This is a genomic window from Carnobacterium sp. (assembly GCF_049673005.1).
Classification (GTDB): Bacteria; Bacillota; Bacilli; order Lactobacillales; family Carnobacteriaceae; genus Carnobacterium_A.
Genome location: NZ_JBATXB010000017.1, coordinates 1 through 57,671, shown reverse-complemented (window position 1 = coordinate 57,671; position 57,671 = coordinate 1). Strand labels below are relative to the sequence as shown.

Sequence of the window (57,671 nt, the reverse complement as noted above, 5' to 3'; positions counted from 1 at the left end):
CAATCTATTCTTTCTAAAATAATACAAGATGCAAATGTAACTATTAACGATGAAGATTTATCAACTGCTATGGATAGCTATTTAAAACAACCTGAATCTTCTGAAAAGAGTTCAGAAAAGGAATCTTCTGCAGCTGATACGGAAAGTGCTAAATAATAGCCAGTTTTATGCTTTAGCTATTAGGTCTATTGTCATGAAATAATTAAAAACGTTGTTTTTCTTTTATTAGAAAAACAACGTCTTTTTTTTTATTCTTTACTCTTCTTCTATTTTTTCATTATCCTTACCTAGAGGCTTATAAAAAATACGGTTATCTAATCCAAATATACGTTCCGTAAACTCTCCAGGTTCTGTTCTGCTTAAACTACTATTTAGCATGGTAATTGTTGCATCTAGATTATCTATCATAAATAGAATTTCTGACTCTTTCAATTTAGGTTGTACAGGTGAGCCATAGTCTAATCTTCCATGATGCGATAAAACCATATGTTTTAATAATAAAACATCCTCATTTTTATCATCTATCTTTAATGATTGACACGCTTTAGTTATAAGTTCGTCAACAATAACAATATGACCTAACAAATTTCCTTCTAATGTATATTCTGTTGAGATAGGTCCGGAAAGTTCGATAACTTTCCCCAAATCATGCAATATGATTCCTGAATACAACAATGGTTTATTAATTTCTTCATACTGATCAGCAACTGTTTTAGCTATTCTTAACATTGATATTGTGTGGTAGGCTAACCCCCCTACAAAAGCATGGTGAAATCTTTTAGCTGCTGGATATTGAAAGAAATCTTTTTGATAATGATTTAATAAATGGCGAACAATTCTATTCATGTTGGCGTTTGTAATTTCAAAAAGAATTTCATTTAATTCTTCCATCATCGTTTCTTTTTTTAGAGGTGCTCGCTCAATAAATAGTTCAGGACTTTCTGGTTCTCCATTTTTTGTTGTTCTTAATTTAAATATTTTTATTTGAGGATTCCCTTGATATAGCTCTCTTTTGCCAGAAATACTTACTACTTTCCCGGCGGTTAATGAAGCAATTTCATCCTCTGAAGCGTCCCAAAATTTCCCATCCATTTGTCCGCTTGTATCTTGAAACGTAAAGGCAATAAATTTCTTACCATTTTTCGCTACACGAACGTCTGCGGATTTAATTAATAAGTATAGTTCAAAAGCTTCATCTACACTATATTCAAATAATTTTTTCTCCATTATACTCCCCCGCTCTTTCTTAACTACATTTATTATAACATTTCTATCTGTTCTTTTCGAAATTTAGTTAAGGATTGTTGATCAAATGTGAAATAGAATATTTGAGTTGTTTCACTCATCTGTTTGACTAGTTCTATCATTTGCATTCTACGTGATTGATCGAAATTTACAAAACCATCATCAATCATAATCGGTAACTTTACAATGTCATTAGCATTTTTAACAAAAGCAAATCTTAATGCAACGTACAACTGCTCAGCAGTACCTTGTGAAAGTTCTGAGGCTTCAAAAAGTAAGCCATCACTTCTTTGAACCTCTATTTTTTCTTCCTTTATCAAGACTTGTGTATATCTTTCTTTAGTTAATAGCTTAAAAAAGTCAGATGTGTCTTTAATTGTTTCAGGAAATCGATTTTTTCGAGCATGAGTCATTGCGCGCTCAATTAATTCAGCTGCAACTTTGTGTGTACTCCATCTGTCTACTAATTCTTGTAGTTCACTTTTTAAGTTAGCGTATTCCTGTAATAAAACAGAATAGGCTCCCCCTTTTTCTAGTTCTTTTAACGCCATTTCATTTTTTATTCTTTTATTCATTAGTTTTTCTTCATTTACTTTATGAAGTTCCATAGACAGTTTTATATTTTTTATTTGTTCCAACAAATCCTCTTGATCACGAAATTCTTCTAACAAACTAATATCTTCAGAAACTTGTTGCTCTAATAACTTTAAACGTGCTTTTTTTCGTTTCCACTCATCAAAAAAAATAAATTTTTCGCGGAATTCCTCTTCGCTTTTTACTTCAACAGAATCAAATAATATTATTCTTTGCTTTTCAAATTTTCTTTGTTCTTGAACCATTTTTTTCATTTTTTCTTGTCGTATTTCTTCTTCTTTTTGTATACTTCTAAAATTTTGCTCTTCACTTAAAGACTCTTGATAAAACTTAACAATACCTGACACTACTGAGGATAAATCTTCCCAATTAACTAAGACTACGGATTCAAGAAATAGTACCTGTTCTCTCCATTGCAGTAATTGATTAGATAGTTTCTTAAGCAGTTCTTCTTTTTCTTCAACTGCTTGTACTCTTTCGCGTAAAGATTCAAAAATATCCTCATGTTTTGTTAAATCTTCAATCTTCATATTTTCAGGGTATCCGTTATTTACTAAAATTTGGTTTAATTCGTTTAACACAGTATTTTTTTTATTTGTACACTCCACTATATTTTCTTGTAGTTTTTTTGATTTTATTATTATTTGATCATATTCAGCTAGCTGAATACGCCATTGCTTCCGCAATTCTACTTGTTTAATATAGTCAGCATAGGTAATTGTTGTTTTATCGCTAATCTCATTCAATTGTTTTTTTGGTTTCCTTTTAAAAAAGATTATACTAGCTGTTAAAAATACCATTATTCCTAATAAACCAAGTATATTTCCGAGCAGCCCTCTACTTATAAAGCCACTAATGGAAAGTAATAGTCCAGTTATTCCAATTAAACTTATTTTTATCTGTTTATTTTTTTCTCTAGATAGTTTTTCTTTATTTAATAAAAATTCATTTCTCGAATATTGTGATTTTTCTTCATTCTTATATTCTTTCTCCATTTTTTGATAGAGTTGATTTTTCCATATATTAGGTTCAATTTTATCTATTTGTTCAGATATAGACTCTCTCTGATAGCGGTTAAAGCTTTGTTTTTCTACTACTTCCTTAAGCTTTTCTTCTATTTCTATACTAGCTTGATTTAATTTTTGATAATCATTTTTTTGACTAGTTGTGGGGCGTACTGGTACATGTTGTTCAATGGATAATCCTAATTGAAGTTTATTCCGTACCACATGTTCTTGTTCTTTTATTACTTCTCGTTCAAGAAAATCTTTCTCTTGAAGAATTGATTTAGTTGTATCTATTGAAGAAATAATTCTTTGAATATCCTTTTTCCGTTCTATAAATAATAACTGTGCTTTAGTGAGATGACTTTTTTCCATAGCTTGTTTAGATCGTTCTTTTTCTTGTATCATTGTGATTCTTAATTGCTCAATTAAGTTATTTAGGTGATTGAGCTGAAATAGTCCATCTTCTGGCATTTCCTTGATATTTTTTTTCTTTATTTCTTCTTGAATACCTATTATTTCTGAAAAATGGTTCCAATTAGCAGCAAGACGACTTAATTGTTCTAAGTTGGTTTCGTTTTTAGTTCTTTTTGATTTAATTTTTTTTATTTCATATTCATATTGTTCTTTTTCGGTATAAATCTGTGTGTATTCATCATTTTTTCCTTTAGCGATACGAACTTGCTGTCTTTTATTTTCTACTTCTCTAATTTTTTGATTTATTTCTGGTACTCGACCTGTTTGCTTATAAAGCTTTCCAGCTTCCATTTGAAACTTATCAGCTAATTTTAAAAGATGCTCATTTCCTAAACTACCTACACTTAAAAAATAACGATTTAATTTAACTCTATTCATTCTTTGGATTTTTTGTAGTCCAAAAAGATCGAATGAGAATAAAGCTTGATAAGTCGTCTTATCAATACCATAAACAATTTTTTCTAAAAGTTTATCTGATCCTGTTTCTCCATTTGATAATGTAACGATCACTTTTCCGTTAGCTTTTCCCTTTACTCTCTCAATACTAACTTCTCCATAAAGATCATCTTCAATTCGTAACTTACCACCATATTTACTGCTAGTCTTAGGTTCATAGCGTAAATCCGAACTTTGTTTTGTAGGAAAACCAAAAAGTATACTATGAATAAAGGCCATTAAAGTTGTTTTTCCTGCTTCGTTGTCCCCGTAGAACAGTTGCATTTGTCCAATATTATCTATTCTTTTATCCACCCACTTACCAAAACCATAAACTTCTATTGATTTAATTTTCAATTTCATCACTTCCTTCAATCGTCAACAAAGATTTAACTTGGTTTTTTGCGCGTTCTATTATCTTCTGTCTATAAGATGAATCTCTTGAGCTAAGAAGATAGGATATTTCTGTATAGTCAAAAAAAGAATTTGTAAGTTCATTAAAGTTAATCTCTTCCTCTACTTCTACAAGTGCTTTTTGCCATTCTTCAGGAAATAGCTGCAAGTATTGTTCATTTTCTATATTCACAGTTGCAAACTCAATTTGATAAACCCATACAAAATAATCTTCTTTTGCAACTTGTTGCAATGCTTCTAACAACTCACCTTGGATAATTTTTTTCCTAACACCTTCCAATAACATCTCAGTGTCTTTTAAAGTAACTGAAATAAATAGACTATATTCTGTGTTTTTTTTACTTAGAATTTGTTCCTGGATAGTTGTATAGATTGTATCAAGGTTCACTACTCCTTTAATAGATAAATTAATTTTTTCCCACCGAATAGCTGCAGTCGAGTGAAAGTCAATTTGCTCTTTTGTATCTGTAATTGTTACAAGCTCGCATCCTTTTGGACCTGTTTCTTTACTATTTCTCCCTTGAGTATTACCTGGATAGACAATCGGTGGATGCATATTTAGATGTTGTCGCTTATGGATATGGCCTAAGGCCCAGTAATTGTATTGTTTGCTTTTCAATTCCATTAAGGTAAATGGTGCATACTTTCCGTGCTCAGATTCTAAACCCTCTGAAAAACCGTGTAGCAACCCTATATGGTAATCAGCTTGTCTTAATTTTTTTGGAAAATCACTAATTTTTCTTTCTGTTATCCAACGTTTCGTATAACTAAATCCCGTTAACGCAATTTTTTCATCTTGTTTTGTGGTTAACCAATATGTTTCTGGGTTTTCCCCAAAAATAATAACATTTTCTGGCATATCTAGATGTAGTCCTTGGTTTCCTATGTAATCATGGTTACCATGAGTTAAGTAAACTGGTATATTTTTATTCTTTAATCTTTCCATTTCATTTCTAAAAAATGCTTGTGCCTTCACACTACGGTCATCACTATCATAGATGTCCCCGACTAAGCACACAAAATCAACTTCTTTTTCAATTGCTATATCTACTAATTTTGATAGTGCATCAAATGTAGAACGGTAAATTGCTTGCCAAATAAACTCTGGCATTGACTTTAATCCAATAAATGGACTATCTAAATGTAAGTCAGCACTATGAATAAATTGAACCATCACTAGTCATCCTTCCTTTGGGTAAAATAAAAACTCGAAACGGGCACGTATGTTCCGATTGTTGAACAAAAAAAGAGTTCACCACTCTTAACTAACTTAGTGAACTCTTTTTTATACCATTAACCCTGATAAATATCTTGTACAGGTTTCATAATAATACGATTTAAATCATCAATTAATGTACTTAGTTTTTGTTCAGCTTCCATTAATTCCTTAATCAAGTTATTCTCGCCCGATTTTAAAGCCATTTCTTGAGCTTCTTGAATTTCTTCTTCTGCAATTTCTTCACCGGACATTTGTTTTTGTTGTAATTTCATTTGTATTTCTTGAAATTTTTGAAAAACTTCATTTGCTTCAGAGTCTTCTTTTACATTTGAAAAAGCAGATTTCAAATCTAAATAGACTTCTGTTTCTCTTAATTCTTGTTCAAGTTTGTTTGCTGTATCATAAATGTTGTTCATAATCCAAATCACTCTCCTGATGTTTTTTTCTTGACCGTTATACTATACCATTACTCAGTTTCTTTTTCCAACATTCTCATTCAGTACTAGTATTTTTGCTATCGATTTTTAAATCGCTCAATTAGAGATCCTGTTCTATCTTTCAATTGGTCGATACCTTCTTTGAATTGTTCGCCCATTTGATAAATAGTTTCTTTCCATTGAGAAGAACTATTCTCTTCTTTTGAACCTACAATCGTTTCTGCACTTGTCGTACCAAAAGCCGTTTGAGGTGTTTTAGGTAGTATGTTTTGCATTTGAAGTTTAAATAACGGACCTACACCCGTCGAACTACCTGTTTCCATATAGTGGTTTCCATCTGTCTCATCAAAACCAATCCAAGTAGCAACAACTATATCTGGAGTATAACCAACTGTCCACTGGTCTGTTGTTCCTCCTGAATCGTTGAAGGATACCTCCGTACTACCAGTTTTCCCAGCAATTTCATACCCATCAGGAGCATTATTACTAGCTGTACCGTTAGTAAATACACCCATGAGCATACTTGTCATTTTATCTGCTATTTCTGGTGAAGTAACTTTTTTAGTTTTTTGTTCAGTATTATCGACAATTACTGCGCCAGTAGCGTCAACAATTTTAGTAATAAAGAACCCTTCACTTCGTAATCCTGCATTCGAAAACACCGTATATGCACTTGCCATTTGGAGTGGCGACACTCCACCTGTAGTACCTCCAAGAGCTAATCCAAGATATTTATCTTCCTCTTGAACTGGGATACCAAATTTTTCTACTTTTTTTATTCCTTTTTCTAGACCTATTTGATCTAAAAGCCAAACTGCAGGAGCATTTAAACTTTGGGCCAAAGCTTGATACATCGGAACTTCTCCTAAATAGTTGAAATCATAATTTTCCGGTGTATAGTCATCTGATCCATAAGATTTTTTCTCATCTTTTAATGTTGAATCAATATCATAGCCTGACTCCAAAGCTGGAGTATAAACTGCTAGTGGTTTCATAATGGAACCGGGTTGACGCTTAATCTGTGTTGCACGGTTAAAGCCTCTAAACGTATGCTCACCTCTTCCACCTACAACTGCGTATACGCCTCCTGTTTTAGGATTCATTGCAACAGATCCACTTTGTAGCAATGTCCCGTCTGAAGCGTCAGAAAAGAGCCAATCATTCTCATACGTTCGATCCATTCTTGATTGGTAGTTTTGATCCAATGAAGTATATATTTTATACCCTTTATTTAGTAATTCTTCTTCATCTAAACCATATTTATTTATTGCTTCTTCAATAACTGCATCAAAATAATACGGATACTGATACCCATTAGTTTGCTGATAATCATCTCTTAACTGAAGAGATTCACTCTTTGCTGCTTCGCCTATTTCCTTTGATATACCATTATTTTTGATTAATAAATCTAAAACAACATTTCTTCTTGAGAGTGAATTTTCTAGATTGTCCAAAGGATTATACGTAGTCGGTGCCTTTAACATTCCTGCAATTGTAGCTGCTTCCGTTAGAGAAACATCACTAGCATTTTTCCCAAAGTATTTATGAGAAGCATCTTCTACTCCCCAAACTCCATTCCCAAAATAAGCCTTATTTAGATACATTTCTAATATTTCATTTTTTGTATACTGCTTTTCAATTTCAATCGCTAGAAATAGCTCTTTTAATTTCCTTATTAGGGTTTGATCTAATGTTAAATAAGCATTTTTCGCTAACTGCTGGCTAATTGTACTCCCACCACCACTTATCTCTCCACCATTAGCAACAAAACCTACTGCTGAACGAGCAATACCGATAATATCAAATCCATTATGATCATAAAATCGTTTATCCTCGGTTGAAATTACTGTTGCTTGAATAGAAGGTGAAATCTCGTCGAGTGAGATGAATGAGCCTTTTTGAGAATAGAGTGTGCCTGCTTCATCTCCATCGATATCATAAACGGTCGTTGTTTGTTCGAGTCCGGCTTTTAGTGTTGAAACATTAGACGTTTTAGCTAGATACAGTAGATAACCACTACTAAATAATGAAATCAACAAGAGCATAAGAATAACTATTTTCGTTGCATGTAATTTCTTCCAAATTCGTTTAAATTTAATGTGAAATGCTATAACGTACGGTTTTGACTTTATCCATATTTTTTTAAAATAATAATTTATTTTTTTAACTAGATCTTTTACATTCATTTTTTAAACATCCTTCGTTTTTACTATTTGATGTTCTTTCTTTTTATAGTTGGAGTATATCAAACGTTTTTATAATTTGAATCGTTCTTAAGTAGGAGATATTCTAGTTCTAAACCCAATCTTACGTTTTTTTTTAAAAAAAAGATGATAAACTTGTTTTTTACTTTAACATTTTACCATATTAAGGTACAGTAAACTTATAAGACTTTTATAAAATAGAGGCTATCTATTTTTTTATAGTTAATTCGTTATAAAAAGAACTTATTAAGTTAAAGTGAGGCGAGAAATTTGATAGAAAAAAATAAAAATAATAATTAACAAATCTAAATTAAATGTTTAGAGGGCGCATTACTATTGATTTTTATTTATTTTACTATTTTTTCTTAAAAAACTTGTTTCAATCAGAATTATCTATTGAATAAAAATTAAATTTAGAGTTATAAATTAACAAGGAGGTGAAGCTTGCGTCATCTTGGCGTAAGCATCCATTTGTCACTAACCACTGGTATGATAGTGTTTTTTATCATCTTATTTATCGCAGCTTTATTTGTTATGTCAGAGTTCATACTGGTTCGTATACGACCATCAAGGTTAGATTTTCTTATAGAAGATGGAAATAAAAAGGCAGAATTGCTAAAAAATATGACTCAAAAATTAGACACTTATCTGTCCGCTACTCAATTAGGTGTCACAGTAACCTCACTAGCTATAGGTTGGTTAGGTAGCCCTACATTTGGCCGTCTATTTGATATATTGTTTGCAAATTTTCAATTGCCAGAATCTATTTCAAAAATAGCTTCTATCCTTCTTTCTTTTATTGTATTAACGTTTCTTCAGGTTATTATTGGAGAACTTGTACCAAAAAACATTGCCATTAATAACACTGAAAAAATCGGTTTAATTATAGCCAAACCCTTACAATTCTGGTTTCGGCTAATGTATCCTATTGTTTTTATTCTAAATATTTTAGCGAATAAAATTTCTCAAGCTGTTGGTGTTCCTAGTAAAAGTGAATTTGGTGAAGGTGTTTCTGAAGAAGAACTCAGAATTATTATGGGTGAAAGTTTGAAGAGTGGCGAGATAAATAGAGACGAATATCAATTTGTTGAAAACGTCTTTGCTTTTGATGATCGCATGAGTCGTGAAATTATGGTGCCTAGAACTGAAATGATTACTGTCTCAACAGACATGTCTTTAAAAGAAATTAGCCAATTAGTAAGCGTAAAACGCTATACACGCTATCCTGTAATTCAAGATGGTGATAAAGATATTGTCATTGGGATATTAAACACAAAAGAGATATTTGCAGCTTATGTTAACGCTGTTGAAGACAACATATCTGATACTTTTGATTTCTCTCACTACATTAGACCAGTTATTCGCGTAATTGAAACAATACCTATTAAAGAATTGTTGGTCAAAATGCAAAAAGAAAGAAACCAACTTGCAATTTTAGTTGATGAATATGGTGGTACTAGTGGTATGCTGTCAATGGAAGATATTGTTGAAGAAATAGTGGGCGATATCAGCGACGATTATGAAAGCATTGAAGAGCCTGAAGTAAAAAAAGTTGGCGATAACCACTATCGTGTCAGCGCAAGAATGCTTGTTGATGAAATTAATGAACTTTTTGGTCTATCTATTGAAGAAGAAAATGTCGACACTTTAGGTGGGTGGATGCTAAATCAAAAATACGATATTTCTGAAGGAGAAGCTCTTGTCGAAGGCGGATATACCTTTACTGTCATTAAATCAGGTAATAGCACTATTGAATTAATAGACATTATAAAGAACAGCCCTTCTACTAATATTCAATCCAATTCAAATGCTCGATAGATATAAATAGAAAAATCCGTAGAACTCTTTGGGTCCTACGGATTTTTCTATTCTAAAGTTTGGCTTTTCCAATAGAATTCCTCTTATTTGTCTAACCATTCATCAGCAAGCGCTGATAGTTCATCTATAATCACATTAATTTCTTCTTCGTTTTTTGCATTAGCTCCACTTGCCATAGGATGACCACCACCATGGTGACGTTTAGCAACCTCATTAATGATTGGACCTTTTGATCTTAAGCGACACCGGAAATGTCCTTCAGGCTGCTCAACAAAAATACCCCAAGTTAATACTCCTTCGACTGTTCCTGGAATAGACACAATTGAAGATGTTTCAGTGTCGGTTAAATCAAATTTCTTCAATAAATCTTTAGCTATTAATACTTTTGCTACTCCATTCTCAGAAACAATAAGATTTTGCAAAATATATCCAGTTAATTTCGCAACCTTTTGAGAAATAACATTCATTTGGTTATTTACTTCATTAGGAATAAAATCATATTCCATCAATTTAGCTGCTATTCTCATTGTGTGAGAAGTAGTTGAGGGATATAAAAAGCGACCTGTATCGCCGACAATACCTGCATATAATAAGCGAGCAGCTTCTTTAGTCAAAACTAATTCCTCTTGATTTGCTATATAAAAATCTACTATTATTTCGCTGCAACTACTCGCATCACTATTCACTAGCTGTATATCACCATAAACATCATCGTTAGGATGGTGGTCTATTTTAATCAGCTTCGATCCATTGCTATAGCGTTCGTCGCTAATTCTTGGTGTATTAGCGGTATCTGTTACTATAACTAAAGCTTCTTTGTAATCATTATCACTGACTTCATCCATCGTTGTTAAAAAATCTAGATCTCCTACAGGACCTCCAGTTTTGAAAATTCTTTTTTTCGGAAAACTTTCCTTCAACAGTTCAACTAGTCCACCTTGAGATCCTAAAGCATCAGGATCCGGTCGCATATGACGATGTACAATAACCGTGTTGTATTCTTTTATCATTTCTAGTACTTCTTTATATGGTAATAATGACATTACGTTCGACTCCTTTTTAATTTCTTTGCATCATTTGGCAAATCACAATAGCTTTAGCAACTAATACATTTTCAACATACACTTCGATATCAAACTTTGATGAGCGTCTACCAATTTCAAATACTTTAGGTTTTATTTCTAGCGTACTTTCTAATTGAATCATTTTAAAGTAATGTAAATCCATCTGTTCAATTAACGCATCTCTCTTTTGATAAAGCAATAATGAACGTTTTGCACAACTGGTGATAATTTCGCTCAACACACCAAATGAAATTGTCCCTACAGAATCTGTCATCTGTGGAGTCACATTGAACTTATAAGAAGGAATGTCATTTTCAATATTTTCATGATTTTCACTAACTAGTTCAATCTGCTCTTGAATTTGATCAGAAATTGTATCTCCAACTTGTGGTTGCCTTTGAGCAGATTGCATAGCTTTCATAACATCTTGTCTTGAAATAATACCCATTAAAGTTAAGTTATCTTCAACTACAGGCATAACTTCAAGTTCGTCCCATATCATTAGGTGTCCTACACTAGCCACACTCATATGAGTTTTCACTACGGTAGGATCCTTTGTCATAACACGCTCAATACTTTGTTGATCAGCTTTTCCAATCATATCTTTGGCAGCAACAATCCCAACTAGTCGTAAATTCTTTCCCACAACAGGAAATCTTGTATGCTTACTTTTCTCATTAAGTCGTCGATAATCTAAGACAGTATCATCAACAGTTAAGTACATTGTTTCTTCAATTTTTGTGTAAATATCTCGTACAAGAATAATATCTTTTTTTATTAATTGATCTGTCATCGCACGGTTTATCATCGTAGCAACAGTAAACGAATCATAACTTGTCCCCATTAAAGGTAATGCTAATTCATTAGCTAAGTCAATAATTTCATTGCTCGTTTCAAAACCACCTGTAATTAATACAGCAGACCCGCTTTTTAATGCTAACCTTTGTACACTCTCTCGATTACCTACAATCATTAAGGAACCTGGTGCTATATAGCGAACAATGGCATCTTCTGTCATTGCGCCAATAATAAATTTAGTGAGTATATTATTTAACCCATTTTCTCCACCAAATATATCTCCTTCAATAATTTTCACTATTTCGCCATAACTAAGTGTTTCAATACTTTCTTTCATTTTCCGTTCAATCCGTATGGTCCCTACTCGTTGAATAGTTGAAACTAGACCACTATTTTGTGCTTCTTTGATAGCTCTATAAGCTGTACCTTCACTAACATTTAAATTCTTAGCGATTAATCGTACAGAAATTTTTTCTCCGACAGGCAGGGTTTCGATATAAGCTAATATTCGTTCGTGTTTAGTAGTCATAAGGTACCTCCAAAATAGTTTCTAATCAAATTCCTAAATTTCTAATAGATTTCCTTGTTCTTAAGACAAATTATCACAAAAGTTTAAAGAGTTTCATTTAAACAAAAGAAAAGTACGGTAATGCGTTAAATTGGAAAGATTTTTTTAGCTTTAAACTAACTAACTCAATCGAATTACATAATTTCCAATCGCTTTCTTTAAAAAATTACTAATCCAATCTTACTACCAACTATAATTATTACCACTTTCATTTTTTGTGTTTCTCAAATATAATTTTTTATAAATGTGACTAAAAATAATAGCATCTGCTTAAATTCTTTTCAGATTAAGATTATTCTTTGACTTTTCTATAATAAAAAGATTAATTAGAACAATTTATCCTATATTAGGCTCAACTTGTATCATTCATTACCAAATTCCTGATATCTTCGTTAGTCCCATTTTCTATTATTATAACACAACAAAAAAACTGTACTAGTATATACAGTGTATCTTAAAAAAAGAAAATTAATTTAACCCAATCCTCAAAATCTTCTATCTATAGTTTTATTTTTCCCAAAGTGGTAAAACAATATTTTCAAATGTTAATGGGTCAAGTGTTGTAATTGTAATCCCCAACAATCTTATTCCCTTTTGCAATTCTCCAATCTCATCCCATATATTTTGTGCATGAAAAAAGATTTCTTCTGCCTCTTTAATGTAATGAGGTAACGTATGCCTTTTAGTCACAGTCTCAAAATCAGAATAGCGAATCTTCAATACAATCGTTTTCCCATGCTTTTGTTCTTTCATTAATGAATGATTCACTTTATTAGATAAGAACCTTAATTCTGCTACAATTTCATTTTCAGTAACTAAGTTTTGGTTATACGTGTTTTCTTTCCCTATTGATTTTCTCTCTCTACTTATTCTGACTGGAGAATCATCAATTCCCCTAACCTTTCTGTAAAGAGAATACCCCATTTTACCAAATGAACGAATCAAATCCATCTCGTTTCTTTGATAAAGATCTTCACCATTGTAAATACCTACCTCATGCATCCGCTCAACCGTTTTTTTTCCTACTCCATAAAATTTTTCTATAGGAAGATTTTTTAAAAAATCTAAAGCTTCGTCTGGTGTGATAACAGTAACACCAGACGGCTTTTTAAAATCTGAAGCTAGTTTCGCTATAAACTTATTGTAAGAAACTCCTGCAGAACAGGTTAAGCGAACGGTGTCCCATACTTCTTTTTGGATAGAATGGGCAATAAGTGTTGCACTTTTCATTTCTTTTTTATTTTCTGTTACATCTAAGTATGCTTCATCCAGTGATAACGGTTCTATAATATCTGTATAATGTAAGAATACTTCTCTAATTTTATTCGAAATTTCTCGATAACGTTCATAATTTCCAGGAATAAATACGGCCTTAGGACATAATTCATAGGCTTTTTGAGCACTCATAGCAGAATGTATACCATATGTTCTTGCAACATAATTCGCTGTTGCAACAACACCTTTCCCTTTTGTCAAATTGGGGTGTTTAGCAATAACAATAGGCTGTCCTTTTAACTCAGGATGATCTCTCTCTTCGACCGAAGCGAAGAAAGCATCCATATCGATATGAATAATTTTTCTCGATGTATCTTTAACCGGTTCATCAAAACGTACTACCCCAATTTCCACTTTCTTCACCTTCTTTCATTACAACCATGTGGGAACGTGATTCTTTTTTTAAGAGTAGCTGTTGTAAAAACAAAGAAGAATACGACAACTATGCCGAATTCTTCTTATCTAAATTAGCTGAACGTACATATCAGATGCCGCTTTAAAGCTTATTTGGATCTTTTTTTTATCTTTTTTCACTACGATAGATCCTTCATATGCGCCAATAGAATCAATCGTGCACACATCATTTATTCCAATATTTATAGATACTAGGTAGTCTAATAAATCTTTTTCATCTGCTACTCGTTTTATTATTACCGTTTGATTTTCTTTTTGCTCAGATAAAGTTTCTAACAAAGGTTCCTTTAAAATCCCTCTTTTTTCTGGAATCATGCCTCCATGAGGACATATCTTTGGGAAATCCAAATATTTTTCTAATCGATTGGTTAATTCTATTGATGAAACATGCTCTAGAACCTCAGCCTCTGCGTGAACCTCATTCCAAGAGTAGCCAAGTTGTTCAACTAGAAATACTTCCCATAATCTATGCTTTCTTATTAATGTGCTAGCTTTAATAAGTCCTTTTTCGTTAAGTTCTACCCCTTGATAAGGTAATCTTTCGATATACCCTTCTTTTAAAAGTTTAGACATCATTTCGCTCACTGAGGCGGCTGAAACTCCTAGTCTTTTAACAATTTCTTTATTATTAATTTTTTTTTCTGTCCCACCAAGTTCATAGATAATTTTCAAGTAATCTTCTTTATTAGGTGTCAATGACATCACCCACTTCTTTATATTTAGGCTAACCTAACTTATTAGTTTGATTATAACTATTTTAATTTTAAAAAGCAATCTTTCTAGAGATCATGTTTAATCTTACTTAATTATTTTTTGATGAGAAAATTTAGCTAGCTGCTACTATAAAAACTGATAATGTCTGCTCGTACAATACACCAAAGAACACTTTACTTTATAAAAAAATACCATTTCCCTTTTAAATTAGGAAAACAGTATTTCTTTCATAATAATCTTTATTTTTTATAGAGATTTTTTATTTTTCACCATCATAAGCATCGATAATAATTTGGCGTAATTCGCTAATTAATGGTTGTTTTGGATTTGCTGTTGTACATTGATCTAAGAATGCTAGTTCAGCCATATGATCAACAGTATCATTCAGTACTTCTTGTGTTACTCCTTGAGCTTTTAAGTTCATCTCAATTCCAACATCTTTACCTAGTTTATTGATTTCAAAGATTAGTGATTCTACTAATTCTTCGGTTGTATTTCCTTTGAATCCCATGAAACGAGCGATTTCAGCATAATCTTCATCAGCTTTAAAGAACTCATATTTAGGGAATAAAGCATGTTTTGAAGGATCTTTTGCATTGTAACGGATAACATGAGGCAATAAGATTGCATTTGTGCGTCCGTGAGCAATATTGTACTCTCCACCTATCTTATGAGCGATAGAGTGGTTAATTCCTAAAAATGCATTTGCAAATGCCATACCAGCCATTGTAGAAGCATTATGCATTTTTTCTCTTGCATCTTCATTTGCGTATGCGTATGAATCACGTAAATTTTGGAAGACTAATTTAATTGATTGTAAACTTAAACCTTTTGTAAAATCACTTGCCATAACAGAAACATAAGATTCAATTGCATGTGTTAAGACATCCATTCCTGTATCAGCTGTAACAGATTTAGGAACACTCATAACAAATTGTGAGTCGATGATAGCAACATCAGGTGTCAAAGCGTAATCAGCTAAAGGATATTTAACATGTGTTTCACTATCTGTAATAACTGCAAAAGGTGTAACTTCAGCACCAGTTCCTGAAGTAGTAGGAATACATACAAACTGTGTTTTATTTAATGTAGGAATTTTGTATGTTCTTTTACGGATATCTAAGAATTTTTGTTTAGCTCCAAAAAATACTGTCTCTGGTTTTTCATAAAATAACCACATACCTTTAGCTGCGTCCATTGCTGAACCTCCGCCAATTGCGATGATTGTATCTGGTTGGAATTGAATCATCGCTTCTGTTCCGGCCATAACAGTATCTGTTGATGGATTAGGTTCCACTGCCGAGAATATTTCTACTTGTACACTTTCTTTTCTTTTATTTAATTCAGCAATCACTTTATCTGCATAACCAAATTCGACCATACCAGGATCACAAACTAAGAATACTTTTTTGATATTCTCCATTTTTTGTAAATATTGGATAGAATATTTTTCGAAATAAATTTTTGAAGGTAATTTAAACCATTGCATGTTGTTTCTACGTTTTGCAATTGTTTTAATGTTCATTAAATTAATAGTTGATACGTTTTTAGAAACCGAGTTCTTACCATAAGAACCGCATCCAAGTGTTAATGAAGGAATCATATTGTTATACAAATCACCGATACCACCTTGTGCTGTAGGAGAATTCACTAAAATACGACAAGCTTTCATTTGTTCTCCATATTTTCTAACTAAATCATCATCTAATGTATGAATTGCAGCTGAATGTCCTAATCCGCCTAATTCTAACATTTGTTGAGCTAATGAAAATCCATCTTCAGTTGAAGTTGATTTAAGCATTGCTAATACTGGAGATAATTTTTCACGAGATAGTGGATAATTTTCTCCTACTCCATCTAACTCAGCAATAATAATTTTAGTCCCTTTAGGAACTTTAATTCCTGCAAGTTCTCCAATTTCTTCTGCTGACTTCCCAACAATAGCTGCATTAACAGCTGTTTTTGTTGTATTCATAACAACATCTTCAAGCCGTTTTAGTTCGCTAGGTTTTACGACGTATACTTGATGTTTAATAAACTCTGCTTTTACTTCTTCATAAATTTCTTGATCTACAATAACAGCTTGCTCTGAAGCACAAATCATTCCGTTATCAAATGATTTTGAAGCAATAATATCATTAACAGCACGTTTCACTTTAGCTGATTTTTCAATGTAGCTTGGTACATTTCCTGGTCCTACTCCTAAAGCTGGTTTACCAGTTGAGTAAGCCGCTTTTACCATTGCTGATCCACCAGTTGCTAAAACAATAGCAATGTCTGAGTGGTTCATTAGTAAGTTAGTACCTTCTAAAGAAGGTTGCTTGATCCATTGGATACAATTTTCAGGTGCTCCAGCTTTAACAGCTGCGTTTAAAACAATTTGTGCTGCTGCTTCTGAACATTTTTGAGCACTTGGGTGGAAAGCAAAAATAATTGGATTACGAGTTTTAATAGAAATTAACGCTTTAAATAATGTTGTTGAAGTAGGGTTAGTTACTGGGGTTACTCCACAGACTATTCCTACTGGCGTTGCTACTTCAATTAATTGACTTTGTTCATCATCACTTATGATACCAGCCGTTTTATCGTGTTTAATTGTATTCCATATAGATTCTGTAGCAAACATATTTTTTATGCACTTATCTTCATAAATTCCTCTGCCAGTTTCTTCAACAGCCATTTTAGCTAAAAGCATATGTTCATTTAGACCAGCTATTGCCATCTGATGGCAAATGTGATCGATTTGTTCTTGATTCATCGTTTCTAAGGTTGCTAAGGCTTTTTTACCTTTAATTGTCATCTCATTAATAGCCACTTCGATGGGGGATTGTTTATCCGTTAATTCAACTGTATCTGTTTTTACTTTGTTATCTAATTTTGTAGAAGTCATTTTGTATTCCTCCGTTTTTTTATTGTTAACTTATTCACAACCCAATCATAATTCATCCTTTATTAAATGTAAAGCTTTTTCCATCTTTTTATTAAATAACATTATTAATTAGCAAAAACATCGTTGTTAAGCGCTTTCTTTTTTGTTTTTCCATTGGCGGATTTATCTTTTTTACATTATAATTATTTTAATCAATTGATATTAACTTCACAATTAAGCGATTTTAATTTTTAAAAATAGCTAAAATTAAAGCTTCTGATTTTCCTATAAGTTTATAATTCCTCTCTTAAAATAAAAAAAACCTTCAAAAGGTAGATTTTCATCTACCTTTTGAAGGTTTTTTAGGGAATTCTCTAATAGTTTTTATTTTAGACTATCTAACTTAAAACAAATCATTTATATCCATATCTTCTAATGAACAACTGGGGGTAACCAAAACTTCAACTGATGCAAAATCTAAATAATCATTCGGTGTCAATTGCATAATATGTTCAATTTGTTCATAATAATGACTAGGTATCGTTCTTTTCCATGAGAATAGAGTCAAATAACGCCACAAGTCATCTTTAGATATTTGCTTGTAACCCAATAAATGAAATTCTGTCGTTTTTAGATTTAACCACGGTTCAAGTTTTTTAAATAAAGAAAATGAATGCTCATTCAATTTAAACACTCCTATTCCTGATAAAAATTGTTCTCTTTAATGTTAGCAACTTTTATATACGCTAAGTAACTGAAGAGAAGAGAAAAAAAAAGAAAAAACCTAAGCTTTCTCTTTTTCATTCTAAATTTTTTTGTTAAACTAATTCATTATCTTCTGATTCTGATTCTACTTCAAAAGTTTCGACAGTTGCAACAGCTGCTAAATCTTTAATTCTAGCAATCGCACGTCTTTCAAAGGTTAAAAAGATTCCTTCGCAATTGATAACTACTGTTTTATCTGCTTCATTAAGCTCATCGATTATTCCATGTAAACCACCGATAGTAACTACTCCATCACCTTTTTTCATTGAAGCTAACATGTCTTTAGTTTTGTCTGCTGCTTTCTTTTGAGGTCTAATCATCATGAAATACATTAAGCCCATAATTGCAGCAAAAGGTAAAATACTAATAATAAATTCCATTACTTCACTCCATTCTATATTTTGAAAGGTTATCTCATTGTTAACTGTAACAAATCTTACTCATTAGTACCACTTAATTTTTTATTAAATTTTAGAAATTTTTTGCATTTGGTTTATTGTACCCGTACTCTTCAAAAAAGCTTTCTCTATACTCTAATAAATTATCTTCTCTAATAGCTTGTCTGACATCTTTCATCACGTTCAAGAGAAAATAAAGATTGTGATAGCTAGTTAAGCGTAAACCAAAAGTTTCATCTGCCTTGATTAAATGACGAATATAGGCCCGACTATAATTTTTACATGTGTAGCAGTCACATTTGGGATCTAAGGGACCAAAATCGCGCTCGTATTTAGCATTTTTTATGACTACTCGTCCTTGACTAGTCATCACCGTACCATTTCTTGCTATTCTCGTTGGCAAGACACAATCAAACATATCTACACCTCTTATTACTCCATCAATTAAAGAATCAGCTGTTCCAACTCCCATTAAATAGCGTGGTTTATTCTCTGGTATCAAAGGTGTTGTATATTCTAGTACTTCATTCATCGAATGCTTAGGTTCTCCTACTGATAATCCCCCAATCGAATAGCCTGGGAAATCCATTGCAACAAGTTCTTTAGCACTTTGTTCACGTAATTCTTTATATCCTGCTCCTTGAATTATTCCAAAAAGACCTTGACTATTAGGTTTAGCATGAGCTTTTAGACCCCGTTCTGCCCAACGTGTTGTACGTTCTACAGATTTTTTTACATAGTCAAAGCTTTCATCAAAAGGTGGACACTCATCAAAACTCATCATAATATCTGGTCCTAATTTATTTTGAATTTGAATAGCTTTCTCAGGTGAGAGAAACATTTTGGATCCATTTAAATGATTTCTAAAATGTACGCCTTTCTCTTCAATTTGTCTTAATTCGCTTAAAGAAAAAACTTGAAAGCCACCTGAATCTGTCAAGATTCCCTTGTCCCAGTTCATAAATTTATGCAATCCACCTGCTTCTTCAACAATATCCTCACCTGGTCTTAGCCATAGATGATAAGTATTACTTAAAATAATATTTGCGCCCATCGTTTCTAATTCTTCTGGAGCAATACTTTTAACACTTGCTAATGTTCCTACTGGCATAAACATTGGTGTTTCAAAGGTTCCGTGAGGCGTTATAATTTCTCCCAAACGGGCGCCTGTATGTTTTTCTTTCTTTATTAGACGATATTTAATTGCTGGTTCTGACATAAATTTTTTCCTACTTTCGTTGTACTTTAAAATGAGTCTATTATTTGATTAATAATAGTGACTTACTAACTATACTAATGTTTTTCTTGATTTGCAAATTGATTTATAAAAATTAATGCATATCATTTGTAAGCGGTACCTTAACGTGGTATATTATGAGTGTAAAGAGAGATGCAAGTATGGGTGAACGAATGAATTTCTTGGTTGTTTAGTTTCAAAGAAACAATTAATTCAACATTTTGTTTTGGTTTACCAGATTCAAATTTCGTTAAGCAACACCTTTAAATTTTAGTACCACGAATAAATAAGTAATTTAAAGAAAAGATTTCCAAATAAAAGTTAAGCTTAAATGAGTTTTTCGAACAAAGTAAAGTAAGATGTATGTCGTTTTAAAAAGAAATTCAGTAGTTAAAGTTAAATCTGTATAAAAGTAAAATAGTTCACTCATACCTCTCTTAAAACAAATGAGAAGTTGGCATTTTCTAGCCAGCTTCTCATTTTTTTGTTTTATTTCATTAATTTAAATCTGTTCTATTATTTTACAAACATTGCATCCCCAAAACTGAAAAAGCGATAGTTTTCTTTTACGGCATGTTCATATGCTTCTAATACTTTTTCTCTACCAGCAAAAGCACTGACTAGCATAACAAGAGTAGATTTTGGTAAATGGAAGTTTGTTAGAAAAGCATCGACAAGTTTAAACTCGTAGCCTGGAGAAATAAAAATACTTGTCCAGCCATTATCAGCTTTAATTTCGCCATTAAACTTAGTACCTATCGTTTCTAGTGTTCTGATTGAAGTCGTTCCAACAGCAATGATTCTTCCTCCGGCAGCTTTTATCTTATTTAACTGATCAGCAGCTTCTTCAGATAATCGATAGAATTCAGAATGCATTTCATGATTTTCAATAGAGTCTACACTCACTGGCCGAAATGTTCCCAATCCAACATGTAATGTTAAGAAAACCAACTGAACACCTTTCGCTTTAATTTGTTCTAATAATTCTTGTGTAAAATGAAGTCCTGCAGTTGGAGCTGCAGCAGATCCGTTTTCTTTCGCATAAACTGTTTGATAACGTTCATTGTCTTCTAAGCGTTCTTTAATATAGGGTGGCAAAGGCATTTCACCAAGAGATTCTAATACCTCCAGAAAAATCCCTTCATAATAAAATTCAAGAATACGTCCTCCATGGTCCAACTCTTCTTTTACAATAGCTTTTAAACGACCATCACCAAATGAAATTTTGGTCCCTATTCTTGCTCTTTTTGCCGGCTTAACTAACGTTTCCCATTGATCCTCAACAGTATTTTTCAATAATAAAACTTCTAAATGACCACCTGTCTCAGGTTTAGTCCCATGAAGTCTAGCCGGTAAAACACGTGTATCGTTCATGACTAGTGCATCTCCAGCTTGTAATTCATTTAAAATAGCTGGAAAATGTTCATCTATTATTTTTCCATTTTCTTTATTTAACATTAATAGTTTTGAACTAGAGCGGTCTTCTAGTGGAGTCTGCGCAATTAACTCTTCTGGTAAATCAAAATCAAAATCATTTGTTGAAAACATAACTTAACTCTCCTGTCCTTAATTGTTTGTAGGATAGCCTAAATGGTCAAACCCTAACTGTGTGACAATTCTACCACGCGGAGTCCGTTGAATAAAGCCCATTTGCAATAAATAAGGTTCCACCATATCCTCAATTGTTTCCATTTCTTCTCCGATGTTAGCTGCGATTGTTGAAAGTCCAACTGGTCCACCTTGGTACACTTCAATCATTGTTCTGACCATTTTTTGATCAACAAAATCTAATCCTTTTTGATCTACTCTTAACATCGTTAATGCTTCATCTGCACTTTTCTTATCAACCACGCCATTTGATTGTACTTGAGCGTAGTCTCTTACTCTCTTTAATAGTCGATTAGCTACTCGTGGGGTACCTCTTGATCTTTTGGCAATTTCTAAGGCACCTTCATCATGAATTTCCGTTTGAAAAATATCTGCGGAACGAATAACAATATCACTTAAATCTTCAACTGTATAATACTCCATATGTGAGACAATTCCAAAACGATCTCGCAAAGGTGCAGATAACATCCCAGCTCTAGTAGTTGCTCCAATTAGTGTGAAAGGAGGCAATGGAAAATGAACTGGATGTGCAGTTGGTCCCTGACCAACAATAATATCAACAAAATAATCTTCCATTGCTGAATAAAGCATTTCTTCTACCATTCTCGGCATCCTATGAATTTCATCAATGAATAAAACGTCGCCGGCTTCTAATTCATTTAGTAATGCAACTAAATCACCGGCTTTTTCAATTGCAGGACCACTAGTAGTACGGATATTAACATCCATTTCGTTAGAGATAACCATCGCCATCGTTGTTTTACCTAATCCAGGAGGACCATATAATAAAACGTGGTCCAATGCCTCTTCGCGATTTTTAGCAGCTGAGATATAAATTCCTAACTCTAATTTTAATTTTGATTGTCCAATATATTGGTTTAAATATTGAGGTCTTAATGATTTTTCTATAGATAACTCCTCTAGACTATCACTTTCACCTGAAATTATCCGTTCTTGATCAGTCATGTTCATTCACCTCATTTGTCTCTACCATTTATTTTTTCATTAATAATCGTAATGCTTCCCTCAAATAGGCATCTGTTGTTTCTTTATTCATTTTACGAATTTCTGGCTCAATCTTTTTGATTTCTTTTGCACTGTAGCCAAGTGCTGTCAACGCTTCAAGCGCCTCATTCACAGGACCTTGCTTATGCGACAAACTTAACTCTTGTTGGATTGCCCCTCCAAGTGGCTGACTCATTATATCTAAGTCATCTAATTTTCCTTTTAAATCTAAAATAATTTGAGCTGCCGTCTTTTTTCCTACTCCTGGAAATTTAACTAAATATGACACTTCCTCATTCTCAATAGCTTGAACTAATCCTGCGTGATCATCATTTGCTAATATAGCTAACCCACTTTTAGGGCCGATCCCTGATACACTAATGAGTTTTAAGTACAATTGTTTTTCATTATAATCTTTAAATCCGTAGAGAGTAATCGCATCTTCTCTTACAGCCTGATGTACATAAATAATCGTTTCTTGATTTAATTGTTTAGAAAATCTGAAAGGATTCGCTATGTACAATAGATAACCTATCCCATTTAATTCCATTACTATATAGGCTGGCCCAATAAAAGTAACCATCCCTTTAAGATATTCATACATTTTTTTAGCTCCATTCATTTAACTGTCTAGAAGGTTTAACAAGTACGCCTGTTCCCTTCTCATTCTAACATAATTAGACATTTAAAAGAATGTTCAATTATATTTTATAGCTGTGAAAATTATCTACATCAAAAAAATCCTTTCACTTATACTAATTAAGTGAAAGGATTTGATATTATTTAAAAAATTAGTAAGCAAATAATTTTAAATACGAGCTGTATCCTTCTTTTTCTAAATTTTCTTTTGGAACAAAACGTAAAGCTGCGGAGTTAATGCAGTAGCGCAATCCTCCCGCTTCAACAGGTCCATCATTAAAAACATGTCCTAAATGAGAATCAGCATCCTGGCTTCGTACTTCCGTTCGCTTCATTCCTAATAATTTACGATCTGTTTTTTCAATTATTTCTTTAGAATCAATAGGTTTTGTAAAAGACGGCCAACCACATCCTGCATCATACTTATCTGTTGACGAAAATAGTGGTTTGCCGCTTACTACATCCACAAAAATACCATCGTCATAAAAAGCATCATACTCACCAGTAAATGGTCTTTCAGTTGCCTCATTTTGAGTCACTTCATATTGAATGGGTGTTAAGATTTTTTTTAATTCTTCTTTTTTCATATCTTTCATAAATATCCTCCTATTCTATGCTAAAACTTTTCAAGTAATTTTAAAACCTCTCTTTACAAAAAAAGTTTTTCTTTGCTTAGCAGCAGAAGTTTATCGTTGTTTCTTTCTACATTTTAACGTATATCCAACAAAGCATCAAGTTATCGGCTTGCCTCATTGTATCAACCTTTTAATGAGAATCCTGAATTCGTTTAAACATTTTCTCCATATCATTATTTGTAAAACGGATTAATACAGGTCTTCCATGAGGACAATTATACGGATTATTTGTTTTAGACAAATCATTTAGTAAGGCCCGTGCTTCTGAGTCATTTAAATGATGATTTGCTTTTATTGAACCTTTACAACTCATCATTATAGCTGTAGCTTCACGAAACTTTGCAACATTAACTTTTCCCTTTTCTAACAATAAATCAATTAGTTCTCTAGTAATTTGCTCTTCTGCCCCTTTATCAAACCATACAGGATGACTTCTTAATAGAAAGCTATTTTGCCCAAAAGGTTCCAAATGGATACCGATTTCTTCAAGAGCTTGTTGGTTTTCTTTAATTCTTATCGTATCACTATTAGGATAATCTAATAAGATTGGAACTAGTAGTTCTTGTAAATCCGTACTTACCTTACCGATTTTTTCACGAAAATATTCGTATTTAATTCTTTCTTGTGCCGCATGTTGATCTAATATATAGAGTCCTTCTTCATTTTGCGCAAATAAATAAGTCCCGTGCATTTGACCAATATAGTCTAATGAAGGCAAATGAACTTTTTCAAGAAAAGGTGTTTTATTCCTCTCCATCAACTTTTCAGCTGTTTCAAAGTAAGGTGCTCGATGTTGCTTTGGCATAGCATTCTCATTAGTCGTTTTACATTCTTGTGTATGCAGAGATTCCTCTTCATTCAAAATAAAAGACTGTTTTTGATCTGATGAATCAAGTTGTGAAATAGGATTTTTATTTTTTTCTTGTAAATAAGGTGACGAACTTTTGGCTGTATCCAAGTTATTTACATAAGATGAAATGTCAGTTGGTTCATTGCGTTGATTTGACAATTCTTTATGAAAGGTTAGTTTTGTTTGCTCACTAGTATCGTATGATTGTTTTATCTTATTTTTAAAATTTAAATTACTCAATGCTTCAGGGATTAACTGTTCTTTACCTAAGCATTGAAAGATAGCTTCTTCAATTAATGCCATTAATTCTTTTTCTTTACTAATTCTTATTTCTTGTTTAGTTGGATGGACGTTAACATCCATCAATAATGGATCTGTTGTAATTTCGATAACAGCAATTGGAAAACGTCCGACCATAAGTTTTGAACGATAACCAGCAATAATCGCTTTATTTAATAAATAATTTTTTATATACCGACCATTTATTATGATAGAAAGATAATTACGACTTGCTCTAGTCATTTCAGGTAAAGATATATATCCACTAATTTCAAAATCTAAATCTTTACCTTCTATTTTTTTCATCTTTTTTGCTAAAGCAACCCCATAAATTCCCGCTAAGGTTTGCTTTAACTCACCATTACCAGCTGTTCGCATTAGTTGGTTGCCATCATGAACTAATCTAAATGCTATATCAGGGTGACTTATCGCCATTCTATTAACAATGTCCGTTACGTTTGCAAGTTCAGTTTGAATTGTTTTTACATATTTCAATCGTGCAGGTGTATTAAAAAATAAGTTTTCTACCGTTATCGTTGTTCCTTTTCTAGCTTTTGCAGACCGTTCTTCTATTACTTTACCACCTTTTAAATAAACATAGGCTCCTTCTTGATTTCCAGTTGAAGTTTCTAAGGTTACCTCAGAAACAGATGCTATACTTGGCAATGCTTCACCTCGAAACCCTAACGTCCGAATTCTAAATAAATCATCACGTGAATAGATTTTGCTCGTTGCATGTCTTTTAAATGCATTTAACACTTCTTTGGAAGGTATTCCCTCTCCATTATCAATAATTTTAATTTGTTTCAGCCCAGCTTCTAGCGTTATGATATCTATTTGTGTACTACCTGCATCTATTGCATTTTCAATTAGCTCTTTCACAACAGAAGCTGGTCGTTCGATTACTTCTCCAGCTGCTATTTGATTAGTTAATATTTCGGAAAGTTCTTGAATTTTAGCCATTTTATCTGTTCCTTTCTGTCTATTTTCCAAGCTATCATTTAGTCCAGTTGCTGTTGTAGACTATGCAAGACATTTAAAGCTTCTAAAGGAGTCATCGTTAGTAAATTTAGTTCTGCTAATGATTTTACAATAGAACTTTCTTTTGCATCTACCATTCCAAATAAAGATAATTGTTCTTCTTTTTCAATTTCTTTGTTTGTTTTAAGTTTTTTACTTTTTAACTCTATTGTATCTTGACTAGTAGATTCTAATATTAACTCTTCTTTCTTTTCAAGACGTTCTAAAATAACTGCTGCTCTTACCAATAAGTCTTTAGGTAACCCTGCTAATTTAGCTACATGTATTCCATAACTTTTATCTGCTGCTCCTGGCATCATCTTGTGTAAAAAAATTAATTCTCCATCTTCTTCTATCGCACCTACATGAGTATTTATTAATCCTTTCAACTCTTGGTCTAACACTGTTAATTCATGATAATGAGTCGAGAATAAGGTTTTACCATGTACATGATTGTGGATGTATTCAATAATTGCTTCTGCTAAAGCCATACCATCGAACGTAGCGGTTCCTCTACCTATCTCATCAAATAGAATAAGGCTATTTTGAGTAGCGTGGCGCAATGCTTGATTAGCTTCTATCATCTCTACCATAAAGGTACTTTGTCCAGAAATTAAATCATCTGCTGCTCCAATACGAGTAAAGATGCGATCAAATATCGGTAATTGTGCTGATTTAGCTGGAACGAAGCAACCCATTTGAGCCATAATGACCGTTAAAGCTAGCTGGCGCATATATGTACTCTTCCCAGACATATTTGGTCCAGTTATCAGCATGATCTCAGTTTGAGCATCCATTTCAACACTGTTAGGCACATAAGTCTGTTGACCCAATACTTTTTCTACAACAGGGTGTCTACCATCTTTTAGAATAAGTTCTCTGCTATCAAAGGTTAATTTGGGTCTTACATAATGATATTTCTCACTAATTGTAGCAAAGCTTTGCAAGACATCTATAGTTGCTACTGTTTTAGCTAATAACTGTAATCTGTCAATATATTGTTTTACTTCCTCTCTCACTTTACTAAATAATTCATATTCCAAAGTTAAAGACTTTTCTTCCGCTTCTAGAATTAATATCTCTTTTTCTTTTAGTTCAGGTGTAATAAAGCGTTCAGCATTAGCTAAAGTTTGCTTACGCTCATATAAACCTTCAGGTAAAGAGGCTAAATTAGATTTAGTTATTTCAATATAATAGCCAAATACGCGATTATAACCAATTTTCAAGGTTCTTATTCCTGTTTTCTGACGCTCTTGTGCTTCCAATTGGGCAATCCATTTTTTACCATTACGCATTGCATCACGATATAGGTCTAGTTGCTCATCAAAACCATCCTTAATCACATTCCCATCCTTTAATGAGAGTGGCGCGTCTAAATGAACTGCTCGCTCAATTAATTCCACAACCTCAGGCACATCGTCTAAATGAGTCATTAAAGGATTCCATTCACCTTTGTTTATTAAAGAAATAATATTTTTTAATAACGGAATTTGTGATAACGAAGTTTTCAACTGAAGTAAATCTCTACCGTTTACATTACCAAATGCTACTCTACCAGCTAAACGCTCTAAGTCATAGACTCTTGTTAATGCTTCATTTAAATCAGTGCGTTCAAAGAAATGATTGATTAAACTTTCAACTACATCTTGACGTTCTTTAATCGGTTGTTCTTGAATTAAAGGTCTATCAATCCATTGCTTTATTAAACGACCACCCATTGCTGTTTTAGTTTCATCTAAAAGCCAAAGTAACGTTCCTTTTTTTTGACCTGTTCTAATAGAGGAAACTAATTCCAAATTATGTTTTGAGTAATGATCCATTTTCAGAAAATGTTCCGGGATATAAACTTCTGCTTTTTGTAAGTGAGCTAAACTTCTTTTTTGGGTAACTTCTAAATAAGAGAGCAAGAGTCTTGTAGCGGATATAATCTCTTCACTATCTATTTCACTTGTTAAATAAGATAATGAAGCATTCTCATCAATTCTTTGTTGTATTGAGATCATTACACCTAACTTATTTTTTAATTCAGACTGTAAATCCAAACTTTCAGCTTCTTCAAAAACAACTTCTTTTGTTTTCAATCCACTTAATTCATTTATAACTTCTTCTACAGAGGATAACTGAGTAGCTTTTAATTCTCCAGTGCTTAAATCTGCATATGCTAAATTATATTGATTCCTATTCGTTACCGACAATGCAGCTAAATAATTATTGGATTTAGCATCCATATTTTTTGATTCTATAGCCGTTCCAGGTGTAATCAATTGAACGACTTCTCGTTTAACCATTCCTTTAGCAGTTTTTGGATCTTCTACTTGCTCACAAATAGCTACTTTGTATCCTTTTTCAATTAATACATCAATGTATCCTCTAGCTGCGTGATAAGGTACTCCACACATCGGTATTGGATTCTCTGCATTACGATTTCGACTTGTCAATGTTACTTCTAATAATTGAGAAGCTTTTATTGCATCTTCATTGAACATTTCATAGAAATCACCTAAGCGATAAAATAAAAATGCATCTGGATATTGTTTTTTAATTCCTAAATATTGTACCATCATCGGTGTATGTTCTGTTTTTTGCGGCATGCTTTTCCCTTCCTCACTTTTCTTTTAATAGATTACTGTTTAAAACCCATTTCCAAACGGACGATCGTCGTTAATAACAATATTTTCAATTCTCTTTGCAGCTCCTGTATTATCATCTATTTCTATAAAGCAACCCGATAGTAACTTACGTCCTTCCTTTGGTACCTCAAATCGCGTAGGCATCTGAGTTAAGAAGCGATTAATCACTGCTTCACGCCTCATTCCTAAGATTTCGTCATAAGGTCCTGTCATACCGACATCTGTTAAGTAAGCCGTTCCAGCGGGTAGTATACGAGCATCATTTGTTTGAACATGTGTATGCGTACCAACTACTGCAGAAACTCTGCCATCTAAGTACCATCCCATTGCTTGTTTCTCACTAGTTGTTTCAGCGTGGAAATCAACAAATATTAATGGTGTGCGTTGACTCGCTTCTTCTACTAACTCATCTGCTTTTCTAAATGGATCATCTACATCAGACATAAATACTCGACCAATTAGATTTATTACAGCTAATTCTAATTGATTTACTTTGATATAGGCAATACCGTTTCCGGGTGTCCCTTCAGGATAATTTGCTGGTCGAATCATTTTTTTTGCATCATTAATAAATTCAAAAATTTCCCGATTATCCCATGTGTGGTTTCCCATTGTCACAATATCAACGCCATCTTGAAGAAACCCTTTATATATCTTTTCAGTAATTCCTCTTCCAGCTGCTGCATTTTCACCGTTCAGGATAGTAACTTGTGGTTTATATTGTTGTTTTAACTTTTGTAGATGATCATGAACCATTTCTCGCCCCATAGATCCTACAACATCACCAATAAATAATAATCTCATGTTTATTGCCTCTTCTCTAGATAATTGCATTCAAATCATTTTAACAATAAATCGCAGTAAAGAAAAGCAACGAAACGCTTAGCTTTATTGTTCTAAAAATTTTAATATAAAAAAGATACGAATCGAATGAAATACCACTCGTATCGTACCTTTTTCTCTATTATTTATTTAGCATATTCTATTGCTCTTATTTCACGAATAACCGTTACTTTAATATGACCTGGATAATCTAACTCATCCTCAATCATATTACGGACATCTCGAGCTAGACTGATAGCTTCTAAGTCATCAACTGTGTCTGGTTTAACCATGATTCTTATTTCACGTCCTGCTTGGATAGCATAACTTTGTTCTACACCTTCAAAACTATTAGAAATACTTTCTAATTTTTCAAGACGATGAATATAATTCTCAAGTGACTCACTTCTAGCTCCTGGTCTAGCAGCAGATAAAGCATCTGAAGCAGCGACTAAGACAGAAATAACAGAAGTTGCTTCCACATCACCATGATGAGAGGCTATTGCATTAATGACTGTTTCATTTTCTTTGTAACGCATTGCAATTTCTGCACCAATTTCTACATGCGAACCTTCTACTTCATGGTCTAATGCTTTGCCAATATCATGAAGTAATCCTGCTCGTTTAGCCAAAGTTACATCTTCACCTAATTCTGCAGCAAGTACTCCTGATAACTTAGCGACTTCTATTGAATGTTGTAAGACATTTTGCCCATAACTTGTTCTAAAACGTAAACGTCCCAATATTTTTATAATATCTGGGTGAATAGAATGTACACCTACTTCGAATGTTGCTTGTTCACCTATTTCACGGATTCGTTCATCCATTTCTTTACGTGATTTTTCTACCATTTCTTCAATGCGGGCAGGATGAATTCTGCCATCTTGAATTAATTTTTCAAGCGTCATACGAGCTATTTCGCGGCGAATTGGATCAAATCCACTTAAGATAACCGCTTCTGGTGTATCGTCAATAATTAAATCTATACCTGTCAACGTTTCTAAAGCTCGAATGTTTCGACCCTCACGTCCGATAATTCGACCTTTCATTTCATCATTTGGTAAAGATACCACAGAAACTGTAGATTCAGAAACTTGGTCTGCAGCACTTCTTTGAATAGCTAGAGCAATCAAGTCTCGTGCACGACGATCTCCTTCTTCTTTTGCTTTTTCTTCAGAATGTTTAACCATAATAGCAAGTTCATGAGATAGTTGTTCTTCTGTTTCTTCTATAATAATATGTTTAGCATCTTCTCGTGAAAGAGCTGCTACATTTTCTAGTTCTATTTCTTGTTGTTCAACTAGTTTTCTTGCTTGATTCTCCAAATCGTCCAATAATTGTTGTCTTAAACCTAATTTCTCTTCTTTTGCTTCAAGTGTCCGTTCACGTTTTTCTAAGCTGTCATTTTTACGGTCAATATTATCTTCACGCTGCACTAACCGTTTTTCTTGCCTTAGAATCTCATTTCTTCTTTCTTTCAGCTCAGTTTCAATTTCAGTTCTATATTTGTAGTTTTCATCCCTCGCTTCTAACATCGCTTCTTTCTTCATGGTTTCAGCTTCTCTATACGCTTCATCCAATATTCCAGTTGCAGTGTTTTTAGCACCAACCAATTCTTTTTCATGTTTTGATTTTCGGATAGCATATCCTACAAAAAGACCGACAACTAAAGTAACGATAGCGAAGGCTATACTGTTGAAATTCATTCTTCCACCTCCGTATCTTATTTAATTTGTCATTTCCTATTTATCAATTATCAATTATCTGGTAGAACTTCGTAACTTTTTTACCAATAAAACCTACCTGTTATCTAAAGATAAAGTAAAGGATATCTTAATTTTAATTGTCTACACTGGACATGTCAACTTAATAATAACTTTTGTGGGTGTTTAAGCTACTTTTGTTCATTAAATGAGAACGTTATCTTATATATTCTTCATTCTCATCCTTTTATTTCTCAAAAAAGTAAAAAAGAAGCTAAATCGGTACAACCCGTGATAGCTTCTTTCTTACATATTTTTAGCAAAAAGTTTTATTTTTCTTCAGTTAAAGTTGTTTTGCTTTTCTTTTCTATAGTTGAATCGGTTTTTTTGCTATCTTTTTCTTCTGGCTCTTCTGAAGCATCACCAATGCCATATGCTGCTCGTACTTTTTTCTCAATTTCGGCTCTTAATTCTGGATGATCTAAGAAATAACGTTTAGCATTTTCTCGACCTTGTCCAATTCTTTCACCTTCATAAGAGTACCAAGCTCCAGCTTTATCGATAATGTCTTTTTCTGACCCCATATCTACAAGTTCTCCAACTTGAGAAATACCCTCTCCATACATAATATCAACTTCTGCTACCCTAAATGGTGGAGCTACTTTATTTTTTACTACTTTTATTTTCGTACGATTACCCATAATATCCGTACCTTGTTTAATTTGTTCTGCACGTCTTACTTCTAAACGAATCGTTGCGTAAAATTTAAGAGCACGTCCACCTGGTGTTATTTCAGGATTACCAAACATTACGCCTACTTTTTCACGAATTTGATTAATGAACAAAGCAATTGTTTTGGTTTTATTAATTGATCCAGATAATTTACGAAGAGCCTGAGACATTAAACGAGCTTGCAAGCCCACGTGACTATCTCCCATTTCTCCTTCAATTTCTGCGCGAGGTACTAATGCTGCCACGGAATCAATAACGACTATATCTACAGCACCACTTGATACTAATGCATCAGCGATTTCTAACCCTTGTTCGCCTGTATCTGGCTGTGATAATAGCAACTCATCAATGTCTACACCTAATGCTGCTGCATACTTAGGATCTAGTGCATTCTCAGCATCTATAAAAGCAGCTATCCCACCTTGTTTTTGAACTTCAGCTACTGCATGAAGAGCTACCGTTGTTTTACCAGAACTTTCTGGGCCATATACTTCGATGATTCTTCCTCTTGGAAATCCACCAACCCCTAAAGCCACATCTAATGCTAAAGAACCACTTGGAACAGTTGAAATACGTGTATCTACTTTCTCACCTAATTTCATAACCGAACCCTTACCAAAGTTTTTTTCAATCTTTTTTAGCGCTAATTCTAGAGCTTGTTTACGATCATCTGCCATTTTTTGTCCTCCTAAATAGTTCTTTTTTACTATTTATTCATGTAATTAGTTTTATTTTTATAAGCCTCACAACATCTATCATACTTTCTTTTATGATAAAATGCAAGAAAAAAGCGAACAAACATTCGGTGTTGTTTTGTATTTATTTTTTTAGATTATTCAATAAATTTTCTGTTTAATTTCCTTACCCAATAAATCTCTATTAATTAGATCTAAGCCTGCTAAAACTGACAATTCACGAATAACATTTCTGTCTCCTTCAAAATTAAAACATTTTGCGAATGTTTCTTTATCTTTTATAGCTAGGCCTATCCAAACAATGCCTGTCTTTTTATTCTCTAATTCTGAGGGCCCAGCGACACCTGTAAAAGAAATTCCTATATCCGTTTCAAATGAATCTTTAACCTTTTCAGCCATTTTAATAGCACATTGACTACTAACTACTCCAAATTGATCGATAATTTGTTGATCAACACCAAGTATGCCTTTTTTTATTCTATTACTGTAAGTGACTAAACCACCTTCAAAAATATCTGAGGATCCAGATATAGACGTCATCATACTCTGAAAAGCTCCTCCAGTTAAACTTTCAGCTGCTGACAATGTTAATGTTCTATCTTTTATTGACTTGCTCACTACCTCAACTAAACTCGTTTCATCGCCATAGCCATATATATAATCTCCGGCACGATTTTTTATAATTATTTCTAAATTATCTAACATTTTTTCACAACTAGCTTCATCTCTACCTTTAGCAGTTAATCGCAAACTCACTTCGTGTTTTCCTGTATAAGAAGCTAGTGTTGGATTTGTTTGATTTTCAATGATATCATCCATTAATGTCACTAATCTTGACTCGCCTATTCCATAAAAACGCAAAACTCTTGATACTAGAATTGTCTTAGTTAGTTGCTTCATTAGCAAGGGTCTTACTTCTTCTTCGAACATTCTTACCATTTCATGAGGAGGACCCGGTAATAATATATAAGCATTCTCTTTTAAATTCAAAAACATACCAGCAGCCATACCATTAGTGTTTTTCAAAACAATTGAATCTTCAATTACTAGTGCTTGAAGTTGATTATTTTCAGACATGGGGCGTTTCCTTTGTTCATGATACGCTACTATTTTCTTCATAGTTTCTTCGTCTAGTATTAATTTCTTTTTAAGGTGTTTTGCCAATACTTGTTTTGTCAGGTCATCCTTTGTCGGTCCTAATCCTCCAGTTAAAATAATTAATGCACTTCTTTTTTCAGCAAGTTCTATCGCGCTTTCTAATCTTTCTTGGTTATCTCCTACAACAGATTGATGATAAATTTCAACACCCAATGTTGCTAGTTCTCTTGATAAAAAAGTTGCGTTTGTATTGACTACTTGTCCTAGCAATAGTTCTGTTCCAACAGCAATTATTTCAGCATTCATCTTTTTCTCCTCACTAATAGTCAATATACGCTTATTGACTCCTTATTTTTTTATATAAAGATTTAAGATTTATAACGACTATATAATGTAGTGTATTCAAACATTCGATAGAATTTAAATAGGCTAGGACATCTGTCCCAGCCTATTATTCATAAACCTGTTAATCTTATTTTAAAATAAATTACATCGAGCCTTTAAAAACACCGCTATTTTTCACAAAATAATCAATTCCTGAGTAGATAGTAAAGAACAGGCAAATATATAACATAATATCCGCTACAGGAATACCTAGACCTTCGAATGGCAGATTATCTATCAGTAATAAAATAATTGCAATCATTTGAGTCATCGTTTTAATTTTCCCTGGCCATGCTGCCGCTAAAACTGTTCCGCCTTGTTCCACTAATAAAAGACGCAAACCTGTTACAGCTAGCTCTCTACAAACGATAATGGCAACAATCCAAGAAGAAGCTAATCCTTGTCCAACTAAAACAATTAAAGCAGTCATAACTAGCATTTTATCAGCTAATGGATCAGCAAATTTCCCGAAATTAGTTACTAGTCCTCTTGAACGGGCTATTTTCCCATCAAGCCAGTCTGTTATACTAGCCACAGCAAAGATAATAGCTGCTATTAGTTGTGTAATCTCAATGGTTGAACCCCATAACTGCAAAACTCCCCAATTTAAAGGTGCTAAAGCTATAACAACAAAGATAGGTATCATAAATATACGAACAACCGTTAGTTTATTTGGTAAATTCAAATTATCGCCTTCTTTCATTTTTTCGTCTTAAATTTAAGACAATAAGAAAAAATCTAATAAAAGAAATTCCTTATTGCCTTCTTATTTTTATTCTTCGTTATTAAATTGAAATTCTATTTTTTGTGTAACCGCATCGGCCGCTTCAGGAGCGTACTCGATAGTCTTACCATTTAACGTAACCGACGTAACCGCAGCATTTCCTATAACTAGATTCACTTGCTTTGCACCTTCTGGGATAGAGGCTTTTAGTGAGTTTCCACTTGATAGTAGAGCTTGATCAACCATATCTCCATCAATTTCGATACTTACCCAACTATCTCCATTTTCAGCAAGTAAACTAATTTCGTTTTTTTCTGATGTTCCTGTCACAGCAAAAGTAGTTTGAGAACCTGTTGATGATACGATAGTTACTGTTTCTACAGGTTCTTCTTTTTCAACAATAGAAGATTGTTGTTTTTCTGGTTCTTTTGATTCATTGGAACTTGATTCAGCACTTGAAACAACAACTGTTTCTGAATTTTTTGTAATCATATCCTCTTTAGCCGTTTGGTTATTTTTAATAAAAGAAAGATAGATCGCAGCTACTATAATAATAACCACCGCTAAAATGAGTAATGTAGGCAAATAATCTCGAACATTTCCGACTAACTTGTTGTCTATTTTATTTCCTGAACGTGTTTGATTTGCAGATGCTTGTTCTACATATTCGCTATCATGAGTATGTGGAACAGTATCCGTATAATCTTCTAATAATTGATCGCCGTTAAGCCCAACCGTATCTGCATACTGTTTAATAAATGCCCGTGCATAAAATTTTCCCGGCATTACATTATAATTGCCTTCTTCAATCGCAATTAAATAACGTTTTTGTATTTTTGTCATTTGTTGTAAATCATCTAAAGTATAGCCTTTAGCTTTTCTGGCTTCTTGTAGTTTCTCACCAATTTCATTCATTTTAAATTCACCTACCAGTTCTCTTGTTTAGAGAGCATAAAAAGCTCATGTCAATTTATATTATAGCACACCAAAAGTTAGAGAAACATCCCTTTTTGATGATAGTCAAGAATAAGTTTAATGACATTCGTATTTAATTTTTAGCAGTTCATTAAATAAACATTTCCATCTTACCTTAACCAGCCACCACTAACGATAATCGATTGCCCCGTTAAATAAGCACTTCTAGGTTCTAATAGTTGATGTACCCAGAAACTAATTTCTGAAATACTCCCCATACGTCCAACTGGAATTTCTTTTTTTAATTCTTTCAACTCAATTTCACTAAAATCAGAATTCATTTTAGTTTCTATAGCACCTGGAGAAATTGCATTAACCGTTATACCTAAACTAGCTACTTCTTTACTGTAGGCCTTCACAAAAGCAATTTGAGCTCCTTTAGTCGTACTATAAACAACTTCCATAGAACTACCAGATTCACCATAAATAGAACTAATAAAAACAATTCTTCCAGAATTAGATTGAGCTAGTTTCCCTTGAAGTTTTTGCACTAATAACATTGGCGTTTTAATATGAACTGCCCACATATTGTCCATCGTTTTGGACGTTATTTCTGTTAACAATTGAAAAGTAGTAAAACCACTTGAAAATATAATCGCATCTAATTGAAATATATTTTTTATAAATTCTTCAATTCCCGCTTCTTGAGTCATATCCAATTGTATTCCAAAAAAATCTTGTTTGGGATAACGCGCTTGATAATCTTGAAGCTGTCTTTCAATGCTTTTAGAGTCTGTATGATAATGTAAATATAATGACCAACCACTTTCAGCTAGTTCTTTTGCAATCCCTGTTCCTATATCTCCACTAGCCCCCATGATTAATGCTGACTTCATACATTGTCTTCTCCTTTAGGCAAGATGTGAAAGACACTCATATGACTTTCTTGCATGAATTCTTCAGCAGCATGTTTAATTTGATTTAAAGTAATCGATTCAATAATAGGAACTAAATCAAGTAGTGTAGCTTCTCCATAATTTTGTTGGCTATATTGATTAGCAATGAATTCTAAAGAATTTAGGGACTGAAGTACTTGACCTATCTTTCTTTTTTTAACAAGGATAAGGTGTTCTTCATTCAATTCTGGGCTCATTTTGGCCGTTAATAAAATTTCTTTTATAACCGTACTAAATGCTTCTGGATCTTTTGTATCTCCCCCAACATCAGCAAAGTGAAATGTTCGTTCTAAGCTAAAATCATATGAAAAACTGTCATCAATTACACCAGAATCGTATAGTTTTAAATAGTTATCCGATGTTGGTCCAACTAATAAGGTCATCAATAAATCCATAATTGTTTTATATACTAAAGCAGCTTTTCCTTCAGGAGCTTTACCTATACCCTTTACACCAATAATACTTTTCGGCCTTTTAACTGACATCTTTATTGAGTCAAACGGTTTAATGTCGCCAATTGTTTCTTCAGGGAAGTAACGTTGTATTTCAGTTGATTCAGAAAAACTTTTTTTAGCTTGATTTGATTTAATCAAATCCATCATTTTTTCTGGATCCATTTTTCCTACAACAAAAAGATTCATATTACTTGGATGATAAAAAGTATTGTAACTTTCGTATAATAGCTCAGCTGTTATGTCTGCAATACTATCAACTGTTCCTGCAATATCAATATGCAAAGGATGTTTAGGGTACATATTGCCTAAAATCCCAAAGAACAAACGCCAATCTGGTTCATCTTCATACATTTGAATCTCTTGACCAATAATTCCTTTTTCTTTATCTACTGTTTCTTTTGTAAAATAAGGTTCCTGTACAAAATCTAATAACGTCTCCATATTTTCATTGACATTAGTTGTACTAGAAAATAAATAACTTGTCTGTGTAAAACTTGTGAAAGCATTAGCTGAAGCACCTAATTTCCCAAATACATTAAAAATATCTCCATCTTTTTTTTCAAACATTTTATGTTCTAAAAAATGAGCAATTCCATCAGGAACACGAGTCAACTGTTTGCCATCCCGAGGTATAAATTGATTGTCTATTGAACCATATTTAGTAGTAAACAATCCGTATGTTTTATGAAATTCGTCTTTAGGTAACAAAGTAACGGATAATCCGTTTGAAAGTGTTTCAGTGTATATCGTTTCATTTAATTGTTCATACTCCTTTTTTTCCATTACTTAACCTCCTCAGATAGAAAGAATGTCGCTTTTAATGTTACCAATTTAGCGATTTCAATAATTTCTTCCTTTGTGACTTTTTCGATATTTCTAATCCATTCCTCTATACTCTTAGTCTTATTACTCACTAGTTTATTTGAATAGGTTCTTTCGATTATTGCACTCGAATTATCTTCAGATTGAAGTAGTTGATTTTTCAACATTTGTTTAGTTTGGTGTATATCTTCTTCAGTAAAGTTACCAGCTTGCATCTCTTTTAGTTGCAGTGTTACGATTTCTTTTACTAGATCCATTTTTTTACTGTCAATACCTGTTTGAACTATCATCATTCCTCTGAAAGTATCTAATGAACTTGATGCATAATATGCTAGACTTTCCTTTTCTCTGACATTTACAAATAATTTTGAGTGAGGAAACCCGCCAAATAAACCATTGAATAATTGCCCTGCGTAATAATTTTCTTTAAGATAAAATATATCTGTTTTATACCCCAAATTAAACTTTGCTTGTTTAATATCTTGGTACTCTATTTTTGTATTTATTTTCTCGACTTCTGATGGAATATAAAAGAGTTCTTGTTTTTCAAATCTTCTTGGTTCAAAAGGGAATTCTTTTAATTGAGCGATTACCTGCTCTTCATCAATATCTCCTAATACATAAATATCAACCAAATCTTGTTGAAGCATCTGTTTATAATAAATAAATAGCGATGTCTCAGTTATTTTTGCTAGATCTTCTTTCGTTCCAATGCTAGGAATTTTTTGGCTATCTTCTTCAAAAAATAGTTTTTGTAATTCTAAGTTAGCATATGTTTGCTTGTCGTCAGCAATGGAATCATAGTAATCGACTAAATTTTCTTTTTCACGTTTAAATGTACCTTTATCAAAATGTCCATCGGATGCATTCGGATTGAAAATGATTTCTTTTAAAAATTCAATTGAGTTTATTAATAACGAATCACTCATCGTTAAATATTTTTCATTCACCACATTCATGGATACTGATAAAACATGAACTGAACCTTTTTTTGTCACTGAACTACCAAAACTAGCACCAAATAGATTAGATAATTCACTTCTTAAAAGTGTTTGACTTGGGTATTTTTGACTATTTGTTTCAAGTATACTAGATAATAAAGCTCTTTTAGTTATCGTTTCTTTATCCAAAGGAGATCGAAACTTTACTACTATCCTTACTGTTTTATATTTTTCAGTTGGTATAATATGAAGGTTAACTCCTTCAGTTAATTGGATAGACATTTTATTCCTCCTTATATTTAAATACAATCTTCTCTTTATCATAGTTTAAAATTAGTGAAAAGTGAAGTAAACTGCTGACAAAAAAGCAATTAGAAGTTGATCTTCTAATTGCTTTTTTTATTATTTATTATTTTGATTTAATATATGTTTTACCATTTGCTGCTGGACCTTCAGATTTACCAATTACACCTACTAGAACAATAATAGTTATTAGATAAGGAGCAACTTGTAACCAAACACTCGGAACATCTTGAATAATTGGTATATAGTTTCCAATTACGCTCAAACTTTGAGCAAATCCGAAGAATATTGCAGCTCCCATTGCTCCTAGTGGATTCCATTTACCAAAGATCATTGCTGCCATAGCAATAAATCCTTGTCCTGCAATTGTAGATGCTGAAAAATTTAATGAAATAGCTTGAGCTTGAATAGCTCCACCCATACCACCTAATAATCCAGATAAAAGAACACCTGCATACTTAGTCATATATACATTAATTCCTAGTGTATCGGCAGCTTGAGGATGTTCACCAACAGCTCTCAGTCTTAGACCAAAACGAGTTTTAAATAGAACAAACCAACAAATGACTGCAATAGCTATTCCTACAAAAGCTGGGGCAGAGGTTCCTTTAAAGAAAATAGGTCCTAAAACAGGAATTTTTTCTAATAAAGGTATATTTGCTTTACCAAAGTTTTCTGAAATAATATCTGTTTGACCTCGTCCGTCATATAAAACACGTGTTAAGAACACTGCTAAAGCTGGAGCCATTAAGTTAATAACTGTTCCAGAGATAATATGATCAGCTCGTAAATTTATTGTAGCAACAGCATGTATTAATGAAAATAAAATACCGATTAATCCACCGACAATCACACCTACCCAAGGTGTCCAATTACCTAATTGAGAGGCAAATGTCAGGTTAAAGACTACGGAACCAAAAGCACCCATTACCATAATACCTTCAAGACCAACGTTAACTATTCCACTACGCTCTGAAAACGTACCACCTAATGCAGTTAAAATAAGAGGAGCTGAGTAAACTAATGCTGAAGAAAAAACAAGTTGCAATACATTAATAATATCCATTTTATTTTACTCCTCCTTTATTTAATTTAGCACGTTTGTCGACGAACATGCGGATTAAATAGTTAGCTCCGACAAAGAAGATGATAGAAGCAATAACAATATCAACGACTTCTGTAGGTACGTCTGCTACTAGAGGCATGCTATTTCCACCAATTTTTAAAGCACCAAATAATAATGCTGAGAATAAAATACCTACTGGATTACCTAATCCTAATAAGGCAACGGCAATACCGTCAAACCCAATTGATGGGATTCCCCCTTGAACAAAGATATTTTGAAAGGTTCCCATACCCTCCATTGCTCCACCTAAACCTGCTAGTGAACCACTAATTAGCATTGAGATAATAATATTCCGTTTTGTACTCATTCCTGCATATTTAGATGCAAAAGGATTTAAACCAACCGCTCTTATTTCAAATCCAGCTGTTGTCTTTTTCATAAATACCCAAACAACGACAGCCATGATTAATGCTAAAAAGATTCCTCCATGTAACGTAGAATTACTTGTCAAATCAGATAACCATTCCCAACGAAGGCTTGCCCCTTCTGGGATACGAGCTGTTGTATCTGATGATTCAGATAAAACATTTCTGATCAAATAATTTGCTGTATACAAGGCTGTATAATTTAACATAATCGTTACAATAACTTCACTTGTATTAAAGAAAGCTCTCAAGAAGCCTGCAATCCCTGCCCATAACGCACCAGCTAAAGCACCAACAATTAAACTTATAATTAATAAAAGAGCGCCTGGTATTTCAGGAAATGACAATGCAAACCAAACTGAAAATAACCAGCCAAGCAAGGCTTGTCCTGCAACACCGATATTAAAGAAGCCAGCTGTATAAGCTACTGAGAATCCAAGTGCTGTAAATATTAAAGGTGTTGCTTGTCTCAATGTTTCTCCAATATAAAATGAATTGCCAAAAGCACCTTGTAACATAGCTTGATAACCCGCAACTGGGTTATAACCAAAAATCAACATAATTAATGCACCTAATAATAATCCTAAAACAACTGAAAATACTGGAACTAATATACCATCTATTTTACTTCTATTGTTCAACGTGAGTCGGCTCCTTTCCCAGCTCTTTTTCAGCAGCAGCTCTTGCTTTCTCTAGAGAAGAACCTGCCATGAGTAATCCCAATTCTGTCTGTGTTGTCTCTTTTGGTTTAACTACCGCTACTATATTCCCATCGTACATCACAGCTATTCGATCTGAAACATTTAGAATTTCATCTAATTCAAAACTCATAAGTAAGACAGCTTTTCCGTTATCTCGTTGTTCAATTAAACGCTTATGAATATACTCTATTGCTCCAACATCCAAACCTCTAGTAGGCTGAGCTGCAATTAACAACGATGGATTACGGTCAATTTCTCTAGCAATGATTGCTTTTTGTTGGTTTCCTCCAGACAATGCACTTGCCGGAACCATTTCACTTTGAGTACGTACATCAAATTCTGAAATTAATTTTTTTGCATAATCTTTAATTTCTTTAGGATTTAAGAAGCCATTACTGCTTAGCGGTTTTTTATAATACGTTTGTATTGCGATATTCTCTTCTAAACTCATAGGTAGAATCAATCCATACTTATGACGGTCTTCTGGAATATGTCCTAATCCATTTTCTGTTATATTTCGTGGTTTTTCATTTTGGATTTCTTTTCCATTCAACTTAATTTTGCCGCTTTCAGTTTTTGTTAAACCTGTAATGGCTTGAATTAATTCACTTTGTCCGTTCCCATCAATTCCAGCAATCCCTAATATTTCTCCAGCTTTTACCTCTAGACTTAAGGATTTAACTGCTTCCAATCCTCTATCTTCTTTAACCGTGATATCTTCAATCGAAAGAACAACATCTTGAGGATTAGCTTCTTTTTTTGCTGTTTTAAAGGAAACTGACCTACCAACCATCATATCTGCTAATTCTTGTTGTGAAGTAGCTGAAACATCGACAGTATCGATACTTTTTCCACGTCGAATAACCGTACAACGATCTGCTACTGCTTTTATTTCGTCTAGTTTATGGGTAATCAAGATAATTGATTTACCTTCTTTCGTTAACGCCCTCATAATTTGCATCAATTCATTAATTTCTTGAGGTGTTAAAACAGCTGTTGGTTCGTCAAAGATTAAAATTTCTGCACCACGATAGAGTGTTTTTAATATCTCTACACGTTGTTCCATACCGACTGAAATACTTTCAACTTTTGCCGATGGGTTTACTAACAAACCATACTTTTCTGATAATTCTTTAATCGATTGTTGAGCAGTTTTCTGATCCAGAATACCTGCTTTATTTGGTTCACTGCCTAGAATAATATTTTCTGTAACAGTAAATTTTTTAACTAACATGAAATGTTGATGAACCATTCCGATTCCCATCTTATTAGCTATCCCAGGCGAATGAATAGAAACTTCTTTTCCATCTATCAATATTTTTCCTGAGGTTGGTTCTAATAATCCAGACAGAATATTCATTAAAGTTGATTTACCTGCTCCATTCTCACCCAACAAAGCATGTATTTCGCCTTTTTTTAGTTGTAAATTTATGTTGTCATTGGCCTTAAAAGTACCGAACTGTTTTGTAATACCTTTCATTTCAATGACGAAATTTGTTTCAGACACGATGGACTCACTCCTCTTCAACTTTTTATATTCAAAGACTATTATACGTTATTTGTTAATCAGGGGCCACAAGCTTTTTTTCCATTTTTAAGATGTAACGTTCTCTGCTGATAAAACTAACATTGATTAGTAGAAAAATAGTAGATAAGAAATGAAAAGGCCGGAATAAACATCCGGCCTTTCTCTTAAAAATTTAGTTTAAAATTCTAAAAAAACAAATTATTTTTTATGGTTTTTGTGGAACTTCAATTTCTCCATTGACAATTTTCTCTTTATATTCTGCAACTTTTTCTTTAACTTCATCTGTTAAGTTACCGTCTGTTAAGTCAACTCCGCCTTCAGCCAAGCCATAGTTAACCACTTCTCCACCAGCAAATTCGCCAGCCATTGCTTCATTTGAGATATCTTTAACAGCTGTACCTACACCTTTAAGAGTAGATGCTAATGTTAAGTTACCTGTGTCAAATTTACCTTCTGCTTCTTGATCACGGTCAACACCGATTACCCATAATTTTTTAGACTCATCAGCATTCATTAAATCTTTAGCTTCTGAAAACACACCATTACCTGAATCTCCTGCTGCTTGATAGATAACGTCAATACCGCTGCTATACATAGCTGCTGCTAATTGTTTTCCTCGAGCTGCATCACCGAAAGAACCTACGTATTCAACATTTATATCTATTTCTGGATTAACTGCTTTAGCTCCAGCGACAAATCCTGCTTCAAAGCGTGAGATAACGTCACTCTCTTGTCCACCAATGAATCCTAGTTTATCCGTTTCAGTTGTTTCTGCAGCTGCTACTCCTGCTAAAAATGCTGCTTCATGATCTTTAAATAAAACCGATGCAACGTTTGGAGCTTCAATTACATCATCTATAATAACAAATTGTTGGTCTTCGTTTTGTCCTGAAACATCAGTCATTGCTTCTTTTAATTTATAACCAATTCCAAATACTAAATCAAATTTAGCTTGTACCGCACTATTCAAGTTCGTTACGAATTCTGAATCTTCATTAGATTGTAAGTACTTAAAGCCTTCGGTTCCTTCTTCTTTACCGTTTTCTTCGCCCCATTCTTTCATACCTTCCCATGCAGATTGGTTAAATGACTTATCGTCTACTCCACCAATATCTGTTACCATGACTACTGAAAAATCATCTTTACTAGTTGAAGATTCAGCAGAATCAGTAGATGTATCTGAATCATCTGATCCACAGGCTGCTAATGTGACTCCTGAAATTAATCCTAAAGCTAAAAGACTCATAAAATTGCGTTTTTTCATTAAAAAAACCCCCAACATTTTTTTAGTGCAAATGAATTCCGTTCACCTGCGCTCTATAAATATGATACCATCTTTAATTAATAAAATAAACAATAAAACGATGAATGTAAACGTTTTTCATGAAAAACGTTCACATTTTAATGCTATTCTCATATATGACGTTTTTTATTGCTGTAAATCTATCCTTATGCAACATGAATCAATTTTTTTAATTTTCTATATTATCTTTATCCGGGTCTCCAGGAACTTCTGTGATGTTAACTTTCCTTGGTTTACTTCCTTCCGAGGGTCCAATAATCCCACGCATTTCCATCTCATCAATTAGACGCGCTGCACGATTGTATCCAATTCTAAATCTTCTTTGCAATAACGATATGCTAGCCGTTTGCATATCGATTATCATTTCTACAGCATCCTCGTAAATCTCATCTTGAACTTCTCCACTGATTGTTTCAGGTTCGTCAACAGGCATCATTTCTTCTACGTAATTAGCTCCTTGTTGTTGAGTTACATATTTGACTATTCGTTCTACTTCATCATCAGATATAAAGGCTCCTTGAACACGTACGGGTTTATTTTCTCCCATAGGCAGATACAACATATCTCCTCTTCCAAGTAACTTTTCTGCTCCACTACTATCAATAATCGTTCGTGAATCGGTACCACTGGATACTGCAAAAGCAATTCTTGAGGGTACGTTTGCTTTAATAATACCTGTTATTACGTCCACACTTGGTCTTTGAGTTGCTAAAATCATATGAATACCAGCAGCCCTAGCCATTTGAGCAAGTCTAATAATCGCATCTTCTACCTCATTACTAGCGACCATCATTAAGTCTGCTAACTCATCTACTACTACCACAATGAATGGTAAAGTCGGATTTCCTTCTCCATTTTCTAAATTTTTTTCCAGAATAAATTGATTATACCCCGTTATATTTCGCTGACTACTAGCCGCAAACAATTCATAACGTTGTTCCATTTCTAGTACAACTTTTTGTAAAGCTTGAGCAGCCTTTTTAGGGTTTGTAACAACAGGAGTTAGTAGATGAGGAATACCATTGTACACGTTTAATTCAACCATTTTAGGATCAATCATCATTAATTTCACTTCATTTGGTTTAGCTTTCATAAGTAAACTAGTAATAATGCCATTAATACAAACTGATTTTCCACTTCCAGTTGATCCAGCTACGAGCAAGTGGGGCATCTTAGTTAAATCAGCCATTGCTACATTACCCGATATATCTCTACCTAGTGGAACTTCTAATAATTTTTCATTATTTTTTACTTGTCCTTCAATTACATTTCTAAACGAGACAAGGCTTACCTCACTATTTGGAACCTCAATCCCAATAAAGGGTTTTCCTGGAATGGGGGCTTCCATTCGAATGTCTTTAGCTGCTAACGCTAATGCAATATCATCACTGAGACTCACAATTCTACTTACCTTTACTCCGACAGCTGGCTGTATTTCATATTTTGTTACTGCCGGTCCAAGATTTGCTTTTGTAACTTTAGCATCTACTCCAAAACTTTTGAACGTTTCTTCAAGTTTTTTTACATTTCGTTGAATCAACGCATATTCATTCGTTTGATCTGTTTGCTCTACCTCATTTAGTATACTAGGTGGCGGCAATTGATAATCAATATTTTCAGGTTCTGACGCTATGTCAAATTTTAATTCTTGATTATCTAAAGAGTTTTCTTTTGACTCTACTTTTTTTTGAGGTTTACTTTTCTCTTGTTGACTCTGATAACTATCAATTTCCAGCGGCTTGAAGTCATTTGATAGACTCGTTTTATTTTCTAGAGGTTTTTTTTCAAGTGAATGGAAACTCTCTGATTTTTTTGCCTCTGTCGAATCTATTGGCTTATGATTTTTCCTTCGTTCTAGTAACTTTCCCCATTGTTTAGTAATAAATAATCCTGTTTTATTAAGTAATAAACGTAAGTAGTTAACCAATTGTTTCAAATAATATCGAATATAGTCTATAAATTTTTTGAAAGACAAATCAAAAATCATAAAGAAACTAATAAACCATAAAATTCCTACTATGAAATAAGTTCCTACTTGTGAAAACAAGAAGTAACTAGCCGAATATAGTATTCCTCCAATCATTCCTCCTCCTAATGACTGAGTGATCTGATTTTTTGCCATATCAACCATAAAAAAACGCAATGATGCTGAAACAACATTTAAATTTGTATCCATAATCGGTGCAAATAACTGAACGTGGTACAATACTAATGTCCCCGCATAAGCTAGCCCTAATCCTATTATTCTTTTATTTTTAAATGGTGGCTCTGTCCCTTTTAAAACTAGATAAGCTCCGTATATACCTAACAATAAGGCAGCAAAAATAAATGTATTTCCTACAAAAAAACGAAATAAATTAGCACTTAGTACTCCAATAAAACCAAGTTGTGAAGCTGCAAGCAAACTTAGTATGATAAATATTATTCCTATAATTTCAGTTGAGAAATAATGTTTTTTATTTTTTTTCTTATAGTTCTTTTTCTTCGTAGCCACAATAAACTAACCTCCTTTGGCATTCCTAACTCATTATACACAAAATAAATAGAAAGTGGAATCTGACTTTTACAATAAAAAAAGCCCATGTCAGAGAGTATAAGCTCTATTTCTGATCTAATCAGAAATAGAGCTATCCTATCCAACATAAACCTATATTTTATTTCTCTTGTTTTTCCATAGCCGCTTTAAGCGCTAATGCCAAAGGGCTTTCAACTTCTTCTTGAGCTTCTTTATTAACTTTTTTCATTAAACGTTTTGTTTCCTGTTTTGTTATTTTTTTATTATTTGTAAAATCCATCTTTTCAGAAATATTACAGTATTTACATTTAAAAAATTTCCCTGATTTTCCTTCATGAATTTCCATTTTACGATGGCATTGTGAACAGCGTTTATTAGATAATTTAGGTTCTTTAAAACGTCTATATGAACACGTTGTTTTGCTACAAACAAATAATTTACCTTCTCGACCACTTCTTTCTTTCAATAGTTCCCCACACTCTGGACAAATTTTAGTTGTAAGGGAATGGTCTTTATAAGAATGTTCGCTAGTTTTTATTTCTTTAATTAATTTTTGTGTTTCTATTCTTATTTGTTTTAAAAACACCTCTTTTTTTAATTTTCCAGTGGCTATCTGTTCTAAAGATTTTTCCCACTGGCTCGTTAATTCAGGTGTAACCAATGTTGGATTAACTAATGTTAACAACTGTTTTCCTTTAGGCGAAACAGTTAGCTTTGTTGCTTTTCTCTCCATTAATTCACTGCTTATTAGCTTTTCGATAATTTCAGCGCGTGTAGCAGGAGTTCCTAAATTGTGCTTTTCCATTGCTTGAAGTAAAGAAGACTCCGTCAATCTTCCAGGTGCTTTAGTTAATTCTTTTTTTACTTTAAAAACTGGATTATCAATCTTTTCATTTTCTTTAAAACGTCGTTTTTCTTTTGTAGATTCCAATTTTTTCCAGCCGCTTTCTAAAACGACTTCTTGTTTTAACTTAAAGGCAGCATCTGAAGTTGTTAGCAAGTAAGTTGTTTGAGCTACTTTATAAGGTGCCAGAAATAAACCAATAAATCGTTCCACAACCATACGATATATACGCATTTCATCTTGGTCCATCTTTTCAATCCGTGCACGTTCTTCGGTTGGAATAATTCCATGATGATCTGTGACTTTAGCATTATCAAAAATAGACAGTTGTGTTGCTTTTGATCCATTTTTTATAATAGTTCTTATTTCTTCGGTTGCAAAACTTTGGACAGCTTGTAAACGTTCTTTCATTGTTTCTTTCATATCTACAGTTAAATATTTAGAATCTGTTCTTGGGTACGAAACAACTTTGTGTCGTTCATAAAGAGTTTGCATTACACTCAATGTCTTCTTAGCGGAGAATTGATAACGCTGATTCGCCTCTCTCTGAAGCTCCGTTAAATCGTAAGGTAAGGGTGGAAGGTGAGTTTGAATTTTTTCTTTTACTTCTTTTATTTTAACTGTTTGTTTATTTAAGTGGCTGACTATTTTCTCAGCTTCAGCTTGATCCTTTATTTTATCTGGAGCTCCACTACTTAGTAGTGCAATTTGACCATTAATAGTTAATTGAATAGTATAAAATGTTTCTGCTACAAAATCTTCTATACGAGCTTCTTGTTTTCTGACCATTGCCAATGTTGGAGTCTGTACTCTACCTGCTGACAAGCTATCTTCGTATTTCACAGTTAAAGCTCTTGTAACATTTAAACCTACTAGCCAATCTGCTTCAGAGCGAGCAATTGCTGCATCATATAAGTCATCATATTTCCCGCTGGGTTGTAACTGTTTAAATCCATTTTTAATAGCTTGATCTGTTTGCGATGATATCCAAAGACGCTGTACTGGTTTTTTAAACTTAATATACTCTAGAATCCATCTCGCTACTAGTTCGCCTTCCCGTCCAGCATCTGTTGCAATTACGGCTTTTGTTACATCCTTTCTTTGAGAAAGCTGCTTGATAGATTTTAATTGAGCAGCCGTATTTTTTAACGGTTTTATTTGCATTTCTTCTGGAATCAACGGCAAACTTTCCATATTCCATGTCGCCCATTCTGATTTATAGTCTTCAGGCATCTTAAGTCCCAACAAATGGCCTAACGCCCAGGTTACGATGACATCCTCGCCTTCAATATAACTTTTGTTATTCTTAGTTGCTCCCAAAACTCGGGCAATTTCTTTTCCTACACTCGGTTTTTCAGCAATAATTAAAGTTTTCATATTCATCCCTTTCTTTTTCTTCTATTATATTCATCTTTTTTATTCAATTACTTGGTATTCTTCCAACAACATTACACTATGAAAAATTTGTATATCATCTTCACATTCTGGACAATATCTATTTTGATTTTCATTCCAAAATGAGGATAGGTATTTTTTTTTGGTTCGATATTCTGGATACTCAATTTGAAGAATCGCAACTGCTTGCTGATATTCATCTAACGCTTTATCAAATGACTCAAAGGTTTTAATTTGCTTAATTTGTTCTTTCCAATCATCAAAAAACCACCAAGCTTCGTACTCTCCTTGCAATTCTACTACTTGAAACAAATTTATCACCTCAAATTGATTCTATTCTATACTTCTTAATTATATCATATGTCACTTTGAATAGTTGACGGATTAGCTTCTGACTTATAAAATGTAGAAGACAAGACGTTTATGAAAGGAGGAGATTCATATCATAAATCTCTTTCAAAGATTAAAAAAATATCCATCTATTCTTGATTCAAAAAAAACAAATGAAGTTGGGGGTAAACAAATGAAAAAGGTGAGGATGACTGCAATAGGACGCGTTCAAGGAGTAGGTTTTCGTTTTATGACCAAAATGATTGCAGATCAAATCGGTATTTTTGGAATTGTAAGAAATCAATCTGATGGCAGTGTTTATATTGAAGCAAATGGAGACTCTCTTAAAATAGATAAATTCATAGAAAAAATAAAAAAGTCTCCCTCTCCAAGTGCTAAAGTGAATAAATTAGAAGTTACCGAAGATTCTTCTCTACCTGAAAGAGTTAAATTTTCTATAACTAATTGAAATCGATTCATATATCCTGTATAGTTGGATTTGTTATTGGTAAAAACATTTAAAATGAAGGATAGTGAGCAATGAAAAAATTAAATAAATACCTCTTGACTGGATCGCTTTTAAGCGTCATGCTTTTTCTTTCTGGTTGTATGAGTACAGACAAACAAGGAAATCCTGAAGGTTTTATCTACGAGTTTTTAGTCGTCCCAACGCAAGATCTTATCCTTTGGTTGGCAGATACTTTTAATGGAAGTTATGGATTCGCAATTATCATTATTACTTTAATTGTTAGAATCATTATTTTGCCTTTAAACCTTAGTCAATCAAGAAAATCATTAGCTCAACAAGAAAGAACTGCTGTTATCAAGCCTGAGCTAGATGTTATTCAAGCTAAACAAAAAGCAGCAAAAACAAATGAAGAAAAAGCTATTGCTCAACAAGAACTGATGAGTCTTTACAAAGATAACAATATGAGTATGTTAGGCGGTATTGGTTGCTTACCGTTACTTATTCAAATGCCTATCTTTACTGCAATGTTCCAAGCTATTCGTTTGTCCGAGCCTATTGCTACAAGTACATTTATTGGAATTAACCTAGGTACAAGAAATATTCCATTAGCTATTGCCGCTGGTTTAATTTACTTGGTTCAAGCCTATGTGTCTATGATTGGCCTATCACCTGAACAAAAGAAACAAATGAAAACGATGATGTACATGAATCCAATTATGATTTTAATGTTTACTATTTCTTCTCCTGCTGGGTTAGGTCTGTATTGGTTAGTTGGTGGATTCTTCGGAGTTTTCCAGACAATGCTTACTAATTTTTATTATAAACCTAGAATACAAGCTGAAATTGCTGAAGAAATGAAAAATCGTCCAAAAAAAGAACGTGTTATCAAACAAGCTGAACCTATTTCAGAACAGCCTAAGGAATTGACGAATAAACAAATTCGTTCACATTCTTCTAATACTGATTCTGGACGTAATGCTGGCAAACAACAACGAAGATAAAAAAAGATTTCTGCCCTTTAAAGGGCAGAAATCTTTTTTATTCTTCTATTTTTTTAAAATAAATAGGCACTTTAATTCTAAATATAGATCCATGATTTAGAACACTTTCAACAAAAATAGTTCCTTTATAACCCGTTAATAATTCTTTTGCGATTGCTAAACCTAGACCGTTACCGCCTTTGTATCGACTTCGTGCTTTATCAACACGATAAAAACGATTGAAAATTCTTTCTGTATCTTCTTGTGTCATGCCTTCTCCAAAATCTTGAATAGCAATATCTACATTTTGATTATCAGAAGCAATAGAAACATGTATTTCTTTTCTGTCAGAGGAATACTTTACAGCATTATCTAAAATAATGACTAAGATTTGTTCTAGATGATTCCGATAGATTGAAACATCTGTTTCCTCTCGTATATCGTCATCTAAATTAAATACAAAATCAGGATAAATAAGTTTGAAATTATTTATTGTTTGTAGAACTAAAGGTTTAATAGCTGTCTTCTCATTTTTATAATGAATTTCAACTTGTTCCGCTCTTGATAAATCAAGCATTTCTTGAACTAAACTTTTCATTCTCTCTACTTCTTGCAGTGAAGCTTGTAACGACTCATCTAATATTTCAGGATCATCTTTTCCCCATCGATTTAATAGTTTTAAATGTCCTTCCATTATAGCGACAGGCGTCCTTAATTCATGAGAAACGTCTTCCACAAAATCTTTTTGTTGCTCAATGTACTTTTGCATTCTATCTAACATATCATTAAAAACAATTGATAGATGAGTCAACTCATCATTACCTTCGTCTAACTCAATTCTAGAAGTAGACTGGGTATCTTTACGGATATCATTCATTGTATTCGTAATTTTTTTTATTGGTTTCAAAAAGTTAACTGCTAATAAATAACCAAGAACCGCGCTAAATACTAACGCTAAAATACCAATACCACCTATAGCCCATAGAATTTTTTCACTCATTTGATGATAATTAACCATTTCATTGTTTACTTGTACATAACCAATTAAATTTTGAGTCACTCTAGAATAAATTGGCGCAATTCCTTGGAGACCTTCTTTATTCTTAATCTTAATAGGTTCTATTAAAAGTTGTGCAGTTCTTTTAAATGGAATATCTTTTGGTTCCGTTTCAAACAATAATCTTGAAGTAGGGCTGTAAACTCTAACCACTACCCCTTCTTCATTCATTTTAGCAAATATTGTATCTTGATAATTACTAGATTGTCCATAAACTAAGTTTCTCTGGTCGTATTCTTCCCCTAGTTCAAGTGCACTAAAAGTATAATTTCCACTTAAGCTTAAGAAAACTTTTTCCTTTGACAATGCATTTGAACCGCCGTTTAAACGATTCGTAACACCAACCAAAATTTCTTTAACATCTTGCGTTTCTTCAGTTAACATAATTTGCCTAAAACCAATAAATATTGCTACGGTAAAGATAGTATATGTCAAAAAAATCGCCAAAGTAGCGCCAATTGTCCATTTCCATTTTAAAGAAATGCGTTTTTTATCATTTCTATTAAAATAAGGCTTTATCACGTACGCATCACATAACCTGTCCCACGAACTGTTTGAATATAACTATCAACACCTGGAACATCAATTTTATTTCTTAAATAACGAATATACACATCTACAACATTCGTTTCAACTTCAGACTCGTATCCCCAGACCTTATTCAACAGAATGTCTCTTGCTAAAACAACATTGACGTTTTCCATTAATTCCAACAACAATTCATACTCTCTTTTAGTCAATTCAATTACTTTATCTCCACGATGAACAACATGGTTCTCTTTTTCGATTATTAAATCACGATAACTTACAGTTGTTTGCTTCGTAACGTTTTGTTCATTCTCAATTTCAATACGACGAAAGAGTGCGCGCATTCTTGCTAATAATTCTTCTATAGCAAAAGGTTTTACGATGTAATCATCCGCACCATGATCTAACCCACTTACACGATCGATAACAGAATCTCTCGCTGTCATCATTATAATCGGGACGTTACTTACTTGACGGATACGACGACAGACATCTATACCATTTAGTTCTGGTAACATTAAATCTAATAAGATGACATCCCATTTCTTCTTTTTGTTTAACGCTGCTTCTAATCCTGAACGACCATCATATCGTACTTCAGTTTCATATCCTTCGTGTTTTAATTCTAATTCAACAAAACGAGCTAGGTTTTTCTCATCTTCAATAATTAATATTCTATTCATTCAATTCCCACCATTTCTTCTATTTTCACTGGTCTTTGCCTTTGTTACAATACCATGTTACTTTAGTTTTCTCAATGATATTCTCATAATGTTATTATGATTTTACCATAAATTAAAATTAAATGAGAAGTTTAAAACTTTTTATTGTCACGTTATTTTTTTAAACGCTATTTTCAGCTAAAGTTTTTGTTAAGACTTATTTAAATAAGTCATTAAAACAAATAGATAGACTTATTTATTTCAAAAAAAAAACCACAGAATTGCATAAGACACAATCTGTGGGATTTCTTTATCAAATTAATTAAGCTGCTTATAATTCTTCCTGGCCATTTTCTCCATACCAATCAAAGTGGAAAGTCCCGGGTTTATCGGTTCTTTCATACGTATGTGCACCAAAGTAATCTCTTTGAGCTTGAATAATATTTGCTGGTAATCTAGCTGAGCGATAAGAATCGTAGTAGGCAATTGCTGAAGAAAATGTTGGTATTGGAACACCTGATTTTACAGCAATACCAATCACATCTCTCACTGCATCTTGATAATTTTTTGTAATATCTAAAAAGTAGTCATCTAGCATTAAGTTTTTTAGTTCTGGATTTTTATCGTAAGCATCTGTAATTTTTTGTAAGAAGCGAGCACGAATAATACATCCTGCGCGGAAAACCTTAGCAATCTCTCCATATTGTAGGTTCCAATCATACTCTTCACTAGCAGTACGCATTTGAGCGAACCCTTGAGCATAGCTCATTATTTTACTGAAGTATAGGGCTTTACGTATATTTTCGACCAGAATAGCCTTATCTCCATCAAATGAATAGGCTGTTGGTTCAGGTAGTATTTTACTTGCTTCTACACGTTCATCTTTTAAGGCCGAAATGTATCTAGCAAAAACAGATTCTGTAATTAAAGGTAACGGTACACCTAGATCCAACGCACTTTGTGATGTCCATTTACCTGTTCCTTTATTGCCTGCACGATCTAAAATAATGTCTACCATTGGTTTTCCTGTTTCCGGATCTTTTTTAGTTAATGCATCTGCTGTAAGTTCAATTAAGAAACTATCTAATTCTCCCTTATTCCATTCCGCAAAGACTTCCGCTACCTCATCAACTGATAATCCAGCTACTTTACGCAATAAGTCATATGATTCAGCAATTAATTGCATATCGCCATATTCAATTCCATTATGCACCATTTTAACGTAATGACCTGCTCCATTAGGTCCAATGTAAGCTACACAAGGTTGACCGTCTTCAGCAACTGCAGCAATCTTTTCTAAAATTGGAGCTACAAGGTCGTATGCTTCTTTTTGTCCACCAGGCATAATTGCTGGTCCTAGTAGAGCACCCTCTTCTCCACCCGAAACACCTGTACCAATAAAGTTAACACCAGATTCAGCTAGTTCTTCACTACGTCTAATTGTGTCTTTAAAGAAAGTATTTCCTCCATCAATTAGAATATCACCTGTATCAAGATGTGGTAAAAGCCCTTGGATAGTTGCATCTGTTCCTTTACCAGCTTGAACCATTAGTAAAATACGACGTGGTTTTTCTAACGACCCTACAAATTCTTCCATTGTATAGGTTGGAACTAAATTTTTATCTGGATTCTCAGAAATAACAGCTTCTGTTTTTGATCCAGTTCGGTTAAATATAGAAACTGAATACCCTCTACTTTCAATATTTAAAGCCAAGTTTTTACCCATTACTGCCATTCCTACTACACCAATTTGTTGTTTACTCAATGGTAATTTCCCCCTTTTAATACTTAAGTGTCTGTTTAAATTTTACGTTTCTTCTGACCTTACTATCCTACCAAAAATACAGCGAAATTAAAAGTAAGGAATACTTATTCTTAGTTATTCCTATCCTTCTTTTTCAAAATAATGAACTAAACTATTTCACTCCAATATAATGACTTCTTATTTATTTTATTGATACTCAACTTTTTTTCATATTAGAAACTATATTGCATCTTATTTCACTTGAAATAGTGTATGATTAATCTATTAATACAACTATTTTTATTGAATGAGGAGGTTCATAATGTATCAATCCTATTATACTGATTCTGATGGACATTTAGTTAATGGAACAAAAGACCAGTCATGTGATTGGATTCATGTAACAAATCCAACTAGTGAAGAAATTGATTACTTGGCAAGTAGGTTCAGTATTCCTAAAGACTATTTATCTTGCGTCAATGATCCTGATGAAATCGCACGAGAAGAGAAACTAGGAATAGATCCAGCGATAGAACCCAATTTAATTATCTTCAATTATCCTTCTAAAGTAATAAATAAATTAGGTTATGATGAATACATAACCATTCCTTTAGCTATAATTTTAACTAAAAATACACTTATAACCGCTGCTGAAGATGTCCCTTTGTTTTTAGAAAAAATCATTAGCAATAAAACTGATTACCCAGTAAACGTAAAAAAGAAAGAGCTTTTTGTTTTAGAAGTTGCTTGGCAAATTTCTTCTCAATATATTTTTTTCTTGAAAGAAATCATAAAAAAAACAGAATCTATGGAACAACAGTTAACGAAATCTACTGAAAATGAGCAATTATTTGCTTTGATGTCCCTACAAAAAAGTCTTATTTATTTTAATTCTTCTATTCATGCAAGTCATCCTATTTTTAATGAACTTAAAAAAATTGAAGCTTTTACTGAAAAAGTAGAAAATCGTAATTTGCTTCATGATGTTATTGTTGAAAACAGACAGGCTGAAGTTATGATTGAAGAAATTTCTATACTTTTAAAACAAATTAGTGCCGTTTTTTCATCTGTTATTTCAAACAATCTAAATAATATTATGAAGATTTTAACGTCCATTACAATTGTATTGACGATACCCACTGTTATTGGAGGTATCTGGGGTATGAATGTTAACTTGCCAATTGACCAAGGTCCAAATGCCTTTTGGATTATTATGTTTCTAATCCTTTTTATTAGCTTCTTAACAACTTGGATCTTAAAGAAAAATAATTATTTCTAGTATGTGTAAAATAGTTCTCGAGATACTATTATTTTTTACTAGCAAAAAGAAAGAAGGCGTTCTATCATAAATGTATGCTTGAGCGGCAAATACATAAATGAAAGAGGCCTTCTTATGAATAATATTATATCAAAGGTTTACAAAATAATAAAGGATTCAAGCAATTTAATAGAGACAGAAGAAGCTATTCAAGTCTGTATGTATGAAGTATTCGCTGAATTAGTAGGAGATGTCTTCACTCATCTCAATCAGGTGGTCAAGGAGCAGAAACAAGGAGAAGGTTGGAAAGTGAAACGAGAAGACTGGAAAACCGTTCAGTTTATTTTTGGTCCTGTTCGTTATCGTCGTACCTTGATGATAGATCAAGAGAGTCAAAATCATTATCCGCTAGATGACTGGTTAGGTATCCGGAAATATCAACGCCATAGTCCACTAGTAGAAGTAAAAGTAGCAGAGTTGGCGAGTAAAGTTACTTATAGAGATACTGCAGATATGCTAAATGAATGGACAGCTGTTACTATTAGTCATCAAACAGTCGGTAGTCTTCTCAAACGCGTTGGATCCGCACAAGCACGCGAAGATGAAGAGAGTGTATTGGAACTAGAAGAAGCAGCTGAGTTGCCGGAAGGAAAAAAGGTAGACTATTTGTACGCCGAGGCTGATGGAGTCTTTGTCCGTGGGACAGAAAAGAAAAAAAGCTTAGAAGTTCGTCATGCCATCCTTTATGAAGGCTGGGATAAAAATGGGAAACGCGTCTCTTTAAAGGAACCTAAAGCCATTATGACGACCAAAAAAACCGCTGGTTTTTGGGCAGAGATTCAAGCCTTTACAGCGAATCATTATGCCTTACAACAAGCTCAAATCATTACAAATAGTGACGGCGGACAAGGGTATACAGCAGACAAATTCCAAGAAGCTTTTTCTCAATCGAACTACCCTGTTTTAAATCAGCTAGACTCTTATCATGTTTTTCAAGGGTTAAACCGTGCATTTGGCGTGAAAACTACCATTTTTAAACAGCAGGTCAAGCAAGCATTAAAGACGCATGATTTAGATCAGTTAACTATTTGGTTGGATACGTATGAAAGTACGCTAGATGAAACTTCTGCAGTGGAAAAACTGACTACATTTCGAACCTATGTAGTACGAAATTGGGATCGGATTTTCGATTGGCGCGAAAAAGTAGAACAAGCGCCGAAGGACGCAAGAGGTTTAGGCGCAATGGAGTCCAATCAACGACGTATCTCTTTTCGCATGAAAAAGCGAGGAATGCATTGGAGCGCAGATGGTTGCGAAGCTATGGTAAAGGTAAAACAAGGGATGTTCAATCACACCTTGCGTGAAGCCTATCTTCACCAACAAAAACGAAGTGCGAGAAAACAACGTAAAGTGAACCAAACGGTTCGTTTATCGTCGTTATTGCATGAGAAAACACGGCAGTCAGTCAGGGTAAAAAATGGGACCATTCCGTTGTATGCCTCTCGTTCATCGGCAATAGGACAATTAATTAAAAGTTTTCGTTAATTCCTGTCTTTTGGGAGAAGGTTCCTGGTTTTAGGAATATTCTTCCAAAAGATGGGCCAGCAAGCGGCGTAGCCGTGCGGTAGCTAATGAGTGTACAAAAATAAAACGTCTAAACTAGCATGGTGATAGAGCGCTCGAGAAAAACTTGACACAAAC

Annotated in this window: 44 protein-coding genes (1 of these 44 running past the window's edge); 6 read left to right on the top strand and 38 right to left on the bottom strand. The window is 33.2% G+C overall.

All coding sequences use genetic code 11. From position 1 onward, the window contains the following. Positions 1 to 156, top strand: partial view of a peptidylprolyl isomerase gene (locus WBF61_RS01850; protein WP_424253401.1) — the end only. 768 nt of this gene lie to the left of the window's left edge; the window shows 156 of its 924 coding nt (coding positions 769-924); its start codon lies beyond the left edge, outside the window; its stop codon occupies positions 154 to 156. Positions 157 to 255: 99 nt separating this feature from the next. On the opposite strand, the gene WBF61_RS01845 is transcribed toward WBF61_RS01850, so the two are convergent. From WBF61_RS01845 to WBF61_RS01825, 5 genes are all read right to left on the bottom strand, one after another. Continuing rightward, entirely contained in the window at positions 256 to 1,227 is a 972-nt protein-coding gene (locus WBF61_RS01845; RefSeq protein ID WP_424253399.1) for a 3'-5' exoribonuclease YhaM family protein, read from the bottom strand. A 32-nt stretch (positions 1,228 to 1,259) separates the two neighbouring features. Then, positions 1,260 to 4,118 carry an AAA family ATPase gene (locus tag WBF61_RS01840; RefSeq protein ID WP_424253397.1) on the bottom strand — a complete coding sequence of 953 codons (2,859 nt, stop codon included), beginning with the start codon at positions 4,116 to 4,118 and terminating at the stop codon, positions 1,260 to 1,262. After that, entirely contained in the window at positions 4,102 to 5,343 is a 1,242-nt protein-coding gene (locus tag WBF61_RS01835; RefSeq protein ID WP_424253395.1) for a metallophosphoesterase family protein, read from the bottom strand. Before WBF61_RS01835 ends, WBF61_RS01840 begins: the two co-directional genes overlap by 17 nt. Before the next feature lie 119 nt (positions 5,344 to 5,462). Continuing rightward, positions 5,463 to 5,807 (bottom strand): YlbF family regulator, encoded by a 345-nt coding sequence (locus tag WBF61_RS01830; RefSeq protein ID WP_424253427.1) that lies wholly within the window; start codon positions 5,805 to 5,807, stop codon positions 5,463 to 5,465. 95 nt (positions 5,808 to 5,902) lie between these two features. Continuing rightward, positions 5,903 to 8,011 (bottom strand): PBP1A family penicillin-binding protein, encoded by a 2,109-nt coding sequence (locus tag WBF61_RS01825; protein WP_424253393.1) that lies wholly within the window; start codon positions 8,009 to 8,011, stop codon positions 5,903 to 5,905. A gap of 462 nt (positions 8,012 to 8,473) precedes the next feature. Here WBF61_RS01825 and WBF61_RS01820 point away from each other — a divergent pair, with 462 nt between their 5' ends. Then, positions 8,474 to 9,847, top strand: a complete 1,374-nt coding sequence (locus WBF61_RS01820; RefSeq protein WP_424253391.1) for a hemolysin family protein — start codon at positions 8,474 to 8,476, stop codon at positions 9,845 to 9,847. Positions 9,848 to 9,930: 83 nt separating this feature from the next. Here WBF61_RS01820 and WBF61_RS01815 read toward each other — a convergent pair whose 3' ends face one another. The 30 genes from WBF61_RS01815 to WBF61_RS01670 form a co-directional block, all read right to left on the bottom strand. Continuing rightward, positions 9,931 to 10,890, bottom strand: a complete 960-nt coding sequence (locus tag WBF61_RS01815) for a DHH family phosphoesterase (protein WP_424253389.1) — start codon at positions 10,888 to 10,890, stop codon at positions 9,931 to 9,933. Between the two features lie 16 nt (positions 10,891 to 10,906). Beyond that, positions 10,907 to 12,238, bottom strand: a complete 1,332-nt coding sequence (locus WBF61_RS01810; RefSeq protein WP_424253388.1) for a DRTGG domain-containing protein — start codon at positions 12,236 to 12,238, stop codon at positions 10,907 to 10,909. Positions 12,239 to 12,784: 546 nt separating this feature from the next. Next, positions 12,785 to 13,906 (bottom strand): DNA polymerase IV, encoded by a 1,122-nt coding sequence (dinB, locus tag WBF61_RS01805; RefSeq protein ID WP_424253387.1) that lies wholly within the window; start codon positions 13,904 to 13,906, stop codon positions 12,785 to 12,787. 108 nt (positions 13,907 to 14,014) lie between these two features. Beyond that, the gene (locus WBF61_RS01800) at positions 14,015 to 14,662 is read right to left on the bottom strand and encodes a metal-dependent transcriptional regulator (protein ID WP_424253385.1); all 648 of its coding nucleotides are present in this window, start codon (positions 14,660 to 14,662) and stop codon (positions 14,015 to 14,017) included. Between the two features lie 277 nt (positions 14,663 to 14,939). Continuing rightward, a complete protein-coding gene (gene adhE, locus WBF61_RS01795) occupies positions 14,940 to 17,570 on the bottom strand; it encodes a bifunctional acetaldehyde-CoA/alcohol dehydrogenase (RefSeq protein ID WP_424253383.1) in 2,631 nt (876 codons plus the stop codon). 382 nt (positions 17,571 to 17,952) lie between these two features. Beyond that, positions 17,953 to 18,234, bottom strand: a complete 282-nt coding sequence (locus WBF61_RS01790) for a post-transcriptional regulator (protein ID WP_424253381.1) — start codon at positions 18,232 to 18,234, stop codon at positions 17,953 to 17,955. 133 nt (positions 18,235 to 18,367) lie between these two features. Next, positions 18,368 to 18,694 carry a preprotein translocase subunit YajC gene (gene yajC, locus WBF61_RS01785; RefSeq protein WP_424253379.1) on the bottom strand — a complete coding sequence of 109 codons (327 nt, stop codon included), beginning with the start codon at positions 18,692 to 18,694 and terminating at the stop codon, positions 18,368 to 18,370. Positions 18,695 to 18,785: 91 nt separating this feature from the next. Beyond that, positions 18,786 to 19,931: a tRNA guanosine(34) transglycosylase Tgt gene (tgt, locus tag WBF61_RS01780; RefSeq protein WP_424253378.1), complete on the bottom strand. Its 1,146-nt coding sequence runs from the start codon at positions 19,929 to 19,931 to the stop codon at positions 18,786 to 18,788. Between the two features lie 534 nt (positions 19,932 to 20,465). Then, a complete protein-coding gene (gene queA / locus WBF61_RS01775; protein ID WP_424253376.1) occupies positions 20,466 to 21,497 on the bottom strand; it encodes a tRNA preQ1(34) S-adenosylmethionine ribosyltransferase-isomerase QueA in 1,032 nt (343 codons plus the stop codon). 18 nt (positions 21,498 to 21,515) lie between these two features. After that, the gene (gene ruvB, locus WBF61_RS01770) at positions 21,516 to 22,523 is read right to left on the bottom strand and encodes a Holliday junction branch migration DNA helicase RuvB (protein ID WP_424253374.1); all 1,008 of its coding nucleotides are present in this window, start codon (positions 22,521 to 22,523) and stop codon (positions 21,516 to 21,518) included. 28 nt (positions 22,524 to 22,551) lie between these two features. Continuing rightward, complete coding sequence (ruvA, locus tag WBF61_RS01765; RefSeq protein WP_424253372.1) at positions 22,552 to 23,166, bottom strand: Holliday junction branch migration protein RuvA; 615 nt, start codon at positions 23,164 to 23,166, stop codon at positions 22,552 to 22,554. A 187-nt stretch (positions 23,167 to 23,353) separates the two neighbouring features. Beyond that, positions 23,354 to 23,797, bottom strand: coding sequence for a peptide-methionine (R)-S-oxide reductase MsrB (gene msrB, locus WBF61_RS01760; RefSeq protein ID WP_424253371.1), 444 nt, complete (start codon positions 23,795 to 23,797; stop codon positions 23,354 to 23,356). 169 nt (positions 23,798 to 23,966) lie between these two features. Further along, positions 23,967 to 25,928: a DNA mismatch repair endonuclease MutL gene (gene mutL, locus WBF61_RS01755; RefSeq protein WP_424253425.1), complete on the bottom strand. Its 1,962-nt coding sequence runs from the start codon at positions 25,926 to 25,928 to the stop codon at positions 23,967 to 23,969. 38 nt (positions 25,929 to 25,966) lie between these two features. Further along, positions 25,967 to 28,576 (bottom strand): DNA mismatch repair protein MutS, encoded by a 2,610-nt coding sequence (gene mutS, locus WBF61_RS01750; protein WP_424253368.1) that lies wholly within the window; start codon positions 28,574 to 28,576, stop codon positions 25,967 to 25,969. A gap of 39 nt (positions 28,577 to 28,615) precedes the next feature. After that, positions 28,616 to 29,419: a TIGR00282 family metallophosphoesterase gene (locus WBF61_RS01745; protein ID WP_424253366.1), complete on the bottom strand. Its 804-nt coding sequence runs from the start codon at positions 29,417 to 29,419 to the stop codon at positions 28,616 to 28,618. Between the two features lie 164 nt (positions 29,420 to 29,583). Continuing rightward, positions 29,584 to 31,143, bottom strand: a complete 1,560-nt coding sequence (rny, locus tag WBF61_RS01740; RefSeq protein ID WP_424253364.1) for a ribonuclease Y — start codon at positions 31,141 to 31,143, stop codon at positions 29,584 to 29,586. Positions 31,144 to 31,469: 326 nt separating this feature from the next. Beyond that, on the bottom strand, positions 31,470 to 32,549 hold the full coding sequence (gene recA, locus WBF61_RS01735) for a recombinase RecA (protein WP_424253362.1): 1,080 nt from the start codon (positions 32,547 to 32,549) through the stop codon (positions 31,470 to 31,472). A gap of 159 nt (positions 32,550 to 32,708) precedes the next feature. Continuing rightward, complete coding sequence (locus WBF61_RS01730) at positions 32,709 to 33,971, bottom strand: competence/damage-inducible protein A (RefSeq protein WP_424253360.1); 1,263 nt, start codon at positions 33,969 to 33,971, stop codon at positions 32,709 to 32,711. Between the two features lie 181 nt (positions 33,972 to 34,152). After that, positions 34,153 to 34,734, bottom strand: a complete 582-nt coding sequence (pgsA, locus tag WBF61_RS01725) for a CDP-diacylglycerol--glycerol-3-phosphate 3-phosphatidyltransferase (RefSeq protein ID WP_424253358.1) — start codon at positions 34,732 to 34,734, stop codon at positions 34,153 to 34,155. 87 nt (positions 34,735 to 34,821) lie between these two features. After that, complete coding sequence (locus WBF61_RS01720) at positions 34,822 to 35,688, bottom strand: helix-turn-helix domain-containing protein (protein ID WP_424253357.1); 867 nt, start codon at positions 35,686 to 35,688, stop codon at positions 34,822 to 34,824. Between the two features lie 170 nt (positions 35,689 to 35,858). After that, positions 35,859 to 36,584, bottom strand: a complete 726-nt coding sequence (ymfI, locus tag WBF61_RS01715) for an elongation factor P 5-aminopentanone reductase (RefSeq protein WP_424253355.1) — start codon at positions 36,582 to 36,584, stop codon at positions 35,859 to 35,861. Then, positions 36,581 to 37,882: an EF-P 5-aminopentanol modification-associated protein YfmH gene (gene yfmH, locus WBF61_RS01710; protein ID WP_424253353.1), complete on the bottom strand. Its 1,302-nt coding sequence runs from the start codon at positions 37,880 to 37,882 to the stop codon at positions 36,581 to 36,583. Before yfmH ends, ymfI begins: the two co-directional genes overlap by 4 nt. Then, positions 37,882 to 39,144 carry an EF-P 5-aminopentanol modification-associated protein YfmF gene (yfmF, locus tag WBF61_RS01705; protein WP_424253351.1) on the bottom strand — a complete coding sequence of 421 codons (1,263 nt, stop codon included), beginning with the start codon at positions 39,142 to 39,144 and terminating at the stop codon, positions 37,882 to 37,884. Before yfmF ends, yfmH begins: the two co-directional genes overlap by 1 nt. Before the next feature lie 127 nt (positions 39,145 to 39,271). After that, complete coding sequence (locus tag WBF61_RS01700; protein WP_424253349.1) at positions 39,272 to 40,231, bottom strand: ABC transporter permease; 960 nt, start codon at positions 40,229 to 40,231, stop codon at positions 39,272 to 39,274. Position 40,232: 1 nt separating this feature from the next. Continuing rightward, complete coding sequence (locus WBF61_RS01695; protein ID WP_424253347.1) at positions 40,233 to 41,297, bottom strand: ABC transporter permease; 1,065 nt, start codon at positions 41,295 to 41,297, stop codon at positions 40,233 to 40,235. Further along, the gene (locus tag WBF61_RS01690) at positions 41,287 to 42,837 is read right to left on the bottom strand and encodes an ABC transporter ATP-binding protein (RefSeq protein WP_424253423.1); all 1,551 of its coding nucleotides are present in this window, start codon (positions 42,835 to 42,837) and stop codon (positions 41,287 to 41,289) included. The genes WBF61_RS01695 and WBF61_RS01690 overlap by 11 nt, the downstream gene beginning before the upstream one ends. Before the next feature lie 253 nt (positions 42,838 to 43,090). Further along, entirely contained in the window at positions 43,091 to 44,149 is a 1,059-nt protein-coding gene (locus WBF61_RS01685) for a BMP family lipoprotein (protein WP_424253345.1), read from the bottom strand. Between the two features lie 208 nt (positions 44,150 to 44,357). Then, a complete protein-coding gene (locus WBF61_RS01680) occupies positions 44,358 to 46,682 on the bottom strand; it encodes a DNA translocase FtsK (RefSeq protein ID WP_424253344.1) in 2,325 nt (774 codons plus the stop codon). A 160-nt stretch (positions 46,683 to 46,842) separates the two neighbouring features. Continuing rightward, positions 46,843 to 48,930 (bottom strand): DNA topoisomerase 3, encoded by a 2,088-nt coding sequence (locus WBF61_RS01675; RefSeq protein WP_424253342.1) that lies wholly within the window; start codon positions 48,928 to 48,930, stop codon positions 46,843 to 46,845. Positions 48,931 to 48,963: 33 nt separating this feature from the next. Beyond that, positions 48,964 to 49,254, bottom strand: coding sequence for a DUF1033 family protein (locus WBF61_RS01670; protein ID WP_424253341.1), 291 nt, complete (start codon positions 49,252 to 49,254; stop codon positions 48,964 to 48,966). Between the two features lie 211 nt (positions 49,255 to 49,465). Here WBF61_RS01670 and WBF61_RS01665 point away from each other — a divergent pair, with 211 nt between their 5' ends. Continuing rightward, positions 49,466 to 49,741: an acylphosphatase gene (locus WBF61_RS01665; RefSeq protein WP_424253340.1), complete on the top strand. Its 276-nt coding sequence runs from the start codon at positions 49,466 to 49,468 to the stop codon at positions 49,739 to 49,741. Positions 49,742 to 49,812: 71 nt separating this feature from the next. Next, positions 49,813 to 50,742, top strand: coding sequence for a membrane protein insertase YidC (yidC, locus tag WBF61_RS01660; protein WP_424253338.1), 930 nt, complete (start codon positions 49,813 to 49,815; stop codon positions 50,740 to 50,742). Between the two features lie 37 nt (positions 50,743 to 50,779). On the opposite strand, the gene WBF61_RS01655 is transcribed toward yidC, so the two are convergent. From WBF61_RS01655 to gndA, 3 genes are all read right to left on the bottom strand, one after another. Next, a complete protein-coding gene (locus WBF61_RS01655; RefSeq protein ID WP_424253337.1) occupies positions 50,780 to 52,300 on the bottom strand; it encodes a HAMP domain-containing sensor histidine kinase in 1,521 nt (506 codons plus the stop codon). Next, on the bottom strand, positions 52,297 to 52,989 hold the full coding sequence (locus WBF61_RS01650) for a response regulator transcription factor (protein ID WP_424253335.1): 693 nt from the start codon (positions 52,987 to 52,989) through the stop codon (positions 52,297 to 52,299). The genes WBF61_RS01655 and WBF61_RS01650 overlap by 4 nt, the downstream gene beginning before the upstream one ends. A gap of 310 nt (positions 52,990 to 53,299) precedes the next feature. Next, positions 53,300 to 54,733 carry an NADP-dependent phosphogluconate dehydrogenase gene (gndA, locus tag WBF61_RS01645; protein ID WP_424253333.1) on the bottom strand — a complete coding sequence of 478 codons (1,434 nt, stop codon included), beginning with the start codon at positions 54,731 to 54,733 and terminating at the stop codon, positions 53,300 to 53,302. Positions 54,734 to 55,034: 301 nt separating this feature from the next. Here gndA and WBF61_RS01640 point away from each other — a divergent pair, with 301 nt between their 5' ends. Together WBF61_RS01640 and WBF61_RS01635 are read left to right on the top strand one after the other, a co-directional pair. Beyond that, on the top strand, positions 55,035 to 55,991 hold the full coding sequence (locus WBF61_RS01640; RefSeq protein WP_424253331.1) for a magnesium transporter CorA family protein: 957 nt from the start codon (positions 55,035 to 55,037) through the stop codon (positions 55,989 to 55,991). A 114-nt stretch (positions 55,992 to 56,105) separates the two neighbouring features. Further along, a complete protein-coding gene (locus WBF61_RS01635) occupies positions 56,106 to 57,515 on the top strand; it encodes an ISLre2 family transposase (protein ID WP_424253329.1) in 1,410 nt (469 codons plus the stop codon). Positions 57,516 to 57,671: the final 156 nt, after the last annotated feature.

Coding starts and splice junctions, on each gene's coding strand:
- WBF61_RS01635 (WP_424253329.1), top strand. CDS start 56,106: ATGAATAATATTATATCAAAGGTTTACAAAATAATAAAGGATTCAAGC.
- queA (WP_424253376.1), bottom strand. CDS start 21,497: ATGTTTTCAACAAATGATTTTGATTTTGATTTACCAGAAGAGTTAATT.
- recA (WP_424253362.1), bottom strand. CDS start 32,549: ATGGCAGATGATCGTAAACAAGCTCTAGAATTAGCGCTAAAAAAGATT.
- WBF61_RS01685 (WP_424253345.1), bottom strand. CDS start 44,149: ATGAAAAAACGCAATTTTATGAGTCTTTTAGCTTTAGGATTAATTTCA.
- msrB (WP_424253371.1), bottom strand. CDS start 23,797: ATGAAAGATATGAAAAAAGAAGAATTAAAAAAAATCTTAACACCCATT.
- rny (WP_424253364.1), bottom strand. CDS start 31,143: ATGAATTTCAACAGTATAGCCTTCGCTATCGTTACTTTAGTTGTCGGT.
- WBF61_RS01835 (WP_424253395.1), bottom strand. CDS start 5,343: ATGGTTCAATTTATTCATAGTGCTGACTTACATTTAGATAGTCCATTT.
- WBF61_RS01650 (WP_424253335.1), bottom strand. CDS start 52,989: ATGAATAGAATATTAATTATTGAAGATGAGAAAAACCTAGCTCGTTTT.
- WBF61_RS01675 (WP_424253342.1), bottom strand. CDS start 48,930: ATGAATATGAAAACTTTAATTATTGCTGAAAAACCGAGTGTAGGAAAA.
- ruvA (WP_424253372.1), bottom strand. CDS start 23,166: ATGTATGAATATCTTAAAGGGATGGTTACTTTTATTGGGCCAGCCTAT.
- WBF61_RS01825 (WP_424253393.1), bottom strand. CDS start 8,011: ATGAATGTAAAAGATCTAGTTAAAAAAATAAATTATTATTTTAAAAAA.
- yfmH (WP_424253353.1), bottom strand. CDS start 37,882: ATGGAAAAAAAGGAGTATGAACAATTAAATGAAACGATATACACTGAA.
- WBF61_RS01730 (WP_424253360.1), bottom strand. CDS start 33,971: ATGAATGCTGAAATAATTGCTGTTGGAACAGAACTATTGCTAGGACAA.
- WBF61_RS01840 (WP_424253397.1), bottom strand. CDS start 4,118: ATGAAATTGAAAATTAAATCAATAGAAGTTTATGGTTTTGGTAAGTGG.
- adhE (WP_424253383.1), bottom strand. CDS start 17,570: ATGACTTCTACAAAATTAGATAACAAAGTAAAAACAGATACAGTTGAA.
- WBF61_RS01810 (WP_424253388.1), bottom strand. CDS start 12,238: ATGACTACTAAACACGAACGAATATTAGCTTATATCGAAACCCTGCCT.
- WBF61_RS01720 (WP_424253357.1), bottom strand. CDS start 35,688: ATGAATGAAATTGGTGAGAAACTACAAGAAGCCAGAAAAGCTAAAGGC.
- yfmF (WP_424253351.1), bottom strand. CDS start 39,144: ATGTCTATCCAATTAACTGAAGGAGTTAACCTTCATATTATACCAACT.
- WBF61_RS01815 (WP_424253389.1), bottom strand. CDS start 10,890: ATGTCATTATTACCATATAAAGAAGTACTAGAAATGATAAAAGAATAC.
- WBF61_RS01845 (WP_424253399.1), bottom strand. CDS start 1,227: ATGGAGAAAAAATTATTTGAATATAGTGTAGATGAAGCTTTTGAACTA.
- tgt (WP_424253378.1), bottom strand. CDS start 19,931: ATGTCAGAACCAGCAATTAAATATCGTCTAATAAAGAAAGAAAAACAT.
- WBF61_RS01640 (WP_424253331.1), top strand. CDS start 55,035: ATGTATCAATCCTATTATACTGATTCTGATGGACATTTAGTTAATGGA.
- yajC (WP_424253379.1), bottom strand. CDS start 18,694: ATGGAATTTATTATTAGTATTTTACCTTTTGCTGCAATTATGGGCTTA.
- mutS (WP_424253368.1), bottom strand. CDS start 28,576: ATGCCGCAAAAAACAGAACATACACCGATGATGGTACAATATTTAGGA.
- WBF61_RS01700 (WP_424253349.1), bottom strand. CDS start 40,231: ATGGATATTATTAATGTATTGCAACTTGTTTTTTCTTCAGCATTAGTT.
- WBF61_RS01665 (WP_424253340.1), top strand. CDS start 49,466: ATGAAAAAGGTGAGGATGACTGCAATAGGACGCGTTCAAGGAGTAGGT.
- yidC (WP_424253338.1), top strand. CDS start 49,813: ATGAAAAAATTAAATAAATACCTCTTGACTGGATCGCTTTTAAGCGTC.
- WBF61_RS01745 (WP_424253366.1), bottom strand. CDS start 29,419: ATGAGATTATTATTTATTGGTGATGTTGTAGGATCTATGGGGCGAGAA.
- mutL (WP_424253425.1), bottom strand. CDS start 25,928: ATGGCTAAAATTCAAGAACTTTCCGAAATATTAACTAATCAAATAGCA.
- ymfI (WP_424253355.1), bottom strand. CDS start 36,584: ATGAAGTCAGCATTAATCATGGGGGCTAGTGGAGATATAGGAACAGGG.
- WBF61_RS01690 (WP_424253423.1), bottom strand. CDS start 42,837: ATGAAAGGTATTACAAAACAGTTCGGTACTTTTAAGGCCAATGACAAC.
- ruvB (WP_424253374.1), bottom strand. CDS start 22,523: ATGACTGATCAAGAACGGATAATTTCAGGTGAAAGTGATAGTCTAGAG.